The organism is Hahella ganghwensis DSM 17046 (genome assembly GCF_000376785.1).
Taxonomy (GTDB): domain Bacteria; phylum Pseudomonadota; class Gammaproteobacteria; order Pseudomonadales; family Oleiphilaceae; genus Hahella; species Hahella ganghwensis.
Genome location: NZ_AQXX01000135.1, coordinates 1 through 57671, shown reverse-complemented (window position 1 = coordinate 57671; position 57671 = coordinate 1). Strand labels below are relative to the sequence as shown.

Below are 57671 nucleotides of genomic sequence, written 5' to 3'. Positions count from 1 at the left end.
TCTGCCTCGTTTGCGCTCATCATAGGTGAGTTTTACCTCAGTGGTGAGGCGTTCCGGGTTGCCGGCAGTGTGGTTGTCGCTTAAGCGTTTGGTTACTTTGAGCATCTGGTTATCTCCTTCGGGCCGGTTATGCCTGTTGTCAGAAACCCTCGAAGGGAAATTCTGTTTTAAGTGATTTTCTGTTGTCTAAAATATGCTGCTGCGCAAATGAAGTTCCGCGATGTCTAGAACAGGAAAAATCGTTGGGCCAGAGGTAAAACCTCGGCTGGCTCACATACCAGTAATTCCCCATTCGCACGCACTTCATAAGTCTGGGAGTCCACTTCCATATGAGGCATCAGGTTGTTCAGCAACATATCTTTCTTGGTGATAGAGCGCGTGTTGCGACAGGCGGCGACCATTGATGTTAGGCCAAGCTTGCCTTTGACATCGTTATCCAAAGCTGCCTCGCTGACGAAGGTGATGCGTGTCTGGGGTAAAGCTGTACCGAAGGCGCCGAACATTGGACGGTAGTGCACCGGTTGAGGTGTCGGTATGGAGGCGTTAGGGTCGCCCATGGGAGCCGCTGCAATCATGCCGCCTTTAATAATGATGGCTGGTTTGGTGGCAAAAAAAGCGGGCTTCCAGAGAATGATGTCAGCCAGTTTGCCCACTTCCAGAGATCCGACGTCTTCAGCAACGCCATGAGTCAGGGCGGGGTTGATCGTGTATTTGGCAATGTAGCGTTTGGCGCGAAAGTTGTCGTTGCGGTCTGAGTCCGGTGAAAGTGGGCCTCGCTGGACTTTCATTTTATGTGCTGTTTGCCAGGTGCGTGTTATAACTTCTCCCACGCGCCCCATGGCCTGGGAGTCTGAGGCGATCATGCTGAAAGCGCCAAGATCATGGAGAATATCCTCAGCAGCAATGGTTTCCTTGCGAATGCGTGAATCTGCAAATGCGACATCTTCAGGTATGTCCGGATCCAGGTGGTGGCAGACCATCAGCATGTCCAGGTGTTCGTCCACTGTGTTGATAGTGTAGGGGCGAGTCGGATTGGTGGAAGAAGGCAGGACATTGCTCTCGCCACAGGCCTTGATAATATCCGGCGCATGGCCGCCGCCAGCACCTTCTGTATGATAGGTGTGAATGGTGCGGCCCTTGAACGCGGCCAAGGTGTCTTCGACGAACCCGGATTCGTTCAGCGTGTCAGTATGGATGGCAACCTGTACATCATATTTCTCCGCCACGTTCAGGCAGTTGTCAATTGAAGCTGGTGTGGTGCCCCAGTCTTCGTGGAGCTTTAGCCCCATTGCGCCAGCAATCATCTGTTCTTCAAGCGCGCCTGGAAGGCTGGCATTACCCTTACCCAGAAAGCCCAGGTTCATAGGAAAAGCATCGGCTGCCTGCAGCATTCGACTGATATGCCAGGGGCCTGGTGTGCAGGTGGTGGCGTTGGTGCCGGTGGCAGGACCTGTTCCGCCGCCCAGCATGGTGGTTACGCCGGACATCAAAGCTTCTTCGATCTGCTGAGGACAGATAAAATGAATGTGGGAGTCGATGCCACCGGCGGTCGCGATTGTCCCTTCCCCGGCTATGACTTCGGTCCCGGGTCCGATAATGATATCTATATTGTCCTGAATGTCCGGGTTGCCGGCTTTGCCAATGGCGGCAATACGGCCGCTTTTAATTCCTATATCGGCTTTTACAATGCCCCAGTAGTCCAGGATCAGCGCGTTAGTGATTACGGTGTCCACGGCTTCCTGGTTGGTTGCCTGAGATTGGCCCATGCCGTCGCGGATGACCTTACCGCCGCCGAATTTTACTTCATGCCCATATTGGGCAAAATCTTTCTCTACCTCGATCCATAATTCGGTATCTCCAAGCCTGACCCGGTCGCCGACTGTCGGCCCGAACATGTCTGCGTAGGCTGCGCGGGATATTTTTGCCATTATTCTGTCTCCTGCTTAAAGTTCGCCCATGATGTCGCCGCGAAAACCGTACACCTTGCCTGCGCCGGCCATTCCCACCAATTCGACTGTTCTTGTCTGACCTGGTTCGAATCTGACAGCGGTACCGGCGGCGATGTTGAGGCGGAATCCACGGGCCTTGGATCGCTCAAAATTCAGTGCCGGGTTGGTCTCATAAAAATGGTAGTGAGATCCCACTTGGATTGGGCGGTCGCCGCTGTTGGTTACCTCCACGGTGATCGTGGGCAGCCCTTGATTAAGTTCGATGTCGCCAGGAAGGGTGGCATATTCTCCCGGAATCATTGGAAGCTCCTTGTTGTCAGGGATCGGTTGCTCGGTGTCATAAGATGGATAGTGATCTCTTAAAAACCTCAATTTGACTTGTCAGTGCAAAGCTTTGAAGTTAAGGGATCGGATTGTGGACGGTGACAAGTTTGGTGCCGTCCGGGAAAGTGGCTTCAACCTGAACTTCGGGAATCATTTCTGCCACACCGTCCATTACATCTTCCCGCGTCAACAGGGTGCGTCCGTAGTCCATTAGGTCTGCCACGGTGCGCCCTTCGCGGGCACCTTCTACGATCTCCATGCTTAGAAAAGCGACAGCTTCGGGGTAGTTCAATTTAAGTCCCTTCTGTTTGCGCCTTTCTGCGAGTAATGCAGCGGTAAAGAGCAGTAGTTTGTCTTTTTCTCTTGGGGTTAATTCCATTGAAGAATCCTCATCGTTTCTTCTTTTTCGTGATTTTATGCTCAGGTTGCCCAGATTCGGGGCATGCTGGCCGGACCTCCCATAATGTCGGGCCTCATAAAATGCCAGGCTTCTGTAAACAGTGCTTTGACCGGTTCTGACTGAGCGGCCAGGGCTCGCAATATGATGATGTTGTCTCTGCGTGTGGCAGACCACACCATTGCTGCTTGTGTCAGGTCAATATTGGGCATGCATCCGTTTATGCCGCCGGTGATCAGTTCGTTGAGGTGGTGTCTTAAAGACTCCAGCAGTTGCTGGCTTTCCTCCACATAACCTGCAAAGAGAGAGCCGTATACCGGTAAGCGATTAAGGCCCCAGGGTGCAGTGAAATTTGGCCCGGCATCTTCCAGGTGAACTCGTTCATGGAAGTAGGGGATGCCTTCTTTCAGGATGTTGAGTTTCTGTATGAAAGTGCCGCGCTTGAAAGGGGCGTTGGTGGCCGGACGCCCCATGGCAGTGATATCCCAAAGGAAGAAAGCGCTGTCGGTGCGGGTGTTCAATGTCAAGCGTTGCTCGCCGTTTGCACCATCATAGATAATGTTCTCCTGTGGCAGCCACTCGATATGCGCGTTACTGGTGCAGTCAATATTGATGTCCTGCTGCTGGAGGTGGCCGTACTGATCAGTGCGGTAGATTTTGCCTGCAGAAGGAGTCGTGACCAGTAATCTGGCCTGATCCTCAAGTGCGATATTAATGGAGAGATGATCGCCACAGACCAGCCCGCCGGGAGGATGCAGCAGGTATAAATGGGGGCGTGATGGTCCTTCGGGATAAAATGGCCGCTGAATTCTCAATGGTCCCTGATGCCGGGCCTGGATGATGCTGGTTCGCGAAAGAAGTCCTGATTCTGAAGTTCGTCCTTTTGCGATGATATCAAGCAGGGCAGCCCATTCCCTGGTGGTTGTCTTGTTTTGTTGGTGGGCAGCGACAGCATTATGGGTCGGGTAATCGATGTGCTCGACGCGGTCTGAAATCTCTATCTGCTCAGTTATATTCATTGGCGATGGGTACTTTTATAGTCTTCGCAGTAATCGTCAGTACGGTAGATTGTCCGCCTGAGTGCCTCATGATGTTCTTTCAGTTCCTTTTGAGTTAATTCCTTTTCTTGATTTGGTTTGTATAGCGAATCGCGTGCCAGAATGAGGCACGATTGCCTCTGAAGCTGGCCGATATCCCTGAGAGCCCCGTCATTATTGAGTTATAGACAAGTATGGCTATGCACCGAAATGGAACTGTTGGTGTAGAGCCGGATTTTTTTCTGGCGGAAGAGTTGTGGGTTGGCACTAAAAATGGGCGAGGTGCAAAAAATGATGCGCCTAACTGGTGCGTTAATGGGCTAAATATTCTTCCTTTTTAATCATTGGCGACGTAAGAAGTGACTTAGTGCTATGAAATTTAAAGGAAAAAAAATCTATGGAATAACCTGTGCTGTTTGTTGTGCGGGAGAAACTCACTCAAAACAACCATCACCGGAGTTTTAAAAATGAAAAAATACACTAAAAGTATTGGGGTAGGGTTTAGTGCAATGGCGTTGTCAATCGGTGCGACCCTGGTGCAGGCGGCGGATACGATTAAAGTTGGCGTGCTGCATAGCCTCAGCGGAACCATGGCGATTAGTGAAACCACTTTGAAGGACACTGTTCTCATGCTGGTTGAGGAGCAGAACAAGAAAGGAGGCCTGTTAGGTAAAAAGTTAGAAGCGGTGGTTGCAGACCCTGCATCAAACTGGCCTTTGTTTGCGGAGAAAGCCAGAGAGCTTCTGGAGAAAGAAAAGGTAGACGTCGTATTCGGTTGCTGGACATCGGTGTCGCGTAAATCTGTTTTGCCGGTATTTGAGGAGCTCAACGGGTTGCTTTTCTATCCTGTCCAGTATGAAGGTGAGGAGTCCTCCAAAAACGTCTTTTACACTGGTGCAGCACCCAACCAGCAGGCGATTCCTGCAGTCGATTACCTGATGAATGAAGTGGGGGTTGAACGCTGGGTGCTGGCGGGAACGGATTATGTCTATCCCCGTACTACCAACAAGATTCTGGAGGCGTACCTTAAAGCCAAAGGTGTTGCTGAAAAGGATATCATGATCAATTACACACCTTTCGGTCATTCTGACTGGCAGAGTATTGTGTCTGATATTAAGAAATTCGGTACTGCCGGTTCAAAAACAGCAGTGGTTTCCACCATTAACGGTGATGCCAATGTTCCTTTCTACAAGGAGTTGGCGAACCAGGGAATCTCCGCTGAAGATATTCCGGTGGTGGCGTTTTCTGTCGGTGAAGAAGAGCTCTCCGGCCTCGATACCAAACCGTTGGTGGGGCATCTGGCAGCCTGGAACTACTTCATGAGTGTTGATTCCGACACCAATACTGATTTCATTGATTCATGGAAAGCGTTCATTAAAGACGCTGATCGGGTGACCAACGACCCAATGGAGGCTCACTATATTGGGTTTAATATGTGGGTCGAAGCGGTTAAGAAAGCCGGCTCAACGGAAGTGGATGAAGTTTCAGATGCCATTATCGGCGTTACTGTACCGAATTTGTCTGGCGGCTTTGCCACGATGATGCCGAATCACCACATTACCAAGCCGGTCTTGATTGGTGAGATCCAGGATGATGGTCAGTTCGAGACGGTCTGGCAGACCGCTGGTGCTGTTATGGGCGACGCATGGTCCGACTTTCTGGATGGCAGCAAAGATATCACTGCTGACTGGACGGCGCCTCTGGCTTGCGGCAACTATAACGTGAAAACCGGCAAGTGTTCAGGTCAGAACTACTAATCATGGATCTCTGGCTCAGATCATTGATTCAGGATCGTTGGCTCTGAATTGTTCCGAATCAATAGCCCTGATTGATCTGATCACCCGAATCCGACCTCACGGATGAGGTCTTTGCCGAGATTGGCCAAGACACTCACAACCCTCAATTCATCATCACAAAGAGAATCGCTATGCGCATGTCGTCGGTATGGCTCAAACGTCTACTGCATGTCACTGCCGTTATGACACTTCTCACGGTAAACACTTTTATGATCGCCAGGGAGTCTCTGGCGGCGGTGCCGGACGAAGAACTATTGGCACCTATGGCTGAACTGAAGTCCGCAAACTTCTCCAAAAAAGCACAACTGGTCGTTGATCTGAGCAATATTGAAGACGAACGTGTTCTGTTGATTCTTAAGGGGATGCTGGGCGGCGACCTATACTATAGCAAGCAATCTGCTGACAGCTTTTTCGTTTTGAGCTCTGGAGAAAGCGGGTATCTGGCACAGAACGTACTCACTGCCGAAATGCTCAGCGATATCAGTAAGCGCGATTACAAAAAAATCAGCGTTAATAACTCCTTGCGTCGTCTGCTGCGCGAAACACTGGCGTCACTGCAGCTCCGGTCACCTAATGTCGAAACCCGGATTGATGCTGCCAGGGCGATGATGAAGTCTGATGATGAGTCCAATATCAAGCCACTCAGGCAGGCGTTACAGGCAGAAGAGAGTGCGTCAGTGAAGAAACTGCTGGCTGTCTCTGAGTCCATGCTGGTGGCCCGCTATGGCAGTAGCCACGAGCGAGTTGACGCTATCGGACGATTGAAAGGTGAGCTCTATCCGGAAGTGAGATCCCTTCTAGCCGGTTTTTTGATTGAGAGGGACGGTGCATTTCTGGAAGCGGATAGCGATGTACGTAAAGCAGCGGCTGAAGCACTTGCGTCCATTGAAGACCTTGTGGCTTTTAACAAGGGAGTAGAGAACGTCTACTTCGGCATCAGTCTGGGGGCTGTGCTGTTGCTGGCAGCTGTTGGCTTGTCCATTACCTTTGGCGTTATGGGGGTCATCAATATGGCCCATGGCGAAATGATTATGCTGGGAGCTTACACGACATTTGTGATTCAGCAATTGATGCCCAATCATATTGATTACTCTTTGTTGGTGGCGGTTCCGGCGGCGTTTCTCGTATCTGGTCTGGTAGGGGTCATCATTGAACGAGGTGTGATCCGACACTTATACGGTCGTCCATTGGAAACTCTGTTGGCCACCTTTGGTATCAGTCTCATTTTACAGCAGGCTGTCAGAACTATTTTCAGTCCACTGAATCAGTCAGTGTCCACACCCAGCTGGATGTCCGGTTCGCTTGAGATCAATGGGGCACTGTCTCTGACTTATAACCGTCTCTATATCATTATCTTTAGTCTGATGGTGCTGTTTGCGCTCGCCATGTTGCTGCGTAAAACCCTTTTCGGTCTGCAGATGCGGGCAGTGACTCAAAATCGACGTATGGCCAGCTCAATGGGGATTCGAACCGGTTGGCTGGATGCACTGACCTTTGGGTTGGGGTCTGGGATAGCCGGCATTGCCGGGGTTGCTCTGAGTCAATTGACCAACGTTGGTCCCAATTTGGGGCAGGCTTACATCATTGATTCTTTCATGGTGGTGGTGTTCGGTGGTGTTGGCAATCTTGTCGGAACCTTTGTCGGGGCAATGTCTCTGGGAATCGCCAATAAGATGATGGAGCCCTTCGCTGGCGCTGTGCTGGCCAAAATTCTGGTCCTGGTCGTCATTATTCTGTTTATCCAGAAATACCCGAGGGGAATGTTTGCCCTGAAAGGTAGAGCGGCAGAGGATTGAATAAGAGGAATGAACAAGATGAAACTGGGACCTGTAACTCAATTCCTGATGAACGACACAGCGGGCAAGTATCTGTTGTCTGTATTGTTGGGCATCGCCCTTGTGATACCTGCTTTGAACCTGATGATGCCGGAAGGCTCAGCTCTGCATGTGTCCACCTATACACTGACTCTGTTAGGAAAGTATCTGTGCTATGCGCTGCTTGCGCTGGCTGTTGACCTGATCTGGGGATACTGCGGCATTCTCAGTCTTGGTCATGGCGCGTTCTTTGCGTTGGGTGGCTACGCCATGGGAATGTACTTGATGCGTCAGATCGGGGACCGAGGCGTTTACGGTCATCCGGAACTGCCTGACTTTATGGTATTTCTGAATTGGGAGGAGCTCCCCTGGTACTGGTTTGGCTTTGACAACTTTTTCTTTGCCATGATCATAGTGGCGCTGGTGCCCGGTATCCTGGCCTTTGTATTCGGTTGGCTGGCATTTCGTTCCAGAGTGACCGGGGTGTACCTGTCGATCATTACTCAGGCGTTGACCTATGCTCTGATGCTGGCGTTTTTCCGTAACGATATGGGGTTTGGTGGTAACAATGGCCTGACCGACTTCAAGGATCTGCTTGGGTACAATCTTCAGTCAGATACGACACGAGCAGTGTTGTTTGTTGCCTCAGCGCTCTCATTGGTCCTTGGATATATTCTTTGTCGCTACATTGTTTCCTCCAAGCTTGGTCGTGTCATGGTTTCTGTGCGTGACGCAGAATCCCGTACCCGATTTCTGGGCTACCGGGTTGATAAATTCAAACTCTTTGTTTTTGTTGTCTCGGCTGTTCTAGCTGGTGTCGCCGGCGCCCTCTATGTCCCTCAGGTGGGAATTATCAATCCGGGTGAGTTTTCTCCCATCAACTCGATTGAAATCATTATCTGGGTGGCCGTCGGAGGGCGTGGCACTTTATATGGTGCCATCGTGGGGGCGGTGTTGGTGAACTACGCCAAAACCTACTTTACCGCCGCTTTCCCTGAGCTATGGCTGTTCTTTTTGGGGGCGCTGTTTGTGGTGTCGACACTGTATCTGCCCCGTGGCGTTGTCGGACTTGCGGAGCAGATCCTGGAAAAATGGCGGAGCAGACACGCTGCCTCCCTGGAAACGTCTGGACAAAATGCCACTGGGCAAGCGGCATCTGCAAGAGATCATTCACCGCCAGAAGATGAAAAGAATGACGATGCCGGGACTAACAGAAAGTCAGCAGTGGAACTTTCGACCAACTGACCATGTGAGCAACAGGAAAGGGCAAGCAAATTATGCAAGCAAAACATATCAGCCAGCCATCGATACTATATCTGAATGGTGTTTCCGTCAGCTTCGATGGTTTTAAGGCGTTAAACAGTCTTTCTCTGGATCTCCGTCCCGGAGAACTGCGGGCGATTATCGGACCCAACGGCGCCGGTAAAACAACCATGATGGATGTGATTACCGGGAAGACTCGTCCAGACGAGGGAGAGGTGATATTCAATAATCGGGTTGACCTGACCCAACATGATGAGGCCGCCATTGCCAATATGGGGGTCGGGCGGAAGTTCCAGAAGCCGACCGTCATTGAATCCCTGACGGTATTTGAGAATCTTGAATTAGCATTGGCCGGTGGAAGAAGTGTTCTGGCCTCTCTATTTCATAAGCTGGGGGCACGGCAGAAAGAAAGGATTGACGAAATTCTGGTTCTGGTGGACCTGGTACAGCGCTCTGATGAACTGGCTGGTGCATTATCCCATGGCCAGAAACAGTGGCTGGAGATCGGTATGCTGTTGATCCAGGAGCCTGAGCTGCTCCTTATTGATGAGCCGGCCGCTGGAATGACCGATGTGGAGACAGAGAAAACGGCCGAGTTGTTCAAGGAAGTGTCGAAAAAACACTCTCTGGTGGTTGTTGAGCATGATATGGATTTTGTGCGGGCTCTGGAGTGCAAAGTAACGGTGCTGCACGAGGGCCGGGTGCTGGCTGAGGGAAGTCTGGACCAGGTGCAGAAGAACGAGCAGGTAATTGAAGTATATTTGGGACGCTGACATGCTACAGGTAGAAAACGTTGATTTGTATTATGGTGCCAGTCAGGCGCTCTACGGTGTCAATATTAACGCCGAGCCGGGGCAGGTGACCTGTATATTGGGGCGAAACGGGGTTGGCAAAACTTCTCTGTTAAGAGCGTTATCCGGCCATCAGTCAGTACAGGGTGGTAGTATGAACTGGGATGGCTGTTCCTTGAATAAAATGAGCGCCAGTGATCGTGCCCGTTTGGGAATCGCTTATGTTCCCCAAGGGAGAGAAATATTTTCCCAGCTCAGTGTACTGGAAAACCTCAAAACCGGTTTTGCGGCATTGCCTCGCAGCCAGCGCTTTATACCAGATGAAATATTTACTTTGTTTCCGGTGTTGAAGGCCATGCTGAAGCGTCGGGGAGGTGATCTATCCGGTGGTCAACAACAACAGTTGGCTATTGCCAGAGCGCTGGTGACGCGTCCCAAACTGTTAATGCTGGACGAGCCCACTGAGGGTATCCAGCCTTCCATTATCAAAGATATTCAACAAGTGATTGCTCAGCTCCGTGATCGTGGTGAAATGGCCATCGTACTGGTGGAGCAATACCTGGACTTTGCCTATGAGCTGGCAGACTCCTATGTGGTTATGGATCGGGGTAATGTGGTTTTGAGCGGAACAGGGGAGTCTATGGATAAAGAGCAGGTCCGGGGTTATATGACGGTATGACCAGGATTCCGTAACCAGTGTCGGTATCGTCTTTCTTCTGTGATATAGGTTTGCAGGCTGAGGAATCTGCGGCGTCACTTTGCCACGACCGGGATGTAGATATCGACCCAACTGGATTCCTGGTTGGGATCATACCCGGCCGGGTAATACTCAAAATCGACGCCTTTTACCGTCAGTTTTGACTGTTCAGGAAGCCAGATGCCCCAAATGTAGTTAAACGCCTGTAGCATGGTTGAAGCCTGTCCCTGATGGCGAAATACTTTGTAATGCTGAGCGGGAATATGAATGGCTTCAAGGCCAGACAAATCATTGACAGAGTTTGCTTTTATCGAGGCGTAGTAACGAAAGGAACTGTTGTCGCCGTCGCAACTTAATGTGACTCCCCAGCTGTTACCCTGCTGTGAATATCTTTGGTGAAAGCGCTGCCACAGGGCCTCAATGTCGCATATCTGGTGGTAGCTATAAATGCCCCCAATTCCGTGCAGGGTGAACTCTGGAAGCATTTCGTCGCGACAGGTCAGGGGGGGAGGTGGCATGAAGGTTTCCTGCCAAGGCTGCTTCAACAGGAGGCTCGGGTGCTGGTGGCCTTTCTGCAATGCTTTGGGGGTGATGCCGAACATTCTGGAAAATGCCCGGTGAAAAGCCTCTTGGGATTGGTATCCGCAGTCCAGGGCGACATCCAGTATTCTTGCGCCTTTCTGTATGGCCTCCGCGCCGCGGGCCAGGCGTAACCGTCTTAGATAGGTCTGTAAAGGTTCCTGGGTGGCTGCATGGAACGCCCGGCACAGATGGTACTTGGAGTAACCTGTTTTCTGTGCCAGGGTGTCCAGATCCAGCGCTTCATCGCTGGAGTCTGTTAAAAATTTTAATAATGCTTCAAGAAACCGGGACTGCATCGCTGGTGTAATTTTTACTGAATTCTTCAGAGGGCGGAATAATCTCAATTAGATCAATCAGTAAACCAGAGACCGGGGATGCCACGATGAAATGGCGTTGCCCCCAAGGCTCACTTTTCAGTGGCAGGACCACCTGCCAGTTTTGATCCTTGCACTGTTGATAGTAGGCGTCAATATCCTTCATTTCGATATTGAGAATCAATCCCTGTACCGGCTGGCGATATGCCTCAGGCACGCTCTCATGATCAGCCTGGACAAATGCGATGTTGACTGAAGGCTGGCCTTTCATAGTGAGATGCCAGTACCAGTCGGATTCGAATACGATCTCAAAGCCCAGGTTTTCCTGAAAAAAGGCCACCAGTTTTTCGCCTTCATTGGTGCTGATTACCGGGTAGTAGCTGGTCAGGTTTTTCATGATTGTTTCCTCGTTTGAATGATGATTTGGTCTTGTGACCGAACTCAAGAGGAACTCTAATCAATGGCCGAGCCGTTTTTTTGATCGGAATTGCGCTTTGTCAATCAGCCGACGAAAAACCTATTCGAGCTGGCGCAATTCAATCTGGCTGTGTATTCGATGAATACTAAGTGAAGTGAATCTCCCCAATCATTACTGATTGGGGAGAAAGTCAGATTACTCGGAATCGAATGTCAGGTTGAAGCTGACTGGAACGGCAATGCTGATGGAAGGTAGTTTGGCAATTTCCTGAAGTTTCTTAACACCGTCATTCAACGCAAAATCGGCCGCGTTGATGATCAGTGGCTGCAGGGTGGAAACAACCACTTGTTTGTCTGAAATACGATTGACCAGAACCTCTGCCGTCACCTCTTTACTGACATTGTGCAGCTCAAGGGTTCCTTTCAGATTGGCGGTCATGCTCTGGCCGGAGGCTGTTTGCTTGATTAACGCAGGATCCAGCTTGACTGTATATACGGCTTTCGGAAAGCGTTCAGTCTGAAACAGCTCTTTCTTCATGCGCTCATTACGGATATCGATGTTGGTGGCAACACTGCCCAGATCAATTTCCAGTACTGCTTCGCCAGCGTCGTTAATGGTGCCTTCCAGACGATCAAAACGATGGACTTCAGCCACATCTGTCGCTTTGACAGAAATAAAGCTCAAACGTGATTCATCATTGTTCAGTTTCCAGCTTGCAAACACAGAGCTGCTGATACAACACAGGCCAATTAATAAGTACTTTGCTTTCATATTCTCACCTCACTGTGATAGGGGTTGGGTTGCCCTTGATTTCGCGAAATTTTTATGACTTCTGCGATGGGGCGTCAACTCTATCAAAAAATAAGGTCTTTAAAGAAGTCCCGGATTTCAATCAGTTAACCCTCCTCTTGATTGAGGGGCAGATTATTGGGGCTATAAAAGACTTATTTCATGCAGAGTATTTGAGCCGACTCAAGTCTGCGAAGTTTTCGGTCCTTGTCTACTCTTAAGGAGAGTGGGCAGGCGGCAGCTTCTGGTGTGGCAGTCTGATTGGCGGGTATCTGTAGCGGTAAAGCGCTTTGCGGTCATAAAAGCCGTCATTTTGGGGTATAGACCAATTCTGGATAAGGTTATTGAAATGGATAACAAAGCTAAGGAATTTAATCGTACTATCTGCGCTCATTGTATGAATGATGCGCAGTTGGAATTTGATTTTACAATGGCCTTTCAGCCCATAGTGAACTGCAGGACGCATGAAGTGTTTGGCTATGAAGCACTGATAAGGGGTGTGAACGGCGAGTCTGCCGGTTCTATCATATCGCAGGTCAATGAGGGTAACCGGTATGTTTTTGACCAGTTTTGCAGAGTAAAGGCGATCACGTTGGCTTATCAGTTGGGCTTGGATTCGGTTCTGAGTATCAATTTTCTTCCCAATGCCATATACCAGCCTGAGAGGTGTCTTCGTACAACCCTGGATGCGGCCAGAGAGTTTGGGTTTCCTATAGAAAAGATTATGTTTGAATTCACCGAAGTGGAAAGGATTGATGACAGCGAACATGTGAAAAACATCGTCGAGTGCTATCACGCGCTCGGGTTCAGAACCGCCATTGATGATTTTGGGGCAGGGTATTCCGGCCTCGGGTTACTGGCGGATTTTCAGACCAACGTGGTAAAGCTGGACATGGCACTGATTCGGTGTATCGAAAAAGACAGGATTCGCCAATCGATTGTTCAGAACTGCCTGAATATTTTTTCTGACATAGGTATTACACCATTGGCAGAAGGTGTGGAAACGCCAGAAGAACGGTCATGGCTTCAGGAGGCCGGAGTTGAGTTAATGCAAGGGTATTTGTTTGCAAGGCCCGGTTTTGAATGTTTGCCGGAAGTCAGTGCTGCCTCCTGGTAATTGTCAGGAAAAGCCCTCCTAAAGAAGAGGGCTATATTCTTTTATTGCCAAATTGTTAGCTTCTGTGTCAATCATCACCAAGGGCAATCGGACGGTTGGAATCGGTTATCCAGTCACTCCAGGATCCGGCGTAAAGCAAAGGCATTGGCATCCCCGCCAGAGTTGCTGCCAGGATATTGTTGCAAGCCGTCACACCTGAACCGCAATAACAGACAATTTTCGTTTGTTCACCAGAACTATTGATAGCTTTGGGGAGTGATGATCTCAGACCCTGTCGTAACTCCTCCGCGGACTTGAATCGTCCTCCGGAATCCAGGTTGTTGGTAAATGGATGGCAGGCGGCCCCGGGGATATGCCCGGCAACCGGGTCGATAGGCTCAACCTCTCCACGGAAGCGCTGTTCTCCCCTGGCATCGAGCATGATCAGGTTCGGAGTGTCGAGTTGATTCAGCAGATCTGAAGCAGTAACGATCATTGTGTTATCGGTTTTGACGGGGTAGTGAGAGGTTGTCGTTTCAGGGATGTCATCTGTGACCGGATAGCCTGCTTCCAGCCAGGCGTTCCAGCCTCCATCCATCACGGCAACGTCATGATGGCCGACCCATTTAAGCATCCACCAGAGTCTGGCGGCGTATGCACCCCCAGCGTCGTCATAGGCAATCACCTTTGAGTCGGGCTTGACTCCCCAGTGTTCCAATGTTGCTTGCCATGTTTCCGAGTCTGGCAGAGGGTGGCGCCCAGTTACGCCTTTAACGACTGGAGCAGAGAGGTCCTGGTTGAGGTCGGCATAGATGGCGTCGGGAATATGCCCTCGCTGATACTCCTGTCGACCCTTGTCCGGCTGGTCCAGAGCAAAACGGCAATCGAAGATGACAAGATCTGTATCCTCCAGTTTGTTCAGGCAATCATGTGCGGTCGTTAGCATTCTGCATCCTTGTTTTGGGTTTATTCGGCAATATTGATGGCTATCACAGCCCTGAGGGTGAATGAAGAGTAAGCTTCACGTTTCAATGCCCTCCCGTTGTTTCAATCACGTCAACAGACCCTAGGATAGCCTAATGACCCGGGAAGCTACAGCAGACATCAGGGACGTTCTGAAAGCACGGCAAACAGTTGCCAGGAACCTGAAACCCACCCAATTGATCAGATACGAGAGTCTCTCCCGGTTGATTGGTGCGGATGTTTATGTCAAACACGAAAACCATCATCCATCCTCCAGCATGAAGATACGCGGTGCGGTCAATCTCGTCTCCGAGTTGCGTCGAAACGGCGTGACTGAACTTGTCACTGTTGCCTCTGGAAATCACAGTGTCGCTCTGGCATATGCTGCCCACATGTTTGCAATGCGTTTGAGGGTAGTGGCTGCGAAAGGAGCAAATCCTTTGTTGCTGGATCGCCTGAAAGATGCGGGGGCAGAGGTCAGCATCAGTGGAAGCAATGATGCGGAATCCCTGCGTCTGGCTCAGGGCGTCGAATCACGAACCGGACACTATTTCGTACATCCGGCGGAAGAAAATGAGTTTATCAGTGGTTGTGGTACGGCCTGTCTGGAGGTTCTGGAGGAGCTTCCTGATACAGATGTCATGATAGGCAGCCTGGGTTACGGTACCTGCATCTCTTCGACTATCGCTGTGACGTCCGTCATCAGTCCCAAAGTCCGGGTGATCGGTGTGCAGGCGGAGCGGGCTCCGGCGGCCTATCTATCCTGGCAGAACGGGCGAATCGTTGATCAGGCGCAGAGCACTTTTGCCACTGAGCTAGCCGTCAGTACTGCTTTTGCGCAGCCTTTTGGGATATATGCCCGAAAGCTGGCAGATTTTCTCCTATTGACCGAAGAAGAGCTGCACGAGAGCGTTGCATTGGCGGCTTTCCATTGCCGGCAATTGGTGGATGCTGCGGGGGCTGCGCCGATAATGGCGGCCTACAGGTTGAAAGAAAGGTTGGCGGGTAAGACCGTGGTGCTCTATATGAGTAGTAGTTTTGCGTCGCCTGATGAGCTGGAAGAAGCTTACACGTTGCCGGCTTTCCGCTCCGGTATCCCGGGTTGCTGATGGAACAGGTTTTTAAAGGCTTGTGCGAATCTGGAATCGAGTCCTGGATTTAAACTGTCTCACTGCTTACATCCTGGGTTAACAGGCGGGTGATTTCCTCTGCGCTGACCGGTTGGCTGAAGTAATATCCCTGGCCGATATCGCAGCCTAATTGACTGAGAAGATCCAGTGTCTCCCTGCTTTCAACACCTTCGGCGACGGTTGTCATGTTCAAGTGATGAGCCAGACTGATCATAGTGTCTACGAGGGCAAGATCGCGACGGGATTTGGCGATATCATCAACGAATATTTTGTCGATTTTGAGTGTGCTGACGGGAAGTCGTTTCAGATAGTTTAGCGACGAATACCCTGTCCCGAAGTCATCCACTGACGCATTGATACCCATTTTCCGGAGCGCCTGCAGAGTAAGAATGGTTTCATCCATATCGTTCATGATTACGCTTTCGGTAATCTCGATTTCAAGGCTTGCCGGAGCGACCTTGTATTGACTGATCAGATCCTCAACCGTGTGCAGAATCTGGTTTTTTTGGAAGTGCTGTCCTGAGATATTCACTGCAACGTGAAAGGCTTTGCGATTGAATGAGGACCATTGACTCAACTGTCGGCATGCCTCCTCCAGTACCCAATTCCCGATTTCGGTAATAAATCCGTTTTCCTCAGCGGCAGGAATAAAATCCATTGGTGAAATGATTTGGCCGGTAGATTTCTTCCACCGGATCAGGGCTTCAACGCCAATGGTATGGCCTGTTCTCAGGTCCACTTTGGGCTGGTAAAGCAGGTAAAACTCCCGGTTATCAATGGCTCGCTTGAGATTGTTTCTAATATTCATCCGGTGGCTGGTCAGGAGTTCCAATTCACGGGCAAAAAACTGTACGTTGTTGCGACCCTTGTTTTTGGCGTGATACATCGCCATGTCGGCCTTTCTGATCAGGGTCTCGGCATCGGATCCATCGGCAGGGAACAGGGCAATGCCCACAGATGTCGTCAGATGCAATGTCTGGTTTTTGATTTCGAAAGGTTTCTCGATAATCTGGCGAATATTTTCTGCGGCAAGACTGACTTCGAAGGAACTGCGGATATTTTCCAGAAACAGAATAAATTCGTCGCCGCCATAACGTGCCAGTGTTGATCTGGGGGGGATGTCGCTCTGTAGCCGTTTTGCTACTTCCATCAGCAGGTTGTCACCCATTTCCAGGCCAAGAGTGTCATTGATGTATTTGAATCCATCCAGACCGATAAACAATATCGCGTGTTCTTCATCGTCTTCGCTTCCTGTCTGGATTGCATGATTAATGCGATCGTATATCAGAGCTCGGTTGGGAAGTCGGGTCAGATCGTCATGGTAGTTTTTATGGATGGCCTGCTGTTCCCGGATTCGGATTTCTGTGATATCGCAGAAGCTCCAGACTCTTCCAACATTCCGGTCATGGTGATAGCGGGGGTTGGTGTTGCATTCAATAAAGCGGCCGTCTTTCGTTGAGAGCACCGCATAACTGGGCTGGTCGAGATATGTTTTATTAAATTCCCAGAGTTGATCAAATTCGTCCTGGTTCCGCATGATGGTTGAGAGTTTGTTCTTGATGATCTGTCGATTGTCTGGAGAATTCTTTCCAAGTTCCAGGCTGAACATGGACAAAAACATTTCATTCCAGGTAACTGGATTGCCATCCTCGTCGAATACCACAATGCCATCGTAGGTCGCATTCAAAGTGGCGTTCAGCAAAGAAATGGAGTGTTCTAGCTCGCGCTTTGTGATTTCAGTTTGTGCCAGGTGGTAGGTAAGCTGCTGGAAGCGCTCGCTAAGTTGGTTGCTGGTGTTATGCAGCTGATGCTTGAGATCCTGAAGTTCACCTTCAGACGAACAGTAGGTTTTTTCTATTTCCTGTAGAAATGGCGCCAGTAAATTCAGGTCGGCATCTTGAGGTATCAGTTCTTTTATCTGCTTCTTTAAAAGTTTGTGCATATGGTTCTGCTTTTTGGAAACCGTTATTTGGGAAACCAATAGGGGGAGCGGTCGCCCGCGTCTGGTTCTTTAAGCTTCCTGCAACAACGTTTAAGTCTAAATATAGCTAAGCTTCAGGGGGGCTGCCTAGTTGTTGTTTGTTAAATTTGGGAATAAATGACCAAAACTATCATTTTGGGTGGCAGATTTTCATTGGGAATATATAAAAAAGGCGGCTCTGGTGCCGCCTTTGGAGAAGAATTTGATTTTTAGCCTAATTTCGCTTTCTGTCTGGTTTTTTATCAACCAAGGAGTAAGGCATCGTCAGCAAGTGCTTCGCCCCGCTTACGCTCAAACAGGTTAAGCAGGTCTGTCACGGTAGTGGATTCGCGTTCCTCGCCATGGATATCGAAGATAATCTGCCCTTCGTGCAACATCAAAGTTCGATGACCATAAGAAAGTGCCTGTTGCATACTGTGTGTCACCATCATCACCGTCAGTTGGTCGGCTTCGACTATCTCGGCTGTTAGCTTCAGTACATAATTGGCTGTTTTGGGGTCCAGCGCGGCAGTATGTTCGTCCAATAGAAGAATTTCGATTGGCTGCAAGGTCGCCATCAGCAGGCTCAAAGCCTGCCTCTGACCACCTGAAAGCAGGCCAATCTTATCGTGTAAACGGTTCTCCAGGCCCAGCCCCAGGCTGGCGACGAGCTCTTTGAGTTCCTTTACTTTGCCGGACTTCAGTGCAGGCTTGAGGCCGCGACGCAGTCCACGGGATAATCCCAGTGCCAGATTTTCTTCCAAAGACAAGGTTTCGCAGGTGCCCATTTTAGGGTCCTGGAATACTCGTGCAACGGATCTGGCCCTTTTGTGTGTTGGCCAGCGGGTAACGTCCTGGTGTCCGATGATGATACGGCCCATTTCCGGCGGAATGTCACCAGAAATAGCGTTCAATAATGTACTTTTACCGGCACCGTTGCTGCCAATGACTGTGACGAACTGCCCTTGGGGGATGTTGAGGTCAATTCCTCTAAGAGCATGAACCTCAAGGGGGGTGCCTCGGCCAAAACAGACGTGAAGGTCTTTTACGCTGATCATTTCAATGCCCCGCTTTTCTTGAATACTGAACGCTTGGCGTTGGGCAGAACAATGGCAAAGGCCACAAGGGCTGCCGTAATCAGGTTGAGGTCCTGTGCCTGAAGACCGAGAAAGTCGGCATTCAGGGCTGCGGCAATGGCCAGCCGGTAAAGGATGGAACCGAGAATGCAGCCCAGCAAAGCCAGTAGTATGGTTTTGGGCGGGAGCACCGCTTCCCCTCCAATCACGGAAGCGAGCCCGATGACAATGACGCCGACTCCCATAGTGACATCTGCGGCGCCCTGAGACTGGGCGAACATGGCACCGGCCAGCGCTACCAGCCCGTTGGAGATGGCCATGCCCAGCATGATCATTCCACCGGTATTGATACCCTGGGCACGGGCCATGTTCTTATTGGCTCCAGCCGCTCTCATGCCCAGGCCAATCTCTGACGTCAGAAACAAGTACATCAGAGTGACAACAATCAGCACTACAACGCCAAAAGCCAGGGGTGTCGTGTAGTAATAGGGAAGGCCGAGGCTCTCAAACGGCATCAATACAGTATCTTCCCCCAGAAGCGCGGTATTGGGTTTTCCCATGATGCGCAGATTGACAGAATAAAGCGCAATCATGGTCAGGATGGATGCGAGCAAATGCAGGATGTTCAGTCTGACGTTCATCCACGCGGTGACCCAGCCAGCACAGCCGCCAGCAAGGATTGCCGCCAGAGTGGCCAGCCAAGGATTGACGCCGCTGACAATAAGTGTGGCGGAAACAGCAGCACCGAGTGGAAAGCTGCCATCAACTGTCAGGTCAGGAAAATCCAATACTCTGAACGAAATGAAAACACCGAAAGCGACCAGTGCGAATATCAGACCGGTTTCTATGGCGCCTAAAAAGGCAATTTGACTCAAAACATCCTCCAAATGTCGTTTTGGATTTGAGGTGAAGATGCAGGATTAATGTTCAATCAGAAAGGAAAACGGGCCGCTGATAAACACTTCCAGTATTTGCTGGCGGCCCGGAGAAGATTAACTTTCTACGATTTCCTTGGCTTCCTCAAGCAGTTCCTTGGAGAAGTCCACGCCCATTCTCTTGGCTGCTCCAGGGTTCAGGTAAAGTTCAAGCTTTTCCACCTGGCCGACAGGGATTTCGCTTGGTGTTTTACCAGACAAGATCTCTGAAACGATCGCGCCTGTCTGGCGGCCCACGTCATAGTAGTTAAATCCGTAAGCTGCGATAGCGCCACGTTTAACAGTATCGGTATCTGCAGCAATGACAGGAATCTGGTTTTGTTCGCCAACCTTGATCACAGCTTCAACGGCAGAGATCACAGTGTTATCGGTCTGCAGATAAATAGCGTCGACTTTGCCTACCAGTGATCTGGCCGCATTCAGGATTTCAGAACTTTTGGTCGCGGCGGCTTCGTGCAGAATGATGCCGTCAGGAAGTTCGGTCTTCAAGCGTTCAACCATGGATACGGAGTTGGCTTCGCCAGGATTGTAAATGGTACCGATATTTTTCGCACCAGGAAGAATTCTTTGGATCAACTCCATATGTTTGGCCAGGGGCAGCATATCAGTGGTGCCGGTGACTTTTCCGCCCGGGTTATCCAAAGATTTGACCAGCTTGGCTCCGACCGGATCTGTCACTGCCGAGAATACGATCGGAGTGTTGCGGGCAGCAGCAGCAGCGGTAATGGCTGACGGAGTCGCAATTGCTACAATGACGTCAGGCTCTTCGCCGGCAAACTTTTTGGCGATCTGGCTGGCAGTCGTTGGATTGCCCTGAGCACTTTCATACATCCATTTAAGGTTTTTACCGACCACATAACCCTGTTCGGCGAGCTCATCCTGGACACCCTGACGGCATGCATCCAGTGCAGGGTGTTCAACGATCTGGGTGATCGCGACGAATTTTTCCTCTGCCTGGACATTAAATCCGGTCAGCCCCAATAAAAGAAGGCCTGCAGTAAATATTTTCTTAATCATGAAATTTCCTCATTTCTTATCATGTCCGCAGGAGGATCCCAGAGGATGCTGCGGCCTGCCTGGTTTTCTAACTGCTGTTGGAGGTATTTTCCGGCGCGGTTGTGTGGTCATCCACCCGGAGGTCGGCACTCAGGTAAAGCTGCCTTCGGGAGAAGCCTTGAAGCCCGATGAAAAAGGTATATCCGAACCCCAGTAAAAACAGGAGCGATATGATGAGCAGAGAAATATTTTTGGTCAAGTTCGCATCGATACCAAATTGAATGGAGGTCACCAGGATTGATAGCTGCTCTATGAACAGATAAGCCGTCACCACTCCGCCAGCAAGACTGCTGAGCATCTGGCTGAATACGATCATGGCAGCCGGAATCTTGGCTTTGTGATGACATCGACTGCAGATGAATGATTCACTCAATTCGGTCTCATGATCATCTACGATGATGGGCTTAAGAATGCCTTGCTTACATTTTCGGCAGCGATATCTGTTCATGGGTCCAAGTCTGAAGGATGCGGGTAAGGAGCATTATAGTGATGCACGCAGCAATATCTATGACCTGTGTCGTTAATCCCGCATCCGCTGCATAGATTCCGCGGGATTATTGGTGGAACTGAGGTCCTCAGTATCGATTTTTGCCGGCGATCAGGAAAATCAGGGTTTAAATCGTTATTCCATTGAATCCCTTGGTTTTGTGTGCTTTGATTTTGCGAAGTAGGCCTGATACGTATTGGTACGAACAATGTAAACTTTCGTAATCAGGCAATTGGAGAGCGTTTTCATTTCAGAAGCTCTCTCAGAGGCTTCCTGACGAAAGGAAGCAGTTTCGGAATACGACACACTCAAAATTCCCAATGGTGCCGATGCAACTGACGCTGGAGTAGAGTGGGAGAGGTCTGTATCAGGCGCTAAAAACAACCATAATTTTAATAAAGAGAAGGCTAAAGAACACAATGGAGCTACACACCCATATACCGACTCCGCTGCAACGGCTTTATCACTGGGAGAAATCCCGGCCAAGTGACATCTATATGACTCAACCTATGGGAAATGGTGTCTGCGAAGAGTATACCTGGGCCCGCACAGCTCAGGAGGTGCGTCGCATGGCAAACTACCTCAAATCTCTGGGTTTGCCTGAAAACTCGAAAATTGGCATTCTGTCAAAGAATTGCGCGCACTGGATAATGTCTGATCTGGCGATCTGGATGGCGGGATATGTCTCTGTACCCCTGTATCCGACATTGCATGCTGACAGTGTCAAACAGATTCTTGAGCACAGTGAAACGAAGGTTCTGTTTGTCGGTAAGCTGGATGACTGGGACAATATGAAGGACGGTGTGTCTTCCGAAATGCATTGTATCTCTTATCCATTAAGTCCTCCAAATGACTACATTGGCTGGGATGAGATCGTTGATAAAACTTCACCGTTGACCGATAGCCCAGAGCGTTCTCATGAAGAGCTGGCGACGATTATCTACACTTCAGGGTCGACCGGTATGCCCAAAGGGGTGATGACTTCCTTCAACGCATTTTGTGTTGGTGCAGAGGGGGCAATCAATGAACTGAAAATCAGCCGCGAAGACCGGATGTTATCGTACCTGCCGCTTTCTCATGTTTTTGAGCGCTTCTGTGTAGAGGCAACCTCCCTGCAAATTGGCTTCCATGTCTACTTCGCAGAGGCGCTGGACACATTTGTTCAGGATCTGCAAAGAGCCCGACCAACGGTGTTTATCTCGGTGCCACGCCTTTGGACCAAATTCCAGGCAGGTGTACTGGCGAAGATGCCGGAGAAGAAACTGAACAAGATGCTCAAAATTCCGCTTCTTAACAAAATTGTGAAAAAGAAGGTGCTGACTGCGCTTGGTTTGCAGTACACCAGGATTGCCGGTAGCGGGTCTGCGCCGTTATCCCAGGATATTCTGAACTGGTATCGCAATCTTGGGCTGGAGTTGCTGGAAGGCTATGGCATGTCCGAAAACTTTGCGTACTCCCATATGACCAAGCCTGGCCGGACCCGGGTCGGGTATGTTGGTGAACCTATGCCAGGTGTTGAGCAGAGAATTAGCGGTGAGGGAGAGGTTCAGATCAAGAGTCCGGCCAATATGATGGGTTACTACAAGGATGAGGAGAAAACCCGGGAAGCCCTGACCGACGACGGTTGGCTGAGGACGGGCGATCGTGGTGAAATCGATGAAAAAGGCCGCCTTAAACTGACAGGTCGTACCAAGGAGCTGTTTAAGACGAGTAAAGGGAAGTATGTTGCTCCGGCGCCGATTGAAAATAAAGTGGTTTCCCTGTCCAGAGTTGAGATGAGTTGTGTGGCTGGAGCGGACTATCCTCAACCCTGTTGTCTGGTGATGCTGGCGGAAGATGCATATCCCAGACGCAGTGATCCTGCCTTCCAGAAAGAGCTGGAAGCAGATCTGACGGCGAAAATGAATGAGATCAATGCCTCGGTTGATCCACATGAGCAGTTGCAATTCATGGTTGTGGTGAAGGATCAGTGGACTATTGAGAACGATTTCCTGACGCCGACAATGAAGATGAAGCGGAATGTGATTGAGGATGAGTACAACCCTCTGATGGAGGGATGGTATGCCTCCCGTCAGAAAGTGATTTGGCAATAGAAGCTATCTTGCAATACTTCTCAGGCCATAACGAAAAACGCACCTGCCGGTGCGTTTTTTATGCCGATTTTTCGTTGTTGCTGGCTTTGTTTAGAAGTAATACCGGCAACAGGCCGACCACGACAATCATCAGTGCAGCCAGTGCGCTCTGCTCCAGCAGCTCATCTGAAGCATACTGATATACAAAGGTTGCCAGAGTCTCAAAATTGAAGGGTCTGAGTATCAGTGTGGCGGGCAATTCCTTCATGCAATCAACGAAGACAATGATAGCGGCGGCCAGTAGGCTCCGTCTGAGCAGGGGGAGGTGAATTCTACGCAGACTGGTCCAGGGGCCATGGCCAAGTGTTCTGGCTGCCTGGTCCATGGTTGGGGTGATTCTGGCAAGCCCGCTCTCCGCTGAGCCGAGAGAGACGGTCAGGAAGCGGGCGGAATAGGCATAAAGAATAGCGAATATGGTTCCGCTCAGCAGTAGCCCTGTTCCTGTATCAAACCAGGACTTGGCAACGCCGTCCACCCAATTATCAAAGGTTCCCAGTGGGACTATCACACCGACGGCCAATACGGCACCTGGCATTGCATAGCCTACAGAGGCCATTCTGACCATGGATTTGTTGAATCTTGATGGGGCGATTCTCTGAGAGTAAGCCAGCAAGGTGCCGACGATGATGAGAATCAGTGCAGCGAGAAACGAAAGTTGCAGTGAATTCAGGGCGTATTCTACAAAGTCGCTGGTCCAGCTCTGCTCGAAGTACAGTACAGCGTAGTAAGACAAAAGCCCGGCAGGTATCAGGAATCCGGCGAATACCAACAGGAAGCAGAATGTGGTTGCCATGACGGCATGCCTGCCGGTTAATCTGGTTGGCTCAAGTGGCCGAACCTTTACGCCGCTTTGATAGGTCTTTACCTGTTTTCTGCTGCTGCGCTCAAGGTAGAGAAGTAACAGGGCGATGCCGACCATCAGTGCAGCTATCTGTGCTGCTCCGCCCAAATTGCTGAGATTCAACCAGGTGTCATAAAGTCCGGCGGTCAATGTCTGTACAGCAAAGTAGCTGACGGTTCCATAGTCGTTCAGAGTTTCCATCAGGGTCAGGGCAAGCCCCACGGCAAGGGCGGGGCGAACTGTTGGGAGAATGACTCTGAACAGGGTTTTCAGAGTTCCTGCTCCCAGGGATCTGCTTGCCAGGATGAGGCTTTCGGATTGCTCCTGCAGCGCTGCCCGGCAGGTCAGGTAGATATAAGGGTAGAGAACCAGTGAGAACATCAATATAGCGCCTCCCAGACTGCGGATTTCCGGAAACCAGTAATCCCTGGGTGAGCTCCATCCAAACAATTCTCTTAAGGTGGCCTGAAACGTGCCGGAGTATTCGAGCAGGTCGGTATATACGTAAGCGATAACATACGCTGGAACAGCAAACGGAAGCAGTAGCGCCCAGGAAAAGAATCTGCGCCCCGGGAAATGATAATGAGCTACCAACCAAGCGCTGGTAAGTCCGAAAAAAGTGCTGAGCAGTCCTACTCCAAGCATCAACCAGGCCGTGGTAAGCAGGTAGCGCGGCAGGACGGTGCTGATCAGATGAGGCCAGATATTCTCATCGGGGAAAAAAGACAGGTATAGCACAGACACAAGCGGTATCAGGACGAGTACCGCCAGAAAGAAGGTCAGCCAGCGCCACCATTGGACAGGTTCTGTCTGCTGGTGGCGGCCGGCGTCAAAGACTGGAGCCGAGATGGCTTCCATTCAGTCAGGTCTCTTTATCATGTGGATTGATTAACCGTCAAAGTCGACCTTATCAACCAGTTTGACCGCCTGCTCACGATGTTTGGCAATTTCATCAAGGGAGAGGGTGTCTGCCTTGAACTCGCCCCAGGAAGATACCAGGCCGGAAGCCTTAACACCGGGTTTGACTGGATATTCAAAGTTCTGCTCGGAGTACATTCTCTGAGCCAGTTCTTCTGACAGGAATTCCATTAGTTTGATGGCGTTTGCTTTGTTGGGGGCCGCTTTGGTCAGGGCTACACCACTGACGTTGACGTGTGCGCCGCGGTTGGACTGGTTGGGGAACAGGATGTTTGCTGAACGTGCCCATTCGCTCTGGTTCTCGTCAGTCAGCATGACTCCGTAGTAGTAACTGTTACCAATCGCCAGATCGCAGATGCCTTCTTTGATGGCTTTGACCTGCGCGCGGTCATTACCTTGTGGCTTTTGTGCCAGGTTGGCCTTAACACCTTTTAACCATTTTTCGGTTTCGGCTTCCCCGTGATGAGCGATCATGGAGGCGATCAGGGCAATGTTGTACTGGTGCTTTCCGGAACGGGTGCAAATGCGTCCTTTCCACTCTGGATTACTCAGATCTTCGTAGGCAATACCGTTAATGTCAGTACGCTCTTTGGAGGCATAGACATTACGTACGCGAAGTGTCAGGCCAAACCAAAGATTATCCTTGGAGCGAAATTGCTGGGGAATGTTGTTGTTCAGAATGTCGCTGTTGACGGATTGAATCACATCCGCTTCTACAAGTTCTTGCAAACGCCCGATATCGACGGTGAGTACCAGGTCGGCAGGGCTGTTTGCCCCTTCGGTTTTCAAACGTTCTGCGACACCAGATTTGGCAAACACCACATTGGTTTCAATGCCTGTTTTGCGGGTAAAGGTATCCAGAATAGGTTGAATAAGGAAAGGCTGGCGATTGGAGTAGATGTTGACCTCATCAGCAGCGACGGCCTGTTGACCAGAGGTAAGCCCCGCAGCCACGACAAGAAGGCTGGTACTTAGGCGTTTAAGAGAAGGGCGCTTAAGAGAGGGGAACTTCATATTATTTTCCTTAATTGGAATTGTAAGGGATAGGTTGAATTAATGTTTATAAAAATATGAATGATAATAATTCTCAGTTTATATGTGAAGTGGCAGTTTTCAGGTAAGGAGATCTGACCTTATTGGTCGGGTGTCTTTGATTCTTTTGAAGAGCCGGGTTAGGGGGCATCATCTCCAGCGAAAATGTTCATTTTGGAAAGTGCTCAATACAAGAGGGGAAAGTCGAGAGAGTATTAATTCGAGTGCCTAGGTCGTTTTGGATAGAATGGCGGCTGGTTATCAATAGCGCGTTGTTCTCTGGTGTCAAAATTGATGTGCCGAATCAGGATTTTGTATAGCTTGTAAAGTCAGTATGGAGGTGGGGTATCGATTTGCAGGGTTTCTGCTATGTAGAGGATTGGGAATCTCAAGGTATGGAATTAAGCTGCGGGTAACCAGAGAACAAGAGAAGCAATAAAAACAGTTCGACGTTGAGAGCAAGGAGAGAGTAGTAATGAAATCTCTGGCAAGAGTTTTGGTATTGGTGTTTTTGGTTTTTATGAGTGGTTGTTCGACGACTTATTCCCATTTTGGTCGGTTTTATGCGGAAAATTCAGCCGGAGAGGCGCGGGAGTTTCTGTTGGAATGGGAGTCTACGGAGGGTTTGATGGGAGGGGTGTCCGCCTCAGATTTTTCACTTAAAACCCAGTGTAGTGCCAGAACCCTGGTGTTCAGAAATCAAGCTGCACTAGGTCATCATTGTGATGGGCCGGACGGAAGTCAGGTTGTGCTCTGCGCGCAACCGGAAGCTGACCTCACTTTGGATGGTCTTCCCGTAGCGTCGGTGAATGTTGCCTGCGGCAGTCTACGTGGCGCAAATGGCGCTGTAAAAGCAGAATCCTTCGGAAAGAACATTGAGCTGAGCGTATTCTGCTATCCGGCTGAAACTACGGTGGATACGGGGGAGGACAAACAGAATGTTGATTATCTCAAGGCCTCAGTGGTTCCTTATGCGGTAACAGTGAAAAAGGTTGTGAAAGGTAGCGGAGAAGACAGGCCTCCTGTCCTCAGTGACCGAGTCTGCTCTTCTTAGGGGAGGGCTCCATAATATCGATTTGGCCTGCTTTTCATGCCTGTTTGTTGTGTTTGTGTCTGTTTGTCAAAAAAGAAGAAACTGTCCTTTTGGACGATAGAGACTGTCTTGACCAATCCTGTAAAATGGTAGTTCTTTATAGCTGTGAACCAAGTCTCAGACTGTTTGTATATTTGTCCGCGTTTGTACATTTGGTAAAGAAATTCAGGCTTTGTGTTACTCAACTACTTCAAAATGTAGTGGAGTCTTGTGTGGCACAATGGAAAATGAAAGGTAGTAGAAGAACGTCTGTTCAGAGGTAAATGTAGTGGCAGCAGAGAGTATTAAAGTGTCAGTTTCCGAACTGTCTATTGGCATGTTCGTCGCTGACCTTGACAGACCCTGGTGTCAGACACCGTTTCCGTTACAGGGGTTCTACATTCGTAGCAGCGATGACATTCATGCCTTACAGTCCTACTGTCGTCATGTGTTTATTGATCGTCCCTTGGCGCGGTCTGCCTACGATAGGCTGGAGTCTGTCGACTCAGGTTTGCAGACTCGTCTGAAGGAGTTGCTTCAGTCGGGAGTTAATGCCCGCAATGATGAATCCCAGCAAAGACTTCCCCATTCACCCATTGTTATTCGTAAGCCCATCCAATATGACACCAAGGTGACCCTGAAAAAAGGAATACGTCAGGCTCGCAAGCTGGTTAAGGACATTGACGCTACGTTGGGGCGAATTCTTGAGGAGGTGAATGCAGGTTTGCCGGTGGATATTACAGTCACCGAAAAACTGGCTCATGATATGACTCAGAGTGTTCTTCAAAATCCTGATGCTCTGGTTTGGCTGTCCCGGGTTCAGAAAAAGGATGAGCATAGCTACTCTCATGCCGTGTCTGCGAGTATCTGGGGGTTGGTGTTGGGTCGTCATCTGGGGCTTTCTCCAACAGTATTGCAAACCCTTGCCTCCGGCCTGCTGTTGAGTCAGGTGGGTAAAGCCAAGTTGTCGGATGCACTGCTGAGTAAGAATCATTATCTGAACGCTGAAGAGTTCAAGCAATACAAGGCCTATGTGGAAGAAGGGGTGAATATTCTGATGGCCGATCCTGCCATCCCTCCCCAGGTGGTCACCATCGTCGAATATCACCGCGAGCGCCACAATGGCTCCGGGTTCCCCAAAGGGGTGAGCGGAGACAAGATTCCATTGCTGGCCAAAGTGGCTGGTCTTGTGGACTACTATCAGGAAATGATTGAGCCACGCCCTGGAGTCGAGGCAATGAAGCCTTCTGAGGCGGTTGCTCGTTTATACCAGGTTCGTAATATTGAGTTTCAGGAAGATTTGATCGAGCGCTTTATTGATGCAATCGGTGTTTATCCTACCGGCACCATGGTGGAGTTGAGTAATCATCAGATTGGCGTGGTTGTGGCGAACAATCCTGAGAGAAAGCTCTGGCCGACGGTGATGGTCGTGATTGATGAACATGAACGTCCCTTGAAGAAAGGTAAGGTGGTCAATCTCAGGGAATACAATGACAAAAAGAAGCGCCAGGAAGATTTTATACAGGTGATGCGAAGCTTGCCTTTTGGTGCTTATGATATAAACCCTGCTGAATATGTCTTGCCTGAGGTTATGGGGCGTTGGCGTGCCAGGAGTGTTCTGAGCTAACTTTGTAGAGGCTCACTTTCTCGTCTGTTTTTATATTTCAGAATTTGCTTGTTGGAAGAGGCTGCAAAAGCAGGACACTGCTATGCAGCCTTTCTTTTTGGGCGATTGTTGCTATTGTAGCGAGGGCGGTTACAGTAATCGAACGCGTAGAGACTTTTTATACCAGCGATAGTCTCCGTCCAATTTGATGTTGGCAATAATGGAGGTCTCCTGGCCGGATTCTCCGGTGGCGTAGAAGCCGAATCGGGCGCTGGCGGCAGAGCCATACTGTACTGCGGCAACTGAGCGTGGGGTGTCAGGAAAGTTGCCTTCGCTGTCTGGTAGTTCGTCTGTGGTCTTTACTTCCAGTTGTGCAATGTTCAGTCCCTGATTGACGGCCGAAATGGCGATGTCGTGGACACTGGTGTCGGCGGCATTGATTTCCACGATTCTCGGCGACAGGAAAATTCTGCTGGCAATGATGCTCGTGATTTCTTCTGACTGGGACTTGCCGAAAGTTTCCGCCTGTTCTGATGTCGGCATTTCTTTTACGCCATTATTGAGGCAGGCGGGTTGCTCAAGTTCCTGGCAGATATAGTTGATGAAAATATTCTCCGGGTTATCCGGCAAATCTTCGCTGCCGAAATTGCCGACGTCCTGATGAAAATTGATTGCGGTGTCGAAAGTGTAGGCTTCTATCGTGCTACGGACATCTGTAGGAATGTAAATCAGGGCGATTTCTTCTGAGTCTTTATCATCAGGAGGCGAGCTCAGAGCAAAAAGCAGTCGGGTCATGTTGACTATGTGTTCCAGTTTGGCGGCTTCTTCTACCAGGGCGGAATGATCTGTCATTCCTCGGACGAGGCTGCCTTCGTCAATCAGGTCAACCACGTCCTGATCGAAATCGATAATTGTGATGTACTGTTTTGTTGGAATGTCTTCTGCAAAGACGATATCACCCAGATAGAAGGTGATGGTCTCGCCTTTTCTGTACCTGAAGCGTCCCTTTTCATCGGTGACGCCGGATTTGCTGGCGGTACGGTAGGACATTCCCGCAATGCCTTCGTGGGTCAGGTAGCCAGTAATGGAGCCGTCGGAACTGCTGCTATCGTCACCTCCGCCACCACAAGCCACGAGAAAAAGTGTCAGGATTACTGCGAGCACTTGCTTCATACGGGAAAACAGTCCTTTACGTAAAGATGCATTTTCTATATTGAATTTGGCCAAATTATATAGATCGGTAAAATTCATAAACAGGAAGCCCATCCCAGTTTTCTTAAAATCCGAGCAGTTGTCTCAAAGTGGAGCTGACTTGGAGCCGACCCTTCCGATTTTGCATGAATACCTCTGTATCTTGATGAGAGTCTTTTTTCAAAATGAGCCTCTTTCTTAAAGCAAGAGTTATAAGGTTCTGGCGGAAGATACTGGGTGTTTATTCAGTTTTTGGGATTGAATTTTCAGTCGTTCACCACAATTTAGGAGAAGTTGAGCTCATAACAATTGGATTATCATGGCGACTGCATTGGCGATAGAGTCGTTGCGTAAAGTCTACGGCAACGGTTTTGAAGCATTGAAAGGTATCACTCTGGAAGTGGAGGAAGGCGATTTTTTCGCCTTGTTGGGGCCTAATGGTGCTGGTAAATCCACTACTCTGGGGATCGTGTCTTCCCTGGTCAACAAGACTTCGGGCAAGGTAGAAGTATTTGGGCATGATATCGATAAGGATCTGGTCAAAGCCAAGCTGAATCTTGGTGTCGTTCCGCAGGAATTCAACTTTAATCAGTTTGAAAAAGTTTTCGATATCGTCGTCACTCAGGCGGGTTATTACGGTATTCCGGCTAAGATCGCAAAAAATAACGCGGAAAAGTACCTTAATGAACTGGGTTTGTGGGACAAGCATGACCAGCCCGCACGAATGCTTTCTGGAGGGATGAAGCGCCGGTTGATGATTGCCCGGGCGTTGGTGCACGACCCTAAATTGATCATCCTTGATGAGCCTACGGCCGGTGTTGATATTGAGCTTCGACGCTCAATGTGGTCATTCCTGACGGAAGTCAACAAGGAAGGCAAGACCATTATTTTGACCACTCACTACCTGGAAGAGGCGGAGGCGCTTTGTCGCAATATTGCCATTATTGATCGGGGTGAGATTCTGGAGCATGCAAACAAACGTGATCTGTTGCGCAAGCTGCATAATGAAACCTTTGTGCTTGATATTGCCGGGCAGTTATCTCAGGCCCCTCAACTGGAGGGGTATCCGGTGAGGCTGACCGGAGAGGGGCAGCTTGAAGTGGATGTTGCCGGTGAACGCAGTCTCAATGACGCTTTCAGGCAGCTCGATTCCCTGGGGGTTGAGGTGAGTAGTATGCGGACTAAAACCAATCGCCTTGAAGAGCTGTTTATTCGGCTTGTCAGTGAAGAGAAGGAGAAGCAGCAAAAGGAGGCGGTTGATGCTTAACGCTAATTGGGTGGCTTTTCAGACCATCGTAATTAAAGAGGTGCGTCGATTCACCCGTATCTGGCCTCAAACCATTTTGCCTCCGGCGATTACCATGACATTGTACTTTGTGATCTTTGGTAATTTGATCGGCCCCCGGATTGGTGAAATGGGGGGGTATGCCTATATGGACTTCATTGTGCCCGGCCTGATAATGATGTCGGTGATCACCAATGCCTATTCCAATGTGGTGTCGTCCTTTTTCGGGATGAAGTTTCAGCATTGCATTGAAGAGCTACTGGTAGCGCCGGTACCGAATTACATTATATTGTTGGGGTATGTGGGTGGCGGTGTTGCCAGAGGGTTGGCGGTTGGATTTATCGTGACCCTGGTATCTCTCGGGTTTACAGATCTGCAAATTCATCACCTGGGAGTGGTGATCAGTGTTGTGGTGTTAACCGCAGTGTTGTTCTCTCTAGGTGGGTTTATCAATGCTGTGTATGCCAACAAGTTTGACGATATTTCCATCGTTCCCACTTTTGTGCTGACGCCTTTGACGTATTTGGGCGGGGTGTTTTATTCAATTACCCTGTTGCCTGGCTTCTGGCAGGATGTTTCGTTGATCAATCCCATTCTTTATATGGTGAACGCCTTTAGGTATGGCTTGCTGGGCGTCAGTGATATCAATATTGGTGTCGCTTATGGGATGATACTTCTGTTTATTGCCATTTTGTTTTTCTACAGCCTGTCGTTGCTTAATCGTGGCGTCGGCATTCGGAACTAAAAGTTAACCCTTATTTTGATCACAGCAGGAGCAGGTGAGTCGTGGATTTAAAGCAAACCACTAAACTTGGACAGTCCACCGAATATCCGGAACATTATGATCCTAAGCTGCTAACACCGATTCCCCGTCAGGCGAATCGGGAAAAGCTGGGGATTTCAGGCGAGCTACCGTTTCTCGGTGAGGATTTGTGGAACGGGTATGAGTTGTCATGGCTGAATCCGAAAGGAAAGCCGGTGGCCGCGATTGGCGTGTTCAGGATTCCGGCAGACAGTCCGAATATTATTGAGTCAAAGTCGTTTAAGTTGTATCTGAACTCTTTCAATCAGACGTCCTATGCCAGTCTGGAGGAGGTTCAGGGTGTTATGGCACGAGATCTCTCCGCTGCTGTTAATGCTGATGTGTCAGTGCAGATTCTGCCTTCGGCGCAGTGGGTGGATGATCCTAATGACTGGGAAGCGGCCGAGTGTCTGGACGGGCTGGATATCACTTGCACAACGTACGCGCCTGATACCGGTTTGCTTCAGCTCGCTGATGATGCTTCGGGTTCATCAGAAAGAGTTTCAGAAACCCTGTGCTCGCATTTGTTGAAATCCAACTGTCCAGTGACGGGGCAGCCGGACTGGGCGACAGTTTATATCCGCTACGAAGGGAAGCGGATAGATCATGCCGGACTGCTGCGGTATATCGTGTCCATGCGCGGGCATCAGGATTTTCATGAGCACTGTGTCGAGTCGATCTATATGGCGATCATGGCGCGTTGCCAGCCTGAAAGGTTGGCGGTTTATGCCCGCTATACCCGTCGTGGAGGATTGGATATTAACCCACTAAGGTCTAATTATTCAGTGAGGGCAGATAACTTTAAGCTGGCGAGGCAGTAGTCTTGTGATTGAAGTTCTTTAATTGCTGCGCAGCTTTTCGGCGGCGGCTTCCAGGGCTCTTAGAACTTTTTCTCGTGCCTCGATATTCACTTTGCCAGCGTCGAGGTACATGGCAAATCCCTCGCTTTCATGCTCGATGAAGCTTTGATTGGCGCCGATGTCACGGCGGAAGTCGACGACAGAGTATATGGGGACAGGTCTGGAGAAGCCTTTAACGCTGATCTCCCCTTTGTCCCTGACCATGATGGTGTCCTTGATCAGTGAAAAGGTGGCATAAGATACCAGAATTTCCCCTGGGGCGGCCAGAGTCTCAAGTCTGCTGGCCAGGTTGACCTCTTTGCCGATGATGGTGTAATCCATGCGGTTCTCAGCGCCGAAATTGCCGACAGTGCAAAAGCCTGTGCTGATTCCCATGCGAATTTCCAGTGGCGTCCGAATCCCCTGGCTTGTCCATTTTTGTCGAAGGATCTTCATGTGTTTGCGCATTTCTATTGCCATGGCAACACAGGCCAGGGTGTCTTCCTTGGAGCCTCGGCTGGTGGGGTCACCGAAGAAAATCATGATGCTGTCGCCCACAAATTTGTCGATGGTGCCTCCATATTTGAGGGCAATTTGGGACATTTCATTAAAATAGTTGTTCAGCAGCTCGGTCAGGCTTTCCGGCTCCATTTCTTCGGCCAGTTCGGTAAATCCTTTGATATCTGAGAAGAATACCGCCAGCTTTTTGCGTTGGGTTTCAAGTCTTACATCCCGTTCGCCGGTAAAGATGGATTGCCAGACCTGTGGGGAGAGGTATTTCGCAAGTTTGTGTGACAGGGCGATGGATTGTTCCCGCTGGAACTGGATCTGTGACTTTGCGCCTACCAACGCTCTGGCCTGTTGGTGGGTGTAGTAGGCGGTAACTGAGACAAAAATAGAGCAGCTGAACCCTGCAACGATGCTGACACTAATGGGGGTGGGAGGTGCGATGTTAAGTCCGAAATATAGCGAGGCCAGGGTGAATCCGCCAAGAAATGCGACATTTCCCAGGCCCCAACTACGTACTCCGCCCACGATGATCAGGCTGAAATTGAGCATCAGCAGAAGAAATAGCGTGGGGGTCAGGCTGAGGTCGATCAATACCAGAAGAATGCCGCCGAGACTGCTGTCGAAAAGCAGCATACTGTGGCGTACTTTGATGCTTTTGTCCCGGCCCAGATAGCGCAGGGCAAAATAAAGTATGTGTGGCCAAAGCATGGCTGCGGGTACCAGCCATATAAGGTTTTCATTAAAATGCTTTTCCAGGATGCCTGAAACAACAATGGCTGCCAATGCAAGATATCCCAAAACCCTGGCATTGTAATCCGGCATGGGGGGGATAGTGACCGGTGACACTGAGTGACCGGTTCGCATCACCGGTGCATTGGTCAGCGGTTGGTTCATAACGACCTCATCCTTGGTGTCTGACTGCCAGTGCAGTTCTTGGGTTCTGGTAGCTTTTTTTCAGGCATTTCAATCCGATATGTTACTTCGCTTGTGCTAATTATTGGGCAGCATAGAAGGTCAGGAATATAAGGTCTAAGCGGCTGCGGTTGTATTGAGTGATTCGTTTTGAATCTGCCGGACCAATATTCAGGTAAACTTCGATGTGCTTTTTCTTTATCAGTATAAATCAGAAAAAAACAGTGTGATGCGGTAATTATGTAAATATAGGGCCAGCCGCGGGCGACTTCAGGGTATCAGTAAAACAGATATAGGCCAAGGTGTAATGTCTATACGCCTTTGGTATTAATCTGCCTGCACTTTCGGGTTGGTTTGGTTATGTGGCCTAACCGGCCTTCAATGTTTGGCAGAGTGTATTGATGCAATTTGAGATTGCCGGAATCAACAAATCATTTAAGGAATCGTTTATGGACATGCTCGGCGTACTATCTGCGCGCTATTCTTCTCCGTTGCTGGAGGCTCCGGCCCCTTCGGCTGAAGAGCTTGAAAATATCTATGAGGCAATGATGAGAGCCCCTGATCATGCCCGGCTTCGGCCTCTAAGGTTGCAGGTTTGGCAGGGGGAAGGGCTGAATCGGTTGGTTCAGGTCTTCGTTGACTACACTTTGAGGAAGGATTCTCAGTCTACTCCGGAAGCCATTGAGCGGGCCAGGGGGCGACCTTTGAGGGCGCCAATGGTGATTTCTGTGATTGCCCGGATTGAGGAGCATCCAAAAGTGCCTGAAATCGAGCAGGTGATCAGTGTCGGGTGCAGTGCTTATGCCATGCTGCTGAGCTTGGATTCTATGGGGTACGGAGGGATGTGGCGAACGGGAGATATTGCTTACGACCCTCAGGCTTTAAAGGATATGGGGCTGGCTGAGAACGAAAAGCTGGTAGGGTTCGTCTACGTAGGGACCCCATTAGATCGTCAGATCAAGCCGGTAGAGGCCCCGATATTTCAGGATCGAGTGCAGTTCATCACTGAATGATTCATCAAAGATGGTGATCACGACTGTATAGACAGGATGGTCGTCCAGGTGTGATGCCGGGGATTTGATCCCCGGCAGACCTTGCTTTCTCTTGGTAATACTTTCGTTCCTATTGCTTTCTCTCATATCTCAATCACTTTCTGGTTCCTTTTTATTCCCTCTTTACTCCCTGGCTTTTGAATATTGCGGCAAGTGGCGGTATCAGATTGCCGCAATGTCTTCGGGGTGATTTCTTAAGTTGTTGTAAAATAAGGATATATTATTGATGGCATTGGTCTTGCTGTAATCCAGGGGAATTGCATGAAGAGGTGAGTGAATGGCCATTTCATTTGACAATGCTCTGGGAATCCATGAGCAGGCCCTGAAGGTCAGAACCCAGAGGGCGGAAGTTCTCGCCAACAACCTGGCGAATGCTGACACCCCGGGATTTAAAGCTCGAGACGTTGATTTCAGGGCTGTTTTGCAAAAGGAAATAGGGCAGCAGGATCATTTGGATGTGGCAAGGACTGACCGGGGGCATATGTCCATACCCGGCACAGGGGCAAATGGTGAATTGATGTACCGGAACCCTTCACAGCCTTCCATTGATGGCAATACTGTCGAGTCCCAGACGGAAATTGTTGAGTACACCAAGAATGCACTCGACTTTCAGGCCAGCTTTCTGCTCTTGAATAACAAGATGAAAGGCATGGTTAGAGCGATAAAAGGGGAGTAATGATGGCAATCAATAGCATCTTTGATATTGCTGGTTCGGCCCTGGCGGCGCAGTCAGTCCGGTTGAATACCACGGCCAGTAACCTGGCCAACGCTGAGTCTGCCAGTTCCAGTATTGATGAAACCTATCGCGCCAGAAAGCCAGTGTTTGCGGCGATCCAACAGGATGCTTTAAATAATGCACTTAGTGGCGATATCAATCAGGAAGCATCCCGCGGTGTTGAAGTTCGTGGCATTGTTGAGAGTCAGGATCCTCTGCAGCGTCGTTATCAGCCTGATCATCCCATGGCAGACGAAGAGGGTTATGTGTTTTACCCGAACGTGAATGTTGTTGAGGAGATGGCTGACATGATGTCTGCTTCTCGAAGCTTTCAGGTCAACACTGAAGTGATGAACAGCGCCAAAACCATGATGCAGCGTCTGTTGACGCTGGGGCAATAAAAGATCAGCCAGGCGAGGATTAGTTAAATGAGCAATGTCAGTTCAGTTAATTCCAGCGATGTGCTGAGTAACTACACCCTGAAAGCTGAGCAAAAAGAGAAAAGTAATGAGCTCGGGCAAAACGAGTTCCTGGAGTTGATGATTGCCCAGATGAACAATCAGAGCCCTCTTGATCCTCAGGATAACGCGGAATTTGTGGCTCAGTTGGCTCAATTCAGCTCGGTAGAAGGGATTGAGAAGCTCAACAACACCGCAGATTCCATGGCCTCTCAGTTTCGCAGTACCCAGGCGCTGCAGGCTTCCGCGATGGTTGGTAGAGATGTTCTGGTGCCCGCGGAGTACGCGTACAAAGGGGCTGGAGGTGGTGTTGTTGGTGTGGCTGAGCTGCCCGGCGCAACACCCAATATGGTGGTCAGTGTGTTTAATCAGTCTAATGAACTGGTAGCTAGAGTCGATATGGGGCAACAAGTTGCCGGTGATGTACCGTTCGCCTGGGATGGTACCAACAGTAAGGGTGAAACTGTGCCTGCCGGCAAATATAAGGTTGTGGCAGAGGCCAAGTACAACGGAGAAACTGAACAACTGGCTTCCTATCTGGCAGCCAACGTGGACAGTGTTTCTGTCGGGACGAGTGGTAGCGTGGTCCTGAATCTGGCTGACATGGGGTCTGTCAGTATCGGGGATGTGAAACAGATTTACTGATTTACCGGGAATGATGGATATGGCGCTGATCGCCGATGTGCCGTCAAACATTGATTTACCGAAATTGATATTTATTCAAAGCGAGGTGTGATATGCCGTTCAATGTCGCCTTAACAGGTATTCGGGCTGCATCTGTAGACCTGGAAGTAACGGGCAACAATATAGCCAATGCCAGTACAACGGGGTATAAGAAATCACGCGCGGAATTCGGTGATCTCTATTCAAACAGTTTTCTGAGTCTCGGAACCAATCCTGTTGGTGATGGGGTTCGGGTGATGAGTGTTCAGCAGTCATTTGCTCAGGGGAATATTTCCTTTACCGACAACGGTCTTGATCTGGCGATTAACGGCTCGGGCTTTTTTGTTCTCGATAATGATGGTGAGCGTCGTTACGGCCGGGCCGGGCAGTTTGGTGTTGATAAGGACGGCTATGTTGTCAACAGTAACGGCATGAGATTGCAAGGATTTCTGGCTAACGACGATGGCCAGATCGGTGGCGTGATGGATGACCTGGTGATCGATATTACCAGTATTCCTCCCACCCGAACCACATTGATTGATGCTCAGATCAACCTTGATGCCTCTGAGGATATTCTGGTCGAAAGAGGGTTTACGATCGATTCTGATGGCGCTGATGTTGGTGTGGCGGTGGCTGGTACAACGAATGGCTATACCGCCCAGACGTTAACCATTACCCAAGCGGATGGTTCGACTTCGACCGTGACGATTCCTGCTGACAGTACCGCTGGTGCCATCGCTGCTCTACTGAATGATGTGGACAACGTAGAAGCGTCTGGGTCCACAACGGCGACAATCACTGCTGCCGGTTTTAATAATGCCTCCGGGAATATGGTAGTGAACATTGGTGGGGTGTCTTTTGATGGATATACGGATCTCACCAGTCTTGGGAATGCAATCAACTCATCACCTGCGCTGGTGGGGGTGAGTGCGGTGTTGAATGGTGGTGATCTGGTCATTATCGACAGTCGGGGCGGGGATCTGGATTTTACGTTCAGCGGCGACCCTGGCGATAGTTTTGTGGTTAACGGAAGTGATGCGGGTGCCAGCACACAGACTCTCAATACCGGTAACACCCAAGTGGTGGTCGGGGGCTCGGTCACGATGACGATCGATGACAACCTGACTGTGGCCAGTGGTACGAGCGATATATTTTCTACCTTTACCGGTACGCCATTTGTTAATAATGCGTTTGATCCACAGGACGAGAATACCTACAACCATTCCACTTCGACGACCATCTATGACAGCCTTGGAAACGCGCATGTCATGACTTCATACTTTGTAAAGGAAGATCTGACATCAACCGGCGTGGATAACCTTTGGACTATGTACGTGCAGGTTGATGGCGAGGACGTCGGGGATCCACTGACAACTGGAGGTGCGGCGACACAGGCATCCTACAGTCTGGTATTTAATGAAGATGGTACGCTGAATGAAACTCTGTCTGATGAGGTGCTGATTTCCAACTGGGTGCCATTGGATTCCAATGGCGTTCCCAATGGTGCTGACGGGCCGCTAAGTGTGGTAAATGGTGGTACCTTGCCGATTCCTGATCCCCCTACCAGTTCCAACTTTGAGATTGATATTACCGAGATGACGCAGTTCGGCAGTGATTTTGCGGTCAATGATCTGCAGCAGAACGGTTTTACCACCGGTCGGCTGGCGGGGCTGGAAGTTGATGATGCAGGTATTGTCTATGCCAGATTTACCAACAGTGAGTCACTGGTGCTCGGGCAGGTGGCGCTGGCGAATTTCAATGATGTTAATGGTCTTGCTCCAGTCGGAGAGACGACCTGGGTGGAAACCTTTGAGTCCGGTGATCCGATTATCGGATCGCCAGGAACGGCTTCCCTGGGATCTATTCAGGCCAGTTCGCTGGAAGAATCCAATGTCGATCTGTCCGACGAGTTGGTTAATCTGATTATCGCTCAGCGTAATTATCAGGCAAATGCCAAGACCATCGAGACGGCAAATACGATCACTCAGACCATTATTAATTTAAGGTAGTAGATTAGCTTAGGGCGGTTGTTTGGTCGCGTTGGCTATTTGCGATAACGGTCTGTTTACAACAGCTATGGGTCTTTTAGTTAATAGTAAAGAGATTCCTGGCGGCTCGGTTGATGGGCTGGCAGGGTTGTTAAGGCATGAGGTGTTGAGGTATGGATAAAGCCCTTTATATTGCCATGACCGGTGCTGCACAGAATATGCTGTCACAGCGCGGGCACGCCAACAATCTGGCCAATGTGAATACCACAGGTTTTAAGGCGGATTGGATGCAGGCTCGGGCGATGCCGGTGTTTGGAGATTATTATCCCAGTCGCGTCTATGCCATGACAGAGCGGCCGGCCACTAACTATGATCAGGGGTCGATGATTCAGACTGGTCGTGCGCTGGATGTCGCTGTCGCTGGTGAAGGCTGGATAGCGGTTCAGGCTCCGGACGGTACTGAAGCATATACCCGTGAGGGTGAGCTGCAGATTGATGTCAATGGAATTCTGCGCACCGGTTCCGGTTTGCCGGTTCTCGGCAACGGCGGACCTGTGGCAATTCCGCCAGCAGCCAAAGTGGAGATCGGTGGTGATGGCACGATCTCGGTTGTAGCGCTGGGGGAGGAAGTACAGGAAATTGCGGAAATTGACCGCATTAAACTGGTAAATCCGCCAGCGGAGCAGCTTACCAAAGGCGAAGATGGTTTGGTGCGAATCAAACCGGATGCTGAAACTGCCGGGCAGCCTGTGCCGCCTGATGCTTTTGTAAAACTGGAGTCCGGCTATCTGGAGTCCTCCAACGTCAATGCCGTCGAAGAAATGACGGAAATCCTTTCTCTATCCCGCCAATTTGAGCTGCAGGTAAAAGTTATGCGTGCGGCTGACCAGAATACAGAAGCTGCGGCACGCTTATTGCAGATCTCCTGATATAGGTGTCATGGCGGCAATTTTCCGCCATACACCCAGGTTCACTTTGTGATGTTGTTAAAAAGGTGAATTCAGGCGCGAGATGTCGATGTTGTTATCGATTTCGCCCGACCTGGATAGGAGATATTTTATGCACGGTGCTTTGTGGGTAAGCAAAACAGGCCTGGCAGCGCAAGACACAGCGTTGAAGACCATTTCCAATAACCTCGCCAACGTCAATACAAACGGCTTTAAAAAGGATCGGGCGGTCTTTCAGGACCTTCTGTACCAGATCAAAACCCAACCTGGCGGACAATCTTCCCAGAATACGGAAATTCCCAGCGGTCTACAGCTCGGTACAGGGGTTAGGGTGGTGGGTACTCAGAAAGTGTTTACTGAAGGTAATCTGGAAGTGACGGAACAGCCGCTTGATATGGCGATCAACGGTCGGGGCTTTTTTCAGATTCTGATGCCGGATGGCACTATCAGCTACACTCGTGACGGGCAATTTCACCTGGATTCAGAGGGAAATATCGTTACTGCCAACGGCTATCCGCTGGAGCCGGCCATTACAGTGCCGGATGATGCCACCAATATTACCATCAGCACGGATGGCATTGTGAGTGTTACTGTTCCGGGGACTGCAACACCTACCCAGATCGGCAATATTACACTAACTGATTTCATTAACCCCGCCGGCCTCGAAGCTATCGGCAATAACTTGTTCGTGCAGACTGGAGCCAGTGGTGACCCGCAGGAAAGTACGCCGGGGCTTGATGGTTTGGGGACGACCGAGCAGGGCATGATCGAGACTTCCAACGTGGAAATCGTGGAGGAAATGGTCGACATGATCACGACTCAACGTGCCTACGAGATGAATGCCAAGGTGGTTACAACTGCTGACCAGATGCTGCAGTACGTGACGCAAAATCTATAGTCGCCGCCAATTCTTTAGTGGCTGAAAGTTTGGTCGGGAGTTGAATGACATGAAATCTTTAACGTTGAAGCTAAGTAAGTTGCTGGTTCTGGGCATTATTGCCCTGACCACGGCTTGTGCTCCGTTAACCCGCGAGCGTCCGCTGCCCGGTGATCCCATGTTCGCGCCGGTACCGCCGAAAACTCTGATGCCGCCGGCTCCGGTGGATGGTTCCATTTATTCCAGTAGTCCGGGGTTTAGCCTGTATGGCGACCGCACGGCGCACCAGGTCGGCGATATTCTGACGATCGTACTGCAGGAACGTACCCAGTCCTCGAAAAGTGCGGCCACCAATATGACCAAGGATTCAGAGACCACCTTTAATGAAGCCACCATATTGGGGACCGGGATTTCAGCGGCCAATCTCAGTTTGGAAACGAACCCCAATTTTGAAAGGGATTTTGCCGGGTCATCAGAGGCTGATCAAAGTAACAGTCTGACCGGCAGTATTAGTGTCACGGTGGCTGAAGTGCTGCCGAACGGATTATTGCGTATTCGTGGCGAAAAGTGGCTGACGCTTACTGAAAGTGATGAGTATATACGGGTCTCAGGCCTGGTCAGGCCTCAGGATGTAGGGGTCGATAACACGATCCTGTCCACCAAAATTGCGGATGCTCGTTTTTCCTATAGCGGAACCGGTGATCTGGCTGATGTAAATCGCCAGGGCTGGTTGTCCCGATTCTTTAACAGTGAGTGGTTTCCCCTGTAATTCTTCCGGGGGAGGCATGTGTGCCGAGGTTGCATGATGAAAGCTGAAAACCGTTTGAAAAAAGGATTGAGTATTGGATTGAGCGGGACTTTTTTGATGAGGTTGAATGGTCACCTGAAAGCGGGTCTGTTGGGAGTCTTGATGATGTGTTTGGCTTCTGGCGCCATGGCTGACCGGATCAAGGACATTGCGTCGGTGGCTGGGGTTCGCAGCAACCAGATTGTGGGATATGGATTGGTTGTGGGGCTTGACGGTACAGGTGATAAAGCGCCTTTTACAGATCAGACTTTCCGTAACATGATGAACCGCTTCGGCATATCGATACCGACGGGAACCAACCTCAGTCTTAAAAATGTGGCTGCGGTGTCGGTGCACGCGGAGTTACCGCCTTTTGCCAAACCGGGCCAGGAAATTGATATCACTGTTTCCTCTATTGGCAATGCCAAGAGCCTGCGAGGTGGCAGTCTATTGCTGACCAGTCTGAAAGGCGCGGATGGAAATATCTACGCGATGGCTCAGGGCAACCTCGTGGTCGGCGGCTTTGGTGCTGCTGGCTCAGACGGTTCCAGTATCACTGTTAATGTTCCCAGTGTCGGTCGTATTCCAAATGGTGCTTCCGTCGAGCGAACCGTGCCGAATGCTTTCAGTCATGGTGACTCTCTCACGCTGAACCTGAATTCTCCTGATTTCACTACGGCCAAGAGGGTGCAGGATCGAATCAACAACTTGTTGGGACCGCAGTCGGCAGAGGCCTTGGATGCTACCAGTATCCGGGTGCTGGCGCCGAGGAATCCATCCCAGCGGGTAAACTTTCTTTCTATTCTGGAAAATCTGGAAATCGAGCCAGGTATTGAGGCCGCCAGAGTCGTGATCAATTCGCGGACCGGCACGATAGTGGTCGGCCAGAATGTGAAGGTGCTGCCGGCGGCAGTCACTCATGGAAATCTGACCGTGACCATTGCTGAGGATTTGGGCGTCAGTCAGCCCAACCCGCTAGCGGATGGGGAAACTGTTGTTGTGCCTCAGAGTGAGGTGGAAATCGAACAGGAGCCCAGTCGAATGTTTAAGTTCGGCCCGGCGGCAACGCTCAATGACATCGTGCGGGCGGTGAACCAGGTGGGGGCTGCGCCAGGGGATGTGATGGCGGTGCTGGAAGCATTAAAGCAGGCCGGTGCGTTGAAGGCTGACCTGATAGTGATTTGATGACAGCTAGATAATGTTGATCTGACCATAGCGATCCGACAGATATGAAAACGACAACCTCAATAGACCAGGCTCATGTTTACACTGATTTGGCCGCCCTGCAGAAGCTGAAGGGGCCGGGCATTGAGCGTCATCAGGCGATCGAAGGTGTTGCCCGTCAGTTTGAATCGATGATGGTCAATCTGATGATGAAGTCCATGCGGCAGGCAAATTCAGTATTCGCTGAAGGCAACATGTTTCATGAGCCGGCTTCGGAGTTGTATCAGGAGATGTTGGATCATCAGTTAAGTCTGACAATGACGCGGCAAAAAGGTATTGGGCTGGCTGACATGCTGGTCAAACAGCTGACGCGTCGGGAATCTGGAGAAAGTGTCCCTGTGCTTTATCAGACTCTATCTGATTACCCTCGCACCGGCCAGGCGGCGCCAGTGACTGGAACGTTGTCGCCGGAGTTGGAGGGAGAGCTCTCCAGAGAAGAGGTGGAAACTCTTGGGCAGGTGGCGTTTTATGCTGAGCAGATGACTGCGCAAAGGCAGGAGAATGAATCAGATGGTCAATCTTTGTCAGCAGGAAATGTCGTAGGAGCGACAGGTTCTTCAGCATTGACGGAGATTCCGGAGACATTTGAATCCCCGGAGGCATTTATTGCTGCTCTGATGCCGGCAGCTGAAAAAGTGGCGGCAGAAATGGGGGTTGATCCCAGAGTGCTTCTGGCCCAGTCGGCGCTGGAAACCGGATGGGGGCAGCATATGATCCGGGAGCAGGATCGCCATAGCTACAACCTCTTTGGTATCAAGGCTGATCAGCGTTGGGAAGGGGAAGTGATGTGGACTGATACCACTGAGTACCGTGATGGTGTGGCAATGAAAGAGCGCGCGGGATTCAGGGCTTATGGAAGTTATGAAGAAAGCTTTAACGATTATCTTCGTTTTCTCCGGGAAAACCCCCGCTACGAAGAAGCGTTAGGTCTGGCGAAAAATCCTGAAATGTATACTCAGGCTCTTCAGGATGCCGGCTATGCCACGGATCCCCGGTATGCAGATAAGATCAATCGGATTGTGAAGGGTAGCTGGTTTGATGGCTTAACCACTGGAATCGAAGAACCAATGTCCAGAGATGGATTGCAGGATGTTGAAAGACCTGTGCCTGACAATGGTCGGGAGCAGAATCAGAGCGAAGCACGGCAAGACGATGCGCAATACTCAGGTGCTTCCGGCGGTAGTAAGCGGATATAAAGGGAGGAGGATATGAGCGGCAGTCTAATCAATATTGGTCTGACTGGCTTGAAAGCCACTCAGACTGCGCTTTCAACCACCGGTAATAATGTCACCAATGCGAATACCGACGGTTATACCCGGCAACGAGTGGATTTTGAGACCACTCCGTCCCAGTATACAGGTGCAGGATATCTGGGAACTGGTGTCAATGTCGCCAGTATTTCTCGTATGACCAATGAGTTTTTGATTGCCCAGGTCCGAAGTGATTCCTCGTTGTACAACCAGATTGAAAAAATCAGATCCAATGTCAGTCAGATCGACAGCCTGCTGGCGGATGCGTCTACGGGTCTTTCGCCTGGCTTGAGTGATTTTTTTGAATCCCTGCAGAGTGCTGCGGATGACCCTTCCTCCATTCCGGAAAGGCAGTTGGTGCTGACTCAGGCGGAAAGCCTGGTGAACCGATTCAATGTTCTCTATGGGCGACTGGATGCACTGGCCAGCAGTATTAATCAGGATATGCGTGCACAGGTTACCGACCTGAATGCATTGGCCGAAGAAATTGCTCAGGTGAATAAAGCAATTATTTCCTCCACCGGCAGGGCCTCCGGGGTGGAGCCAAATGATCTGCTCGACAAAAGGGATCAGCTTATCCGGGAATTGTCCGAAATCGTATCGGTCACGGTCGTTGAGCAAACAGACGGGCAATACAATATTCTGATTGGTAACGGGCAGACATTGGTGATTGGTTCCGATGCCAATACCATGGAGGTTGCAATCAGTGATGAGGATCCAAGCAAGCAGGATATCGTCATGGTGACCGGTGGCAGCCGGAATGTGATCACTTCTGAAATAGATGGCGGTCAGCTTGGGGGGATTCTTCAGTTTCGGGATGAAATTTTGTCTGAATCCTACAACGCCATGGGGCGGATTGCTTGGACTCTGGCGGATACCATCAACGAACAGCATCAGTTGGGGATGGATCTTGAAAATGGTCTGGGAGGGTTGTTTTTCGAAGATATCAATTCCCTGGACAATATGACGAACCGGGTCATCAGAAATGACAATAATGCGTCTCCTGATGATCGTGTCATTTATGCCAGCATCGTTGATACCGGTGAGCTGACGACTCTGGATTACGAGCTTGAATTCACTGGTCCTTCGGATAACGACATTCTGGTGACCAATGCTGCGACGGGTGAAGTGATAACGCGTGGCAGGCTGACCGGATTTTTTCCGTCAACATTCGAATTTGATGGTATTGAGATCACCTTTGAATCTGGGAGTTTTCAGACGGGTGACAGTTATATCGTCACCCCGACGCGGTTTGGTGCCAGAGATATTGATTTATCTATCAGTCGGGTAGAAGAGATTGCGCTCGCCTCTCCAATTCGTACCGATGCGGATTTGGGGAATGTTGGCAATGCTGTGATCAGTCCGGGTGAAATGTTGGCAGTCAATCAGAATTCTACCGATAGTCTGCTGCCCACATTTGAGGTTGAGGGTGAGTTGACGCCACCGATTGTCATCAGGTTTCTGACCGATACTTATTACGAGGTTCTGGATAATACTGATCCGGCAAACCCGGTGCCGCTCGATCCGCCCATGAATAATGAGTTGTATATTCCCGGTATCAAGAATTATATCTTCACTTCTGATGAAGGGCAGACAAGTGTCAGTGCGGAAGGGACGGATATCGCGCAGATTCCTGCCACTATTGCGTCTCCGGGTCCTTTTGCTAATGGCTACAGTGCTCAGACACTGACCATTCAGAATCGCGATCTGGATACAGGTATCGTGACCACGCAGCCTGCTCTGAATATCGCTGCAGATGCGTCGGCGGAAGATATCGCCGCGGCGCTGTCCAGCCGTAATGGGGTGTCTGTCAGTGCCTACACCATTGTGGAATTGAGCAACTTTGTCGATGACGCAGCAGGAACCTCGCCAACGCTGACCATTAATGGTGAAACGTTGACGATACCGGGTGATGGAAGCTTCGGGCCCAACGATCTCGCGGATCTCATTAACGAAAATGCGACATTGTCGGATGAAGGGATTATTGCTTCCAGTGATGGTACAACGCTGACGGTCAGGTCCTTAACAGGGAAGGATATTACTGTTGAAGTAGTAGGTGATGCCACGGATTCTGTGGATATCGACACCGCCAATGCGGGGGCGTCTGTCACTATTGTGGGAGGGCAGGGAACCGCTGTGGGAGGCTATATCGATGTGAGGCTTGATGAGGGGGTCAGGATTACTGCTGACAGTAATGCCCTGTTTGAGCAGGCGCCGGTGGCAGAGTCCACATTTACCGGATATCAAAGTTTTATTACCGGGACGCCTCAGGAAGGTGACAGCTTTACCATTGAATACAACGAAGATGGGATCTCCGACAACCGTAACGCGCTGAAAATGGCGGAGCTGGAAGTGACCGGCACGATTGGTGGGGGTGTCAGTACCTACAGCGAATCCTACTCTCAACTGGTTGAAGTGGTGGGCTCCACCGCAAGTCAGGCGAATCTGGATGCAGAAACATCGCTGTCATTGTTGACTCAATCTGAAAATCGCTGGCTTGAGCAGGCCGGCGTGAACCTTGATGAAGAAGCCGGGAGGCTGATCCAGTATCAGGCTGCTTACAACGCATCGGCGCAGGTGGTGTCGATTGCTCGCCAGTTGTTTGACACTTTGCTGGGAACGTTTAATTAAATGCCTGTCGCTATCTTTGGCGATTGGGTGTTAAGAGGTATTTGAGATGCGCATATCAACCCATCAGCTTTTTAATCGTGGTCTGGATAACATTATTGACGTCAATGCGCAGCTGCAGAAAACCCAGTTGCAAATCTCCAGCGGCAAGAGAGTGTTGACGCCTGCAGATGACCCGGTGGCTTCCACCCGGATTCTGCAGATTAATCAGGAGCTGGCATTGCTGGGGCAGTATCAGACCAATATTAATCTGGCGCAGAACCGGCTGGAGCTTGAAGACGGTCTTCTGGGTAGTGTCAGTGAGGTAATTCAGCGATTGCGCGAACTGACCGTGCAGGCGGGGGATGGTTCCCAGAATTCTGACGATAAGGCGTTCATTGCGGAAGAAGTCAAACAAAGGCTGGATCAACTGGTTGGCATTTTGAACTCCAAAGACCCCAGTGGGGAGTATGTGTTTGGAGGTTATCAGGGGAAAACGGAGCCATTTCAGCTGAACGAAGCCGGGGCTTATGTGTATCAGGGGGACGAAGGGCAGCGTTTCGTGCAGATTGATGCGGCGGTTTCCGTTGCTGCCAGCGATAACGGCAAAGCCATCTTTGTGAATGTCGATAGCGATAACAACACCTTTTATACAGAGGCGAGTCCACGTAACACTTCTGTCCCGCCGGCCGTGATCACTCAGGGGCAGATGATTGATCAGGAGTTGTACGATGAGTTTTATCCTGAAGATCTGGTGGTGGTGTTCAACGATGAAACCAATGTGGTGCCCGCCCGCCCGAATTACAGTATTGTCCAAAAATCAGACGGCCGTCCAGTGGCCAGTAACCAGGTCTTTGCCACCGGGCAGCCGATTGCGGTGAATGGTGTCCAGTTTGAGATTATCGGTACGCCTCAGCCGGGGGATACCTTCTTTGTTCAGTCCTCGGAAAAGCAGGGGTTGCTGACGACCGTCGAGCGTCTGGCCGCGGGGCTTGATGATTACCAGGATACACCGGAAGGGCGGCAGGTTCTGACAGATCTGATTGATTCCACCCTGGCCAACCTGACCAATGCGGAAACCAAGCTGCTGGAAAAGCGCTCAGAACTGGGGGCCAGGCTCAACACGATCGAGAGTATTGATCAGCTCCAGGGAGATGTGGAGGTTCATACAAAAGAAGTGTTATCTGAGTTGCAGGACGTGGATATGGCCGAGGCAGTCAGTCGCCTCAGTTTTCAGAATCTGATACTGCAGGCAGCCCAGCAATCCTATACCCAGGTCACGAATCTGTCGTTGTTTGATTTGTTGTAACCAGGGTGATGAGTTGTGATTGAAGTCGTTGGCTGATAAGTGTTGGGTGTCAGCACTGGTTCTGGTGTGTTTTGGTGCTTGAATGCAAAGAAAACCGGTCTGGTCTTAAGAAAATATCGAGATTAGACAAGGTTGCATGGTTTTCGTCAGGCAGATTGAGTTTGAAAACACTACGGTTGAATAAATTGGGGAGAAGAAAAAGAAAAGTGGTGCCGGAGGAGAGAATCGAACTCTCACTCCCGAAGGAACACGAGTTTGAGTCGTGCGCGTCTACCAGTTCCGCCACTCCGGCACTCAGAACCACCGGGTAGGACACCCAAGCGATTACAGGCCCGCGATTATACTGCTTTTGTTATAGCGGTCAACTCTTTTGTTTCTTATTTCCATCTTTTTTGTCTGCCCAGGTTATTGAATTGTTTGATGAAAAAATCATCCGCTCGTCGTCATGCGGGCGCTGGAATTAATATGTCGGCTTTGCCGGGGATGCTGCTGTAGTTCTCGTTAAGGCCCGCACTGTATGGCTTTGGGGTGTGATTTCAGATAAGCTATGCGGCCTTTTTTTGAGCTAAGCCAGCATTAAATGCGTGTAGACGATTTCGATTTTGAATTACCTGAAACCCTGATTGCCAAATACCCTCTGTCGAAGAGAAGTGCCAGCCGCCTGCTGTGTATGGATCGGAAAACCGGACAAAGGGAGCACCGGCAGTTTCAGGATATAGAACAATACCTGAACCCAGGGGATTTGCTGGTCTTTAATGATACGCGGGTGATCCCTGCCCGAATGTTCGGGCAAAAGGCAACGGGTGGAAAGCTGGAAATACTGATCGAGCGTGTCATCAATAGCCATGAAGCTTTAGCGCATATTCGTTCCAGCAAAGCTCCCAAGCCAGGGGCCCGGATTCAGGTGGGGGAATTCTCCCTGGAAGTGACCGGGCGGGATGACGCTCTCTTCTATATACGTACACTGGGTGATGCCGTGATTTCCGATATTCTGGAGCAGCATGGTCACATGCCTCTGCCTCCTTATATTGATCGGGAAGATGAGTTGGCTGACCGGGAGCGCTACCAGACTGTTTACAGTAAGAACCCGGGGGCAGTGGCGGCCCCTACTGCAGGCCTGCATTTTGATGAGGAACTTTTGGCCCGGCTGGAAGCGAAAGGGGTTGAATTTGCCTATGTAACCCTCCATGTAGGTGCTGGGACATTCCAACCGGTGCGTGTTGAGTCGGTCAGTGATCATAAGATGCACAAGGAGTATCTCGAAGTCAGCAAAGAATGCGTCGAGAAGATTAATCTGGCGAAGACGCAGGGTAATAAAGTCGTGGCAGTGGGGACGACCGCTGTGCGTTCACTGGAAACCGCGGCCAGTTCGGGTGAGTTGCAACCCTTTATGGGGGAAACCCGGATATTTATTTATCCAGGCTACGAATTCCGGGTCGTGGATATGCTTGTGACCAATTTCCATTTGCCCAGGTCGACATTGCTGATGTTGGTATCGGCCTTTGCCGGACGGGAAAATATTCTGGCTGCCTATAAAGAGGCTGTTGCCCGGGAATATCGTTTTTTCAGTTATGGCGATGCCATGCTGTTGCATACCTGAGTTTGATGATGCTGACCTGGTCCGGTGTTATCGGGCCGTCAGGAATTTGCTTTATCTGAAAAGTTCACCGCCGGGTCTTGTTGGCGGTGTTCCCAGGAGAATTAGATTTGTCACGTACCTGTTTTATGAATTTTGAAGTATCCAAGACGGATGGTAAGGCCCGTCGCGGAAAGCTGACATTCCCCCGTGGTGTGGTTGAAACCCCTGCTTTTATGCCGGTAGGAACCTACGGTACGGTCAAGGGAATGACGCCAAGGGATATCGAGGAAATCGGCGCGCACATTATTTTGGGTAATACCTTTCACCTGTGGTTGAGGCCGGGTATCGAGATCATGCAGCAGCATGGTGATCTGCACGATTTTATGCAGTGGAAGGGGCCTATCCTGACGGACTCCGGTGGTTTTCAGGTGTTCAGTCTCGGGGATATCCGCAAGATTACCGAAGAAGGGGTTAAATTCCGCTCTCCCATCGATGGCTCCACTATCTTTATGGATCCGGAGAAATCGATGGAAGTCCAAAGGGCTTTGGGGTCAGATATTGTGATGATATTTGACGAGTGTACGCCTTATCCGGCGACAGAAACCGAAGCTGCTCAGTCCATGAGGCTATCTCTGCGTTGGGCCAAGCGTAGCAAAGATGCGCATGGCGATAGTCCTTCGGCACTGTTTGGTATTATTCAGGGCGGAATGTACGAGCATTTGCGTGAGGAGTCTCTCGAAGGGCTTCTGAAAATCGGCTTTGACGGGTATGCCATTGGTGGTTTGTCTGTCGGTGAGCCAAAAGAAGAAATGATTAAGGTGTTGGATTACCTGCCTGAGAAAATGCCTGCTGACAAGCCGCGTTATCTGATGGGGGTGGGTAAGCCGGAGGATCTGGTTGAAGGTGTACTGCGCGGTGTTGATATGTTTGACTGCGTCATGCCGACCCGAAATGCTCGTAACGGTCATCTCTTTACCAGTCATGGTGTGGTGAAAATTCGCAACAGTCGCTATAAAACGGATACTCGTCCACTGGATCCGGAATGTGATTGCTATGCTTGTCAGAACTTTACCCGAGGCTACCTTTACCATCTTGATAAGTGTGGCGAAATGCTGGGGGCGCAGCTGAATACGATTCACAATCTGCGTTACTACCAAAACCTCATGTCTGGTTTGCGTCAGGCGATTGAAGAGGGTAAATTGTCGGCCTTTGTAGAACAGTTTTACCAAAAAATCAGAGCTGGTATTCCGGCTTAATTCAAATGGTTATAGGGCTTTGATGTCAGTCTAGACAAGTATCTGGCGGTATCGGGAGCTTTATTAAAGAGCTTTGGACTCTTAACGGAAAGTCTCAGATTTTTCCTTGCAACACTTAACTTTAACTGGAGTTGATATCTCATGTTAGATAAGCGTATTTTCGCTGCCATTCTTGCGCTGCTGCCTACCTTTGCTCTGGCTCAGGAGGGTGCGCCTCAGGGTCCCAGTGCCATGATGCAGATCCTGTTTCTGGGTGGCTTCGTGCTCATTTTCTACTTTTTGGTGTGGCGCCCGCAAAGCAAACGGGCCAAAGAGCACAGGGAATTGGTCGGTGGCCTGGGTAAAGGTGATGAAGTCCTGATCAATGGTGGCGTTGCTGGCAAGATCGTGCGTGTGAAGGACGATTTCATTGTGGTTGAAATTTCTGACAACGTAGAGATTAAGGTGCAGAAAGCTGCAGTCACCACCGCGCTGCCGAAAGGTACTCTGAAAGATATTTAATTTGAAGACACGAGGCCTGATAACAGACGATCAGGCCTCTGTTTTATTCTGCCGTCATAATCGGGTGGAATGATCAGTGGTCCAGAAGTGGCTGCTCGCGTCTGAAGCCGGGCTTTCTAATATTTCATTTGGCCTTCATATCCCAGTAATGCTGGACCTTCGGGAAGTGAAATATTAGGAAGTTTGTTTAGAAGACATTTGGTTTAAAAATATAGTACGGAGCCGTTGTCGGCATGCTCAATAAAAACCCATTGTGGAAAAATCTGCTCATATTAGCCGTATTGGTACTTGGCTTTATTTATGCGCTTCCCAACCTGTATCCGGATGATTATGCCCTGCAGATCAGCGGGTCGAGAGGTTCAACGGTCATTGATGACGCTGTACTGGAGCGAACCCGCAATGCGTTGAATGAGGCAAAAATCCCTTTCAAATCTGCAGAAATCGGGGAATCGGTGATAACGGTCAGGTTTGCCGATAATGATACCCAGTTGAATGCCCAGCCTTGGGTTCAGCGCGCGCTTGGAGATGGCTACATCGTAGCGTTGAACCTTGTGCCGACCACTCCTGATTGGCTGTCTAATATGGGGGCGTCTCCCATGAAGCTGGGTCTGGACTTGCGTGGTGGTGTTCACTTCTTGATGGAGGTAGATCTCGAGAAGGCTATCGAGCAGACGATGGAAGTTTCTCTTGGCGAGGTTAAAGGCGATCTGCGAGAAGAGAGATTGCGATATCGCTCGGTGGAGCAGACGGGGGAGCGTGAAATTACTGTGCTGTTTCCGCAGGAAGATGAGCGTGACGAAGCGCTTAACCTGAGTCGTCGTCAGTTTACGGACTTTCTGGCGGAAGGGGTTGAGCGGGATGACATGTTTGGTGTTCGTCTGACGCTTCTAGAATCTCGTGCCAAAGAAATTGAAGACTACGCAGTCTCCCAGAACCTCAGTACGCTGCGTAACCGGGTGAATGAACTGGGCGTGGCAGAGCCATTGGTTCAGCGCCAGGGGCGTGGACGTATTGTTGTTGAGTTGCCTGGTGTGCAGGATACTGCCCTTGCCAAGCGAATTCTGGGGGCGACAGCCAACCTGGAATTCCGTTTGGAGGCCAAGCCGGATGCAGGCTCTGCCTCTACTGAGCGCCACGAGTTCCGCAACCGCCCGCAAACGGCAATATTGGAAAAAGACATCATCATTACGGGTAGCAGTGTTGCCAGTGCAGCTCAGAATTTTGATGAAAACGGACGTCCTCAGGTCAATATCAAACTGGATTCGGCTGGCGGTAAAAAAATGTACCGTGTGACCGTGGATGCGATCCATCGCAAGATGGCCGTGCTTTTTGTTGAACATAAAGAGCGTAACAGAGAGGTCAGGGAAAACGGCGAAGTGGTGCTCAAGAAAGAGCGTTACGTCGAAAAGAAAATTATCAGTCTGGCCACTATACAGTCAGCTCTGGGAACTGATTTTCGTATCACGGGTCTGGATTCCGCAGCAGAAGCGGGTGAGTTGGCTCTTTTGCTACGCTCAGGCGCTTTGGCAGCACCGATCTATTTTGTGGAAGAGCGGACTGTAGGGCCATCTTTGGGGCAGAAGAACATTGAGGCGGGAACGCTTTCTGTTCAGCTCGGGTTTGGTCTGGTGCTGATCTTCATGATTTTTTATTACCGGTTCTTTGGTCTGGTTGCCAACATTGCACTGGCGGCCAACGTATTTATTCTGATAGCGGTGATGTCATTATTGTCTGCCACGCTGACATTGCCGGGGATTGCCGGGATCGTATTGACGGTCGGGATGGCTGTGGATGCCAATGTGTTGATCTACGAGCGTATCCGGGAGGAGTTGCGCAATGGAATGACTCCTCAGTCGGCGATTCACGCAGGTTATGATCGCGCCTTTGTCTCGATTTTTGATGCCAATATCACAACGCTGATTGCTGCACTGATTCTCTTTGCTGTCGGCACTGGTCCGGTAAAAGGGTTTGCCGTGACTTTGTCTATCGGGATTGTGACGTCGATGTTTACTGCGATTGTGGTGACACGGGCGGTTGTTAATCTCGCCTATGGCGGTCGAAGAATAGATAAGCTGTCGATTGGTAGTGCCAAGTCAATTGCGGTAACAGGAGCATAATCATGGCAGATGAAAAAGTTTATAACTTTATGGGTTTTTCCAAGGCGGCAGTAGGTTTGTCCTTGGTGTTGATCCTGATTTCCGTTGTGGCCATTGCTTATCGCGGATTGTCTCTGGGGCTGGATTTTACCGGCGGTACTTTGATTGAGGTTGAGTACGAGCAAGCACCGGCGGTGCCGGATATCAAGCAGTTGCTTGAGGAAGGTGGTTACCAGAACTTTGTCGTTCAGAAATTTGGTGCAGATACCAGTATTTTGGTCAGGTTGCAGCAAGGGTTTAGCGACGAGATCGGTGGTGAGGTTCTTTCAGCTCTTCGGAGTAGTGGTCAATCTGTAGAGTTGGTTCGCTCTGAGTTTGTTGGTGCTCAGGTGGGTGAAGAGTTACGAGAGCAGGGTGGTCTTGGTCTTCTGCTTGCCTTGGGCATGATCATGATTTACATCTCGTTCCGCTTCCAGTTCAAGTTTTCGATTGGTGCGGTCGCCGCATTGGTTCATGATGTCATTATCACTGTTGGGTGCTTTGCTGTGCTGCAATGGGATTTTGACTTGAATGTGTTGGCGGCTGTGCTGGCGGTAATAGGTTACTCATTGAATGACACCATTGTTGTGAGTGACCGGATACGTGAAAACTTCCGTAAGGTTCGTAAGGAAACGCCCACCGAGATTATTAATATCTCTTTGACTCAGACGCTCTCTCGTACGATTGTGACCGGTTTGACTACATTGCTGGTACTGGTCGCACTATACATCTTGGGCGGGGAGGCTTTGGAAGGATTTTCTAAGGCGCTGATCATTGGTATTGTTGTGGGTACATACTCTTCGGTATATGTTGCCAGTAGCTCATTGCTGATGATGGGGATCAGTAAAGAAGATTTGATGATTCCTGTGAAAGAAGGCGAAGAGCTGGACGAGATACCTTAGTTGGTGCGGCAGGTTTCGTAAAAGCAAAAAAGCCAGCTGAAAGCTGGCTTTTTTTATGGTGTCCAGAGTCTCTAGTTTAAGGAGGCCTGGTGTTTTTGTGGTGCTTATTCCGGCTTGGCGGTAAATTCTTTGGCTCGTGGAGCAATATTCTTCAACAGTTTGGGGTTGCAGCATATCAAATTACTGGTCCGGTCTGTCAGAGGGTTGCCATTGAAGTCCGCAGACAAGGCTCCGGCTTCTTTTGCGATCATGAGTCCCGCTGCGGTTTCTGTTGGAGAGATGTGTTGTAGCATGACAGCATCAATCTTTCCGGCTGCTATCCAGACCAGTTGCTCCGGGATGCATTGAGCGCTGCGAATGCCAAAGCAATCCTTCTCCAGTTTGGCATAGGTGTTGAAAATTCCGGTAGGATTTTCTTTGTTGCCAATGCCGTCAAGGATGTTGGTGGAGACCAGGGTGAGTTCCAGGTCTTTGGTTTTGGAGGTTCGGAGCCGCTTGCCATTTAGGGATGCGCCTGAGCCGCGGCTTGCGGTGTACTCGTCGCCACTTTGAGGGAATATGACAAGGGCGTGCTCCGGCTGGTCATTTTTTTTGCAGATGACTGAGAAGCACCAGTCCGGCAGGCCTCTGATCAGACTGGCGGGGTTATGCAGAGGCAGTATGTGCCAACTGATTCCTTTAGGGTTGCCTTTCAGATCGCCTTTCTTGTTAATTTGGTGGGTGGGGTAAGCTCGCTGCAGGGCGCGTGAAACATTTTCATAAAATGCCGAGTCTACTCTGGAAATAACGCGCTTGATCGCGTCTGGATCGCTGAAGGAAAGTTCCTCTCGTTCGATTGCCAGATTGATTTGCTCGTTAGTTGAGCGAATGGCCCGAAGGGCAATGTTGATCATTGGTTGCATTTTCGCATCCCTAACTAAAAAGTTGTTTAAAGCAAGGCCAGTAACAGTCCACTCGCTACTCTTTATCATGCGAATCGACTGATTTTTAACATACTTGATCCGATTCGCAACGAGGCATGCCTGCCCGCTGGTTATTGGCGATCAAAGTCGGATTTTAAAGAACTGGAAAAAAGGTGCGACATAATACCAGTATCTCTTTGCCTTCTCATCACAATTTACGTTAAAAAGAGTGATATCCGGGAAACTGCTTACACCTGATCAGAATGATAGAGATTTCGGCGGGTCTGCGCAAAGTCGAGGGAGTTGGTGTTTTAACCTTCTTCTGTCACTAATCGGCATGCTTGCAAGGTTGAGGTTGAGGTTGAGTGTTAGTGCCGATGGGAGAGGGTCATGAGCTTTAGGTTTATCGGTCACTCTTCTGCTAATATGTGCGCCTTTTTTACGTGGTCCCGTTAATTTATAGGTCAGAGATTAGGCTGATATGCTGGAACGAATACGAATTGTCCTGGTGAACACTTCCCATCCCGGAAATGTCGGTGCAGTAGCACGAGCCATGAAAAATATGTGTATGAGTCAGTTGGTTCTGATACAGCCACAGGATTATCCAAGCGAGGAGGCTGTCAGGCGCTCATCCGGTGCGGAGGATCTTTTGGCGGAGGCTGCGGTGGTTGATAGTCTTGATGAGGCGTTGGACGGCTGTGTATGGGTGGTGGGCGCCAGTGCGCGAATGCGTAATCTTCCCTGGCCGGTAGCGGCACCGAGAGAGGTGGCAAAGCAGGTGTCAGAAAAGGCTGCTGATGGTGATGTTGCGATATTATTTGGTCGCGAGCAGAGTGGCCTGACCAATGATGAGTTACAGCGATGTAATCTGCATGTCCACATTCCTTCGAATCCTGAATATTCCTCGCTGAATATTGCGATGGCTGTTCAGGTGATGTGTTATGAACTTTATCTGCAATCGCTGCTTGAAACCGGAGAAAATAATACCAATATCGGAACTTTATCCGGACCTTCTCAGTCACAATGGGATGAACCTCCGGCGACCACAACTGAGGTGGAAGGCTTTATTAATCACCTTGAGCGGACGCTGACAGAAATCGGGTTTCACGATCCGGATCGGCCCAGACAGCTCATGCCCAGGTTGCGAAGACTGTTTCAAAGGGCGAATCTGGATAAAATGGAGGTGAATATTTTGCGCGGGATGCTGAAATCCGTGCAAAAAGTGGCAGGAACCTGGAGGGCGGAGGAGCAGAACAGTCCTCGTCGTTGATTCTTGTCGATTTGAAGAGTGTGCATGACGCTGTCTGAATCTTCCGGATTTTGTCAGGGGCGGTGCAGTTGTTGCCAGGATAGTGGCCAAGTGCCGGTTGGTACGCTCAATATTTATAAGTTAAACAACCTAAATTTAGAGGCAAAGCATGTTTTCCCAAGTCAAAGAAGACATTAGAAGTGTGTTTCACCGAGACCCTGCGGCACGCAATGCGTTCGAGGTGTTGACGTGTTACCCGGGGCTTCATGCTTTGTTGATTCACCGCTTCAGTCACTGGTTGTGGACCAAGGGTGTGAAGTGGCTGGCACGTTTTCTTTCAACTCTCAGTCGCTGGTTTACCGGTATCGAAATTCATCCTGGTGCCCGGATAGGTCGGCGCTTCTTTATCGATCACGGTATGGGGGTGGTGATAGGTGAAACTGCTGAGATTGGTGATGATGTCACGCTTTATCAGGGGGTTACTCTGGGTGGTACCAGCTGGAATAAGGGTAAGCGCCATCCCACGCTGAGAAATGGTGTTGTTGTGGGGGCGGGAGCTAAAATTCTGGGGCCGTTTGAAGTGGGTGAGAATGCCAAAGTAGGTTCAAATGCCGTAGTCACAAAAGAAGTGCCGGCTGACGCCACTGTGGTGGGTATTCCGGGGCGTGTGGTTGTCAGGCAGCCGAAGGATGAAGATGAGGGTCGTCGCAAAGCGATGGAGGAAAAAATGGGCTTCGATGCCTATGGTATGAGTGAGGAAATGCCTGATCCAATCGCTAAATCCATACGGTCTATTCTTGATCATATGCATGCAGTGGATGATCGTCTCGAATCCATGTGCAAGTCCTTGCACAAATTGGATAAAGATTATCGTAATGGTGACTTGCCCCCTCTCAAAAATGAGGACTTTGAGTGCGTCAGTGAAGAGAAGTAGCTGAAATTACAAAGAGTCCAAAGCCCGGCGGATGTCGCAATGCTGTTCACTTAAGTGTTTGAGTTACGCAGGGCTTAATAGAAAATCCAATGATGGAAACATCATCGGATTTTTTATGGATTTTCAGCAAGACCTGCTCGACCTCAGCGACCTCTTTAACTTCTCAGACCTCAGCTCATTTACTCAAAACATCCCCGTCGAATGGGTTGAATCTGCACTGCGTTTGAGTGCCTCCGCGACGATTAGAAGGCGCCGACTACCATCAGACCAAGTACTTTGGCTTGTCTTGGGGATGGCAATGTTTCGGGATGAACCCGTGCAT

Annotated in this window: 52 protein-coding genes and 1 tRNA gene (1 of these 53 running past the window's edge); 33 read left to right on the top strand and 20 right to left on the bottom strand. The window is 50.0% G+C overall.

Annotated features, from left to right (window positions below; all coding sequences use genetic code 11):
• The 5 genes from ureE to F566_RS0123775 all read right to left on the bottom strand — a co-directional run.
• Nucleotides 1-105 carry the beginning of an urease accessory protein UreE gene (ureE, locus tag F566_RS0123795; RefSeq protein ID WP_020409539.1) on the bottom strand. Its footprint begins 417 nt before the window's first position, so 105 of the gene's 522 nt are visible here — the first part of the coding sequence; it begins with the start codon at nt 103-105; its stop codon lies beyond the left edge, outside the window.
• A 119-nt stretch (nt 106-224) separates the two neighbouring features.
• The gene (gene ureC, locus F566_RS0123790) at nt 225-1928 is read right to left on the bottom strand and encodes an urease subunit alpha (RefSeq protein WP_020409538.1); all 1704 of its coding nucleotides are present in this window, start codon (nt 1926-1928) and stop codon (nt 225-227) included.
• Nucleotides 1929-1943: 15 nt separating this feature from the next.
• The gene (locus tag F566_RS0123785; RefSeq protein WP_020409537.1) at nt 1944-2249 is read right to left on the bottom strand and encodes an urease subunit beta; all 306 of its coding nucleotides are present in this window, start codon (nt 2247-2249) and stop codon (nt 1944-1946) included.
• 100 nt (nt 2250-2349) lie between these two features.
• Nucleotides 2350-2652, bottom strand: a complete 303-nt coding sequence (ureA, locus tag F566_RS0123780) for an urease subunit gamma (protein ID WP_020409536.1) — start codon at nt 2650-2652, stop codon at nt 2350-2352.
• A 41-nt stretch (nt 2653-2693) separates the two neighbouring features.
• The gene (locus F566_RS0123775) at nt 2694-3689 is read right to left on the bottom strand and encodes an urease accessory protein UreD (protein ID WP_020409535.1); all 996 of its coding nucleotides are present in this window, start codon (nt 3687-3689) and stop codon (nt 2694-2696) included.
• A 485-nt stretch (nt 3690-4174) separates the two neighbouring features.
• On the opposite strand from F566_RS0123775, the gene urtA reads away from it, so the two are divergent.
• The 5 genes from urtA (at nt 4175) to urtE (ending at nt 10050) form a co-directional block, all read left to right on the top strand.
• Nucleotides 4175-5464, top strand: coding sequence for an urea ABC transporter substrate-binding protein (gene urtA / locus F566_RS0123770; RefSeq protein WP_020409534.1), 1290 nt, complete (start codon nt 4175-4177; stop codon nt 5462-5464).
• Between the two features lie 170 nt (nt 5465-5634).
• Nucleotides 5635-7299 carry an urea ABC transporter permease subunit UrtB gene (gene urtB / locus F566_RS0123765; protein ID WP_020409533.1) on the top strand — a complete coding sequence of 555 codons (1665 nt, stop codon included), beginning with the start codon at nt 5635-5637 and terminating at the stop codon, nt 7297-7299.
• Between the two features lie 18 nt (nt 7300-7317).
• A complete protein-coding gene (gene urtC, locus F566_RS0123760) occupies nt 7318-8562 on the top strand; it encodes an urea ABC transporter permease subunit UrtC (RefSeq protein WP_020409532.1) in 1245 nt (414 codons plus the stop codon).
• 32 nt (nt 8563-8594) lie between these two features.
• Nucleotides 8595-9353 carry an urea ABC transporter ATP-binding protein UrtD gene (gene urtD / locus F566_RS0123755; RefSeq protein ID WP_020409531.1) on the top strand — a complete coding sequence of 253 codons (759 nt, stop codon included), beginning with the start codon at nt 8595-8597 and terminating at the stop codon, nt 9351-9353.
• Between the two features lies 1 nt (nt 9354).
• Nucleotides 9355-10050, top strand: a complete 696-nt coding sequence (urtE, locus tag F566_RS0123750; RefSeq protein WP_020409530.1) for an urea ABC transporter ATP-binding subunit UrtE — start codon at nt 9355-9357, stop codon at nt 10048-10050.
• Between the two features lie 74 nt (nt 10051-10124).
• On the opposite strand, the gene F566_RS0123745 is transcribed toward urtE, so the two are convergent.
• The 3 genes from F566_RS0123745 to F566_RS0123735 form a co-directional block, all read right to left on the bottom strand.
• Nucleotides 10125-10946, bottom strand: a complete 822-nt coding sequence (locus tag F566_RS0123745) for an AraC family transcriptional regulator (protein WP_020409529.1) — start codon at nt 10944-10946, stop codon at nt 10125-10127.
• A complete protein-coding gene (locus F566_RS0123740) occupies nt 10927-11361 on the bottom strand; it encodes a VOC family protein (protein ID WP_020409528.1) in 435 nt (144 codons plus the stop codon). Before F566_RS0123740 ends, F566_RS0123745 begins: the two co-directional genes overlap by 20 nt.
• Nucleotides 11362-11577: 216 nt before the next feature.
• Nucleotides 11578-12153: a YceI family protein gene (locus tag F566_RS0123735; protein ID WP_020409527.1), complete on the bottom strand. Its 576-nt coding sequence runs from the start codon at nt 12151-12153 to the stop codon at nt 11578-11580.
• Between the two features lie 265 nt (nt 12154-12418).
• On the opposite strand from F566_RS0123735, the gene F566_RS0123725 reads away from it, so the two are divergent.
• Entirely contained in the window at nt 12419-13288 is an 870-nt protein-coding gene (locus F566_RS0123725; RefSeq protein WP_245555294.1) for an EAL domain-containing protein, read from the top strand.
• A gap of 67 nt (nt 13289-13355) precedes the next feature.
• Here the strand turns inward: F566_RS0123725 and F566_RS0123720 are convergent, their stop codons facing one another.
• Nucleotides 13356-14213: a sulfurtransferase gene (locus F566_RS0123720; protein WP_020409524.1), complete on the bottom strand. Its 858-nt coding sequence runs from the start codon at nt 14211-14213 to the stop codon at nt 13356-13358.
• A gap of 133 nt (nt 14214-14346) precedes the next feature.
• On the opposite strand from F566_RS0123720, the gene F566_RS0123715 reads away from it, so the two are divergent.
• Entirely contained in the window at nt 14347-15339 is a 993-nt protein-coding gene (locus F566_RS0123715) for a threonine ammonia-lyase (protein ID WP_020409523.1), read from the top strand.
• Nucleotides 15340-15388: 49 nt separating this feature from the next.
• Here F566_RS0123715 and F566_RS0123710 read toward each other — a convergent pair whose 3' ends face one another.
• The 5 genes from F566_RS0123710 to F566_RS0123685 all read right to left on the bottom strand — a co-directional run bounded on the left by F566_RS0123710 (nt 15389) and on the right by F566_RS0123685 (nt 20835).
• Nucleotides 15389-17302 carry an EAL domain-containing protein gene (locus F566_RS0123710; RefSeq protein WP_020409522.1) on the bottom strand — a complete coding sequence of 638 codons (1914 nt, stop codon included), beginning with the start codon at nt 17300-17302 and terminating at the stop codon, nt 15389-15391.
• A gap of 281 nt (nt 17303-17583) precedes the next feature.
• On the bottom strand, nt 17584-18378 hold the full coding sequence (locus F566_RS0123700) for an ABC transporter ATP-binding protein (protein ID WP_020409520.1): 795 nt from the start codon (nt 18376-18378) through the stop codon (nt 17584-17586).
• Entirely contained in the window at nt 18375-19271 is an 897-nt protein-coding gene (locus F566_RS0123695) for an ABC transporter permease (protein ID WP_020409519.1), read from the bottom strand. Before F566_RS0123695 ends, F566_RS0123700 begins: the two co-directional genes overlap by 4 nt.
• A 117-nt stretch (nt 19272-19388) precedes the next feature.
• The gene (locus F566_RS0123690) at nt 19389-20348 is read right to left on the bottom strand and encodes an ABC transporter substrate-binding protein (protein WP_020409518.1); all 960 of its coding nucleotides are present in this window, start codon (nt 20346-20348) and stop codon (nt 19389-19391) included.
• 67 nt (nt 20349-20415) lie between these two features.
• Complete coding sequence (locus tag F566_RS0123685; RefSeq protein WP_020409517.1) at nt 20416-20835, bottom strand: hypothetical protein; 420 nt, start codon at nt 20833-20835, stop codon at nt 20416-20418.
• A gap of 536 nt (nt 20836-21371) precedes the next feature.
• Here F566_RS0123685 and F566_RS0123680 point away from each other — a divergent pair.
• Entirely contained in the window at nt 21372-22967 is a 1596-nt protein-coding gene (locus tag F566_RS0123680; protein ID WP_245555293.1) for an AMP-binding protein, read from the top strand.
• A 58-nt stretch (nt 22968-23025) separates the two neighbouring features.
• On the opposite strand, the gene F566_RS0123675 is transcribed toward F566_RS0123680, so the two are convergent.
• Both F566_RS0123675 and F566_RS0123670 read right to left on the bottom strand, forming a co-directional pair.
• Nucleotides 23026-24705, bottom strand: a complete 1680-nt coding sequence (locus F566_RS0123675) for an ABC transporter permease (protein WP_020409515.1) — start codon at nt 24703-24705, stop codon at nt 23026-23028.
• Between the two features lie 30 nt (nt 24706-24735).
• A complete protein-coding gene (locus tag F566_RS0123670; RefSeq protein WP_020409514.1) occupies nt 24736-25779 on the bottom strand; it encodes a Fe(3+) ABC transporter substrate-binding protein in 1044 nt (347 codons plus the stop codon).
• Nucleotides 25780-26272: 493 nt separating this feature from the next.
• Here F566_RS0123670 and F566_RS0123665 point away from each other — a divergent pair, with 493 nt between their 5' ends.
• Complete coding sequence (locus tag F566_RS0123665; protein ID WP_020409513.1) at nt 26273-26851, top strand: hypothetical protein; 579 nt, start codon at nt 26273-26275, stop codon at nt 26849-26851.
• A gap of 307 nt (nt 26852-27158) precedes the next feature.
• Nucleotides 27159-28496, top strand: a complete 1338-nt coding sequence (locus F566_RS0123655; protein WP_020409511.1) for an HD-GYP domain-containing protein — start codon at nt 27159-27161, stop codon at nt 28494-28496.
• Between the two features lie 129 nt (nt 28497-28625).
• On the opposite strand, the gene F566_RS0123650 is transcribed toward F566_RS0123655, so the two are convergent.
• On the bottom strand, nt 28626-29648 hold the full coding sequence (locus F566_RS0123650; protein WP_157497041.1) for a hypothetical protein: 1023 nt from the start codon (nt 29646-29648) through the stop codon (nt 28626-28628).
• A 337-nt stretch (nt 29649-29985) separates the two neighbouring features.
• Between F566_RS0123650 and F566_RS0123645 the strand changes: the two genes are divergently transcribed.
• The 3 genes from F566_RS0123645 to queF are packed head-to-tail and all read left to right on the top strand — an operon-like array spanning nt 29986 to nt 32574.
• Complete coding sequence (locus F566_RS0123645) at nt 29986-30933, top strand: ABC transporter ATP-binding protein (protein ID WP_020409509.1); 948 nt, start codon at nt 29986-29988, stop codon at nt 30931-30933.
• Nucleotides 30926-31696 (top strand): ABC transporter permease, encoded by a 771-nt coding sequence (locus tag F566_RS0123640; protein ID WP_020409508.1) that lies wholly within the window; start codon nt 30926-30928, stop codon nt 31694-31696. Before F566_RS0123645 ends, F566_RS0123640 begins: the two co-directional genes overlap by 8 nt.
• 41 nt (nt 31697-31737) lie before the next feature.
• Entirely contained in the window at nt 31738-32574 is an 837-nt protein-coding gene (queF, locus tag F566_RS0123635) for an NADPH-dependent 7-cyano-7-deazaguanine reductase QueF (RefSeq protein WP_020409507.1), read from the top strand.
• 18 nt (nt 32575-32592) lie between these two features.
• On the opposite strand, the gene F566_RS0123630 is transcribed toward queF, so the two are convergent.
• A complete protein-coding gene (locus tag F566_RS0123630; protein ID WP_020409506.1) occupies nt 32593-33996 on the bottom strand; it encodes an adenylate/guanylate cyclase domain-containing protein in 1404 nt (467 codons plus the stop codon).
• 419 nt (nt 33997-34415) lie between these two features.
• On the opposite strand from F566_RS0123630, the gene F566_RS0123625 reads away from it, so the two are divergent.
• The 12 genes from F566_RS0123625 to flgL all read left to right on the top strand — a co-directional run bounded on the left by F566_RS0123625 (nt 34416) and on the right by flgL (nt 47891).
• Nucleotides 34416-35027 carry a nitroreductase family protein gene (locus tag F566_RS0123625; RefSeq protein ID WP_020409505.1) on the top strand — a complete coding sequence of 204 codons (612 nt, stop codon included), beginning with the start codon at nt 34416-34418 and terminating at the stop codon, nt 35025-35027.
• A 316-nt stretch (nt 35028-35343) separates the two neighbouring features.
• Entirely contained in the window at nt 35344-35742 is a 399-nt protein-coding gene (flgB, locus tag F566_RS0123620; protein ID WP_020409504.1) for a flagellar basal body rod protein FlgB, read from the top strand.
• A 2-nt stretch (nt 35743-35744) separates the two neighbouring features.
• On the top strand, nt 35745-36182 hold the full coding sequence (gene flgC, locus F566_RS0123615; protein WP_026180273.1) for a flagellar basal body rod protein FlgC: 438 nt from the start codon (nt 35745-35747) through the stop codon (nt 36180-36182).
• 27 nt (nt 36183-36209) lie between these two features.
• Nucleotides 36210-36884 (top strand): flagellar hook assembly protein FlgD, encoded by a 675-nt coding sequence (locus tag F566_RS0123610; RefSeq protein ID WP_020409502.1) that lies wholly within the window; start codon nt 36210-36212, stop codon nt 36882-36884.
• 92 nt (nt 36885-36976) lie between these two features.
• Nucleotides 36977-38911, top strand: a complete 1935-nt coding sequence (locus tag F566_RS0123605; RefSeq protein ID WP_020409501.1) for a flagellar hook-basal body complex protein — start codon at nt 36977-36979, stop codon at nt 38909-38911.
• 152 nt (nt 38912-39063) lie between these two features.
• A complete protein-coding gene (locus F566_RS0123600) occupies nt 39064-39819 on the top strand; it encodes a flagellar basal body rod protein FlgF (RefSeq protein ID WP_020409500.1) in 756 nt (251 codons plus the stop codon).
• A 130-nt stretch (nt 39820-39949) separates the two neighbouring features.
• Complete coding sequence (gene flgG / locus F566_RS0123595) at nt 39950-40735, top strand: flagellar basal-body rod protein FlgG (protein ID WP_020409499.1); 786 nt, start codon at nt 39950-39952, stop codon at nt 40733-40735.
• A 49-nt stretch (nt 40736-40784) separates the two neighbouring features.
• Nucleotides 40785-41483, top strand: a complete 699-nt coding sequence (gene flgH / locus F566_RS0123590; protein ID WP_020409498.1) for a flagellar basal body L-ring protein FlgH — start codon at nt 40785-40787, stop codon at nt 41481-41483.
• A gap of 141 nt (nt 41484-41624) precedes the next feature.
• A complete protein-coding gene (locus F566_RS0123585) occupies nt 41625-42686 on the top strand; it encodes a flagellar basal body P-ring protein FlgI (RefSeq protein WP_281169124.1) in 1062 nt (353 codons plus the stop codon).
• 44 nt (nt 42687-42730) lie between these two features.
• Nucleotides 42731-43921 (top strand): flagellar assembly peptidoglycan hydrolase FlgJ, encoded by a 1191-nt coding sequence (flgJ, locus tag F566_RS0123580; RefSeq protein WP_020409496.1) that lies wholly within the window; start codon nt 42731-42733, stop codon nt 43919-43921.
• A gap of 12 nt (nt 43922-43933) precedes the next feature.
• On the top strand, nt 43934-46606 hold the full coding sequence (flgK, locus tag F566_RS0123575) for a flagellar hook-associated protein FlgK (protein ID WP_020409495.1): 2673 nt from the start codon (nt 43934-43936) through the stop codon (nt 46604-46606).
• Between the two features lie 46 nt (nt 46607-46652).
• Nucleotides 46653-47891, top strand: a complete 1239-nt coding sequence (flgL, locus tag F566_RS0123570; RefSeq protein ID WP_020409494.1) for a flagellar hook-associated protein FlgL — start codon at nt 46653-46655, stop codon at nt 47889-47891.
• A gap of 207 nt (nt 47892-48098) precedes the next feature.
• Here the strand turns inward: flgL and F566_RS0123565 are convergent.
• Nucleotides 48099-48183: transfer RNA gene (locus tag F566_RS0123565), tRNA-Leu, on the bottom strand.
• A 288-nt stretch (nt 48184-48471) separates the two neighbouring features.
• Here F566_RS0123565 and queA point away from each other — a divergent pair.
• The 5 genes from queA to secF all read left to right on the top strand — a co-directional run bounded on the left by queA (nt 48472) and on the right by secF (nt 54264).
• The gene (gene queA / locus F566_RS0123560) at nt 48472-49491 is read left to right on the top strand and encodes a tRNA preQ1(34) S-adenosylmethionine ribosyltransferase-isomerase QueA (RefSeq protein ID WP_020409493.1); all 1020 of its coding nucleotides are present in this window, start codon (nt 48472-48474) and stop codon (nt 49489-49491) included.
• A gap of 125 nt (nt 49492-49616) precedes the next feature.
• Nucleotides 49617-50726 carry a tRNA guanosine(34) transglycosylase Tgt gene (tgt, locus tag F566_RS0123555; RefSeq protein ID WP_020409492.1) on the top strand — a complete coding sequence of 370 codons (1110 nt, stop codon included), beginning with the start codon at nt 49617-49619 and terminating at the stop codon, nt 50724-50726.
• A 141-nt stretch (nt 50727-50867) separates the two neighbouring features.
• Nucleotides 50868-51227, top strand: a complete 360-nt coding sequence (gene yajC / locus F566_RS0123550; RefSeq protein WP_020409491.1) for a preprotein translocase subunit YajC — start codon at nt 50868-50870, stop codon at nt 51225-51227.
• A 233-nt stretch (nt 51228-51460) separates the two neighbouring features.
• Nucleotides 51461-53344, top strand: coding sequence for a protein translocase subunit SecD (secD, locus tag F566_RS0123545; protein ID WP_020409490.1), 1884 nt, complete (start codon nt 51461-51463; stop codon nt 53342-53344).
• Nucleotides 53345-53346: 2 nt separating this feature from the next.
• Complete coding sequence (gene secF / locus F566_RS0123540; protein ID WP_020409489.1) at nt 53347-54264, top strand: protein translocase subunit SecF; 918 nt, start codon at nt 53347-53349, stop codon at nt 54262-54264.
• A 104-nt stretch (nt 54265-54368) separates the two neighbouring features.
• On the opposite strand, the gene F566_RS0123535 is transcribed toward secF, so the two are convergent.
• The gene (locus F566_RS0123535; RefSeq protein ID WP_020409488.1) at nt 54369-55166 is read right to left on the bottom strand and encodes an inositol monophosphatase family protein; all 798 of its coding nucleotides are present in this window, start codon (nt 55164-55166) and stop codon (nt 54369-54371) included.
• A 481-nt stretch (nt 55167-55647) separates the two neighbouring features.
• Here F566_RS0123535 and F566_RS33835 point away from each other — a divergent pair, with 481 nt between their 5' ends.
• The 3 genes from F566_RS33835 to F566_RS0123520 all read left to right on the top strand — a co-directional run.
• Nucleotides 55648-56436, top strand: coding sequence for an RNA methyltransferase (locus F566_RS33835; protein WP_020409487.1), 789 nt, complete (start codon nt 55648-55650; stop codon nt 56434-56436).
• Nucleotides 56437-56584: 148 nt separating this feature from the next.
• Nucleotides 56585-57349 (top strand): serine O-acetyltransferase, encoded by a 765-nt coding sequence (gene cysE, locus F566_RS0123525; protein ID WP_020409486.1) that lies wholly within the window; start codon nt 56585-56587, stop codon nt 57347-57349.
• A gap of 115 nt (nt 57350-57464) precedes the next feature.
• A partial coding sequence (locus tag F566_RS0123520) for a transposase domain-containing protein (RefSeq protein ID WP_020406688.1) occupies nt 57465-57671 on the top strand: 207 nt, incomplete at its 3' end.

Excerpts from the sequence above, each read along its gene's own strand:
- F566_RS0123700 (WP_020409520.1), bottom strand. The coding sequence starts at position 18,378 with ATGATCAGCGTAAAAGACCTTCACGTCTGTTTTGGCCGAGGCACCCCC.
- F566_RS0123670 (WP_020409514.1), bottom strand. The coding sequence starts at position 25,779 with ATGAAGTTCCCCTCTCTTAAGCGCCCTTCTCTTAAACGCCTAAGTACC.
- F566_RS0123745 (WP_020409529.1), bottom strand. The coding sequence starts at position 10,946 with ATGCAGTCCCGGTTTCTTGAAGCATTATTAAAATTTTTAACAGACTCC.
- flgH (WP_020409498.1), top strand. The coding sequence starts at position 40,785 with ATGAAATCTTTAACGTTGAAGCTAAGTAAGTTGCTGGTTCTGGGCATT.
- F566_RS0123690 (WP_020409518.1), bottom strand. The coding sequence starts at position 20,348 with ATGATTAAGAAAATATTTACTGCAGGCCTTCTTTTATTGGGGCTGACC.
- F566_RS0123650 (WP_157497041.1), bottom strand. The coding sequence starts at position 29,648 with ATGAAGCAAGTGCTCGCAGTAATCCTGACACTTTTTCTCGTGGCTTGT.
- F566_RS0123740 (WP_020409528.1), bottom strand. The coding sequence starts at position 11,361 with ATGAAAAACCTGACCAGCTACTACCCGGTAATCAGCACCAATGAAGGC.
- urtA (WP_020409534.1), top strand. The coding sequence starts at position 4,175 with ATGAAAAAATACACTAAAAGTATTGGGGTAGGGTTTAGTGCAATGGCG.
- F566_RS0123715 (WP_020409523.1), top strand. The coding sequence starts at position 14,347 with ATGACCCGGGAAGCTACAGCAGACATCAGGGACGTTCTGAAAGCACGG.
- urtE (WP_020409530.1), top strand. The coding sequence starts at position 9,355 with ATGCTACAGGTAGAAAACGTTGATTTGTATTATGGTGCCAGTCAGGCG.
- flgK (WP_020409495.1), top strand. The coding sequence starts at position 43,934 with ATGAGCGGCAGTCTAATCAATATTGGTCTGACTGGCTTGAAAGCCACT.
- F566_RS0123625 (WP_020409505.1), top strand. The coding sequence starts at position 34,416 with ATGCAATTTGAGATTGCCGGAATCAACAAATCATTTAAGGAATCGTTT.
- queA (WP_020409493.1), top strand. The coding sequence starts at position 48,472 with ATGCGTGTAGACGATTTCGATTTTGAATTACCTGAAACCCTGATTGCC.
- flgG (WP_020409499.1), top strand. The coding sequence starts at position 39,950 with ATGCACGGTGCTTTGTGGGTAAGCAAAACAGGCCTGGCAGCGCAAGAC.
- F566_RS0123605 (WP_020409501.1), top strand. The coding sequence starts at position 36,977 with ATGCCGTTCAATGTCGCCTTAACAGGTATTCGGGCTGCATCTGTAGAC.
- F566_RS0123645 (WP_020409509.1), top strand. The coding sequence starts at position 29,986 with ATGGCGACTGCATTGGCGATAGAGTCGTTGCGTAAAGTCTACGGCAAC.
- urtC (WP_020409532.1), top strand. The coding sequence starts at position 7,318 with ATGAAACTGGGACCTGTAACTCAATTCCTGATGAACGACACAGCGGGC.
- F566_RS0123665 (WP_020409513.1), top strand. The coding sequence starts at position 26,273 with ATGAAATCTCTGGCAAGAGTTTTGGTATTGGTGTTTTTGGTTTTTATG.
- F566_RS0123680 (WP_245555293.1), top strand. The coding sequence starts at position 21,372 with ATGACTCAACCTATGGGAAATGGTGTCTGCGAAGAGTATACCTGGGCC.
- F566_RS0123720 (WP_020409524.1), bottom strand. The coding sequence starts at position 14,213 with ATGCTAACGACCGCACATGATTGCCTGAACAAACTGGAGGATACAGAT.
- flgB (WP_020409504.1), top strand. The coding sequence starts at position 35,344 with ATGGCCATTTCATTTGACAATGCTCTGGGAATCCATGAGCAGGCCCTG.
- cysE (WP_020409486.1), top strand. The coding sequence starts at position 56,585 with ATGTTTTCCCAAGTCAAAGAAGACATTAGAAGTGTGTTTCACCGAGAC.
- F566_RS0123600 (WP_020409500.1), top strand. The coding sequence starts at position 39,064 with ATGGATAAAGCCCTTTATATTGCCATGACCGGTGCTGCACAGAATATG.
- F566_RS0123785 (WP_020409537.1), bottom strand. The coding sequence starts at position 2,249 with ATGATTCCGGGAGAATATGCCACCCTTCCTGGCGACATCGAACTTAAT.
- F566_RS0123775 (WP_020409535.1), bottom strand. The coding sequence starts at position 3,689 with ATGAATATAACTGAGCAGATAGAGATTTCAGACCGCGTCGAGCACATC.
- secF (WP_020409489.1), top strand. The coding sequence starts at position 53,347 with ATGGCAGATGAAAAAGTTTATAACTTTATGGGTTTTTCCAAGGCGGCA.
- F566_RS0123610 (WP_020409502.1), top strand. The coding sequence starts at position 36,210 with ATGAGCAATGTCAGTTCAGTTAATTCCAGCGATGTGCTGAGTAACTAC.
- F566_RS0123685 (WP_020409517.1), bottom strand. The coding sequence starts at position 20,835 with ATGAACAGATATCGCTGCCGAAAATGTAAGCAAGGCATTCTTAAGCCC.
- F566_RS0123585 (WP_281169124.1), top strand. The coding sequence starts at position 41,625 with ATGATGTGTTTGGCTTCTGGCGCCATGGCTGACCGGATCAAGGACATT.
- urtB (WP_020409533.1), top strand. The coding sequence starts at position 5,635 with ATGCGCATGTCGTCGGTATGGCTCAAACGTCTACTGCATGTCACTGCC.
- F566_RS0123640 (WP_020409508.1), top strand. The coding sequence starts at position 30,926 with ATGCTTAACGCTAATTGGGTGGCTTTTCAGACCATCGTAATTAAAGAG.
- ureA (WP_020409536.1), bottom strand. The coding sequence starts at position 2,652 with ATGGAATTAACCCCAAGAGAAAAAGACAAACTACTGCTCTTTACCGCT.
- F566_RS0123710 (WP_020409522.1), bottom strand. The coding sequence starts at position 17,302 with ATGCACAAACTTTTAAAGAAGCAGATAAAAGAACTGATACCTCAAGAT.
- secD (WP_020409490.1), top strand. The coding sequence starts at position 51,461 with ATGCTCAATAAAAACCCATTGTGGAAAAATCTGCTCATATTAGCCGTA.
- urtD (WP_020409531.1), top strand. The coding sequence starts at position 8,595 with ATGCAAGCAAAACATATCAGCCAGCCATCGATACTATATCTGAATGGT.
- F566_RS0123735 (WP_020409527.1), bottom strand. The coding sequence starts at position 12,153 with ATGAAAGCAAAGTACTTATTAATTGGCCTGTGTTGTATCAGCAGCTCT.
- F566_RS0123535 (WP_020409488.1), bottom strand. The coding sequence starts at position 55,166 with ATGCAACCAATGATCAACATTGCCCTTCGGGCCATTCGCTCAACTAAC.
- yajC (WP_020409491.1), top strand. The coding sequence starts at position 50,868 with ATGTTAGATAAGCGTATTTTCGCTGCCATTCTTGCGCTGCTGCCTACC.
- F566_RS0123675 (WP_020409515.1), bottom strand. The coding sequence starts at position 24,705 with ATGGAAGCCATCTCGGCTCCAGTCTTTGACGCCGGCCGCCACCAGCAG.
- flgL (WP_020409494.1), top strand. The coding sequence starts at position 46,653 with ATGCGCATATCAACCCATCAGCTTTTTAATCGTGGTCTGGATAACATT.
- tgt (WP_020409492.1), top strand. The coding sequence starts at position 49,617 with ATGAATTTTGAAGTATCCAAGACGGATGGTAAGGCCCGTCGCGGAAAG.
- F566_RS0123630 (WP_020409506.1), bottom strand. The coding sequence starts at position 33,996 with ATGAACCAACCGCTGACCAATGCACCGGTGATGCGAACCGGTCACTCA.
- flgJ (WP_020409496.1), top strand. The coding sequence starts at position 42,731 with ATGAAAACGACAACCTCAATAGACCAGGCTCATGTTTACACTGATTTG.
- flgC (WP_026180273.1), top strand. The coding sequence starts at position 35,745 with ATGGCAATCAATAGCATCTTTGATATTGCTGGTTCGGCCCTGGCGGCG.
- ureC (WP_020409538.1), bottom strand. The coding sequence starts at position 1,928 with ATGGCAAAAATATCCCGCGCAGCCTACGCAGACATGTTCGGGCCGACA.
- F566_RS33835 (WP_020409487.1), top strand. The coding sequence starts at position 55,648 with ATGCTGGAACGAATACGAATTGTCCTGGTGAACACTTCCCATCCCGGA.